A 57,671-nucleotide genomic window follows, 5' to 3' on the forward strand; every position below is an offset into this window, starting at 1 on the left:
ACCAAAAACACCTTTACTCAATAATGTTTCAAGTAATTGATGCCAATTTTCACCTGCTTGGGCATGAATATACCAATAGCTGTTATCTTCTGTTATTTTTATACCCTTCAGCTGATTGATAATTACCACACCTTCAAAGTCTGCAACAAATAGAACATTGCTTCCTCCCCCTAATAATAATACGGGAAGTTGCTGATTTTTAGCCTCGGCCCATTGTTGGAGTAAAGATTCTTGATTATCCACAAAAACAATTGATAATGCTTTTGCTTGAATGCCAAAGCTATTAAATGATTTAAGTTCAGACATTAGGTTCATTACAGCCTTCAGTACAAATAAAACTAGGATAGGATAAGTCTATCAGGCTGGATTAAGAGTGAATAGCAAGATTAGGAAAATAAGATAATTAGTAAAAATTATTCTATTCGTAGAATGAAAAAAGCCACCCAATGGGTGGCTTCTTTGTATTTAAAACCTAGCAGTTCCCTACTCTCACATGGGGAGACCCCACACTACCATCGGCGCTACGGCGTTTCACTACTGAGTTCGGCATGGGGTCAGGTGGGACCACCGCGCTATTGCCGCTAGGTAAATTCTTTTTAAATGCCGATTATGTGGTGCTGATACCCAGATTCGAACTGGGGACCTCACCCTTACCAAGGGTGTGCTCTACCAACTGAGCCATATCAGCAATATGGTGCGGTCAGTCAGTACTGACACAACCTTAAAATTTAATGTCTGGCAGTTCCCTACTCTCACATGGGGAGACCCCACACTACCATCGGCGCTACGGCGTTTCACTGCTGAGTTCGGCATGGGGTCAGGTGGGACCACCGCGCTATTGCCGCCAGACAAATTCTATTTGTTCCCGTTTAATGTCACTTTCGTGCACTAAACCAGAACATCAATCTCAAACAAGCTGTGTGTCCTTCGCCTCTCGGCTTCTCACTTTTATTGAATCAACTTTAATCTCTCTAAAACACCTTCGGTGTTGTCAGGTTAAGCCTCACGGTTCATTAGTATTGGTTAGCTCAACATATCGCTATGCTTACACACCCAACCTATCAACGTCTTAGTCTTAAACGTTCCTTTAGGACCCTTAAAGGGTCAGGGAAGACTCATCTCAAGGCAAGTTTCCCGCTTAGATGCTTTCAGCGGTTATCTCTTCCGCACTTAGCTACCGGGCAATGCCATTGGCATGACAACCCGAACACCAGTGGTGCGTCCACTCCGGTCCTCTCGTACTAGGAGCAGCCCCTTTCAATCTTCCAACGCCCACGGCAGATAGGGACCGAACTGTCTCACGACGTTCTAAACCCAGCTCGCGTACCACTTTAAACGGCGAACAGCCGTACCCTTGGGACCTACTTCAGCCCCAGGATGTGATGAGCCGACATCGAGGTGCCAAACACCGCCGTCGATATGAACTCTTGGGCGGTATCAGCCTGTTATCCCCGGAGTACCTTTTATCCGTTGAGCGATGGCCCTTCCATTCAGAACCACCGGATCACTAAGACCTACTTTCGTACCTGCTCGAGCCGTCACTCTCGCAGTCAAGCTGGCTTATGCCTTTGCACTAACCGCATGATGTCCGACCATGCTTAGCCAACCTTCGTGCTCCTCCGTTACTCTTTGGGAGGAGACCGCCCCAGTCAAACTACCCACCAGACACTGTCCGCACCCCAGATAATGGGGCAACGTTAGAACATCAAACATTAAAGGGTGGTATTTCAAGGTTGGCTCCACGCAGACTGGCGTCCACGCTTCGAAGCCTCCCACCTATCCTACACATCAAGGCTCAATGTTCAGTGTCAAGCTATAGTAAAGGTTCACGGGGTCTTTCCGTCTTGCCGCGGGTACACTGCATCTTCACAGCGAGTTCAATTTCACTGAGTCTCGGGTGGAGACAGCCTGGCCATCATTACGCCATTCGTGCAGGTCGGAACTTACCCGACAAGGAATTTCGCTACCTTAGGACCGTTATAGTTACGGCCGCCGTTTACTGGGGCTTCGATCAAGAGCTTCTCCTTACGGATAACCCCATCAATTAACCTTCCAGCACCGGGCAGGCGTCACACCGTATACGTCCACTTTCGTGTTTGCACAGTGCTGTGTTTTTAATAAACAGTTGCAGCCAGCTGGTATCTGCGACTGGCTTCAGCTCCATCCGCGAGGGACTTCACCTAGCGCCAGCGTGCCTTCTCCCGAAGTTACGGCACCATTTTGCCTAGTTCCTTCACCCGAGTTCTCTCAAGCGCCTGAGTATTCTCTACCTGACCACCTGTGTCGGTTTGGGGTACGATTAATGATAATCTAGAGCTTAGAGGCTTTTCCTGGAAGCGGGGCATGAGCTACTTCATCACCGTAGTGACTCGTCATCGAACCTCAGCATGTAGTGAACCGGATTTGCCTAATTCACCTGCCTACATTCTTAAACCGGGACAACCGTCGCCCGGATAGCCTAGCCTTCTCCGTCCCCCCATCGCAATTATCACCAGTACGGGAATATTAACCCGTTTCCCATCGACTACGCATTTCTGCCTCGCCTTAGGGGTCGACTCACCCTGCCCCGATTAACGTTGGACAGGAACCCTTGGTCTTCCGGCGTGCGGGTTTTTCACCCGCATTATCGTTACTTATGTCAGCATTCGCACTTCTGATACCTCCAGCATACCTCACAGTACACCTTCACAGGCTTACAGAACGCTCCCCTACCCAACAATATCTAAATATCGCTGCCGCAGCTTCGGTGCATAGTTTAGCCCCGTTACATCTTCCGCGCAGGCCGACTCGACCAGTGAGCTATTACGCTTTCTTTAAATGATGGCTGCTTCTAAGCCAACATCCTGGCTGTCTGAGCCTTCCCACTTCGTTTCCCACTTAACTATGACTTTGGGACCTTAGCTGGCGGTCTGGGTTGTTTCCCTCTTCACGACGAACGTTAGCACCCGCCGTGTGTCTCCCGTGATAACATTCTTCGGTATTCGTAGTTTGCATCGAGTTGGTAAGTCGGGATGACCCCCTAGTCGAAACAGTGCTCTACCCCCGAAGATGAGTTCACGAGGCGCTACCTAAATAGCTTTCGGGGAGAACCAGCTATCTCCCGGTTTGATTGGCCTTTCACCCCCAGCCACAAGTCATCCGCTAATTTTTCAACATTAGTCGGTTCGGTCCTCCAGTTAGTGTTACCCAACCTTCAACCTGCCCATGGCTAGATCACCGGGTTTCGGGTCTATACCCTGCAACTCATTCGCCCAGTTAAGACTCGGTTTCCCTACGGCTCCCCTATACGGTTAACCTTGCTACAGAATATAAGTCGCTGACCCATTATACAAAAGGTACGCAGTCACCCCATCCTCAAATGTCCCGCTTGTCTTTGCGGCCAATCTTGCCCGATTTTTTAACTTCCGCTGCTCATGGACTTCGATGTCCACTGCGCTGCGGCTTGAAAAAATCAGCCAATCTTGTTGGCAAATCCTGCGCTGTTATTGTGATGGTTTTACACCCTCACTCAATTGCCGAGGCACTTGAGTGATGGGGCTCCCACTGCTTGTACGTACACGGTTTCAGGTTCTATTTCACTCCCCTCGCCGGGGTTCTTTTCGCCTTTCCCTCACGGTACTGGTTCACTATCGGTCAATCAGGAGTATTTAGCCTTGGAGGATGGTCCCCCCATATTCAGACAGGATAACACGTGTCCCGCCCTACTCGTCGAGTTCACAACACTAACACCTTCGGATACGGGGCTATCACCCTTTACTGCCGGACTTTCCAGACCGTTCTCCTGATGCTAATGCTGATTAAGACTCTGGGCTGCTCCCCGTTCGCTCGCCGCTACTAGGGGAATCTCGGTTGATTTCTTTTCCTCGGGGTACTGAGATGTTTCAGTTCCCCCGGTTCGCTTCGTTTGACTATGTATTCATCAAACGATAGTGCAACGAATTGCACTGGGTTTCCCCATTCGGAAATCGTCGGTTGTAACGGTTCATATCACCTTACCGACGCTTATCGCAGATTAGCACGTCCTTCATCGCCTCTGATTGCCTAGGCATCCACCGTGTACGCTTAGTCGCTTAACCTCACAACCCGAAGGTGTCTTCTGACAACGAGTGACTGCACATCATGATTTCTTCGTTGGGCAGTGCGCGCAATGCTCACGTACTTATGTACGCTGCGCTTGCTGTGCGCTGGCCGCCTCGAACTCATGTCGTTCGTCGACTCGATGCTTCAGAGAAGCACATTCAAGTTGAGATTTTTGAGAGACTCTCACATTGTTTAAGCGATAAACAATGTGCGTTGTTTTCAATTTTCAGCTTGTTCCAGATTGTTAAAGAGCATAATTGTTAAACCAACTATCGAAATAATTGGCTTAATCATTATTGGGGACATCGTCTTTCACTCGATATCGGCGCAATTGGCGTCCCCTAGGGGATTCGAACCCCTGTTACCGCCGTGAAAGGGCGGTGTCCTAGGCCTCTAGACGAAGGGGACACGAAACTTGTTTAGCAAATCACTGATTTGCTCGTTTCGTGTAAGGCGACATTCCTCATTGGAATGGAGCGGCTGTGTTAAAATTCTACATCAGCGCAAAAAGCCTCCCACGTGAACCTATTGCTCTACTTTCTATCAGACAATCTGTGTGAGCACTTCACAAAAACACTTCAATGGTAAGGAGGTGATCCAACCGCAGGTTCCCCTACGGTTACCTTGTTACGACTTCACCCCAGTCATGAATCACAAAGTGGTAAGCGCCCTCCCGAAGGTTAAGCTACCTACTTCTTTTGCAACCCACTCCCATGGTGTGACGGGCGGTGTGTACAAGGCCCGGGAACGTATTCACCGTAGCATTCTGATCTACGATTACTAGCGATTCCGACTTCATGGAGTCGAGTTGCAGACTCCAATCCGGACTACGACGTACTTTATGAGTTCCGCTTGCTCTCGCGAGGTCGCTTCTCTTTGTATACGCCATTGTAGCACGTGTGTAGCCCTACTCGTAAGGGCCATGATGACTTGACGTCATCCCCACCTTCCTCCGGTTTATCACCGGCAGTCTCCTTTGAGTTCCCGACCGAATCGCTGGCAACAAAGGATAAGGGTTGCGCTCGTTGCGGGACTTAACCCAACATTTCACAACACGAGCTGACGACAGCCATGCAGCACCTGTCTCAGAGTTCCCGAAGGCACCAAAGCATCTCTGCTAAGTTCTCTGGATGTCAAGAGTAGGTAAGGTTCTTCGCGTTGCATCGAATTAAACCACATGCTCCACCGCTTGTGCGGGCCCCCGTCAATTCATTTGAGTTTTAACCTTGCGGCCGTACTCCCCAGGCGGTCGATTTAACGCGTTAGCTCCGAAAGCCACTCCTCTAGGGAACAACCTTCAAATCGACATCGTTTACAGCGTGGACTACCAGGGTATCTAATCCTGTTTGCTCCCCACGCTTTCGCACCTGAGCGTCAGTCTTTGTCCAGGGGGCCGCCTTCGCCACCGGTATTCCTCCACATCTCTACGCATTTCACCGCTACACATGGAATTCTACCCCCCTCTACAAGACTCTAGCTGACCAGTCTTAGATGCCATTCCCAGGTTAAGCCCGGGGATTTCACATCTAACTTAATCAACCGCCTGCGTGCGCTTTACGCCCAGTAATTCCGATTAACGCTTGCACCCTCCGTATTACCGCGGCTGCTGGCACGGAGTTAGCCGGTGCTTCTTCTGTCGGTAACGTCAATCGTTGATGATATTAGCATCAACGCCTTCCTCCCGACTGAAAGTACTTTACAACCCTAGGGCCTTCTTCATACACGCGGCATGGCTGCATCAGGCTTGCGCCCATTGTGCAATATTCCCCACTGCTGCCTCCCGTAGGAGTCTGGGCCGTGTCTCAGTCCCAGTGTGGCTGATCATCCTCTCAGACCAGCTAGAGATCGTCGCCTTGGTGAGCCATTACCTCACCAACTAGCTAATCCCATATGGGTTCATCCGATAGCGCAAGGACCGAAGTTCCCCTGCTTTGCTCCTAAGAGATTATGCGGTATTAGCTACCGTTTCCAGTAGTTATCCCCCTCTATCGGGCAGATCCCCATACATTACTCACCCGTCCGCCGCTCGTCAGCGAGAAGCAAGCTTCCCCTGTTACCGCTCGACTTGCATGTGTTAGGCCTGCCGCCAGCGTTCAATCTGAGCCATGATCAAACTCTTCAATTAAAAGTAGCTTGATGCTCAAAGAATGTTACTGTCGTTTGATTTCCGAAGAAACCAAATTACCTATTAGTTCATATATATGAATTAACGTGTTAGTCACTCTTCAAGACTTAAAATCAAATATTTTTTTGATAGTGTCCTGTGAGTGCCCACACAGATTGTCTGATAAATTGTTAAAGAGCGTTGCAACCATCTTTCGATGTCGACACCTGATTTCGTGAACCGGGTCGTTGTTGCGAGGAGGCGTATATTACGTTTTCCTCCGTGAGAGTCAAGCAATTTTTTGCTTTTTCTTTTCAGAATCTCTCGCTGCCGTTTCAGTGTTCATCGCGCTTTGCGTTGTCTTGTTCCCGGTCAGTGGATGCGCATTATAGGGAGTCAGAAAAATCTGGCAACCCCTTTTTTCATATTTTTTTCCGTTCGCTCAGCTTTCCATCAAATTTGACTTAGATAGCTAGTTTTTCCAGCGTTTTGAACCCTTCTGCTTCGAGAACAGGCTGTAATCCTTTTGCGTTGTCATCCATTAATAAGCAATATGCGAAGTTTTCTTCCTCTGAATTGGCGATTTCTTCTTGATTATTAATGAGCCAGACGGTTCTTCTGGCGATTGCAGAACCTGAATCAATAAATCGAATTCCATTTGGTAGCACTTTTTCGAGTTCTTCTATTAATAGAGGAAAATGCGTGCAACCCAAAATAACGGTATCAGGCGGCTCTGGCATTCTAATCCATGGCCTGACAGTTTGAGCAACTTCATCTAGTGGTATAGTTTCCCCATGTAACTTTCTTTCTGCAAGTTGAACTAATTCCGCAGAACCGAGAGAAATCACTTTGCAGTCTGTTGCAAACCGTTCGATCAGCTCTTTGGTGTATTCGCGGTTTACAGTGCCTTTCGTCGCCAATAAACCAACTACGCCATTACGCGTTAACTTGGTTGCGGGTTTAATGGCTGGAACAACCCCAACAACTGAGAACGTAAAATGTGCTCTCAAATTAGGAAGGCTGACCGTACTTGCGGTATTACACGCAATAATCACAATAGTTAAAGGATGCTTTGCAGCAATTGCATTTACGATTTGATAGACCCTATCAATAATAAACTCTTCACTTTTTTCACCATAAGGGAAGGCTTCATTGTCGAATGCATAGATATAGTGAGCATTCGGGATCATTTTTTTGACTTCACGATAGACAGATAACCCGCCCACTCCAGAGTCGAACACTAGAATGGTCGGGCGAACAGATAGGGTGTTATCAGAAGTTGTAGCTTCCTGTAAGGAAATATTCTCTTCCAGCGGTGCGATAACCATACGCGGTCTCATAGTCTTTATCGAACATATTAGCTATTTTACCACGAATTGTGAGATGTGAAGTGATTGGATATGCAGCGGTGAGATCCCAGATGCTAACGCCGCCGACTTTAGTGCGTTGATAAGTTTCATTGGTATCATAACGACTGCCTATGTATTGGTAAGTCAACCCCATATCTACAGCAGCAATGTTCCAATCTAGCTGGTATTTGACTTGTTGTTTTGCTCTACGATTAAGCACTTTATTTGTTTTTTCATTTCTTGGGTCTAGATACTGTAACGTGAGTTGATGGCTAAATAGGCCTGTTTGTAATTCACCATTCCACTCGACTCCTTTAATCTTTGCCTTGCCAATATTGTTATAAGAACTAGTATGCGTCACTGGATCCGAAGTGAAATCAATCAGATTAGTTATCTCGTTTTCATACCCAGTTAATTGCCAAAACAATAACCCTGTTTCGCCTTCTAAACCAATTTCCCACTGCTTACTTTCTTCTGGTTTTAAATTTGGATTTCCTTTGATGTTCCAAGCAACATTATCCGTATAAAGCTGACCTAAGTTAGGGGCTTTATACGCTGTAGCATAAGAGCCGATTAACTTATATCCATCATAAAATTCCCAGCTTAAACCTGATTGCCATGTCGTGTGCCAGTTAAATTCAGAATGGTGATCTGAACGTACTGCCCCTTCCGCATTGACAGAGTCGATGAGTGCATATTGTCCTGTAAGATAAATACCTGTGTTATTGACGGTTTCTTTTTTACTTGTCATCGTATAACCACCGGGCTCAATACTTTGACGTTGATAATCAACCCCAGCACTGATATTTCCTTTTTCTAATCTATAGCTATTACCCCATTGAAAGTTGTATTGGTCTGATTCATCAATTACAGAACCGCTACCATACCGCCCATTGTAATAGTTGTAGTTGTAATCTTTCATATGGCTATAGCTCCCAAGCAAGCTTGTAGAGTACTTACCATTCGCATATTTCAACCCAGACTCATATGTTCTGCTGTATAGCTTACGAGTGTCTGCTGGTGTACCGTCATAACTCGTACGATTGTCATAACCATAAGCGCGTGCATAAGCAGAAAGAGCGGAAGAGAATTGATGCTCAACACCTAACCATAATGTTTTATTCAAAAAACCATCTTTATCGGGTTGAGGGCCCCCGCCTGTATTTCCTCTGGCTTCAACATCAAACCCTTTTGTATGAGTATAAGCTCCGGCAGCTGTTACCGTTGTATTCTCACCAATTTTTTGCTGAGTGGAACCGTTATAGTTTTGGTAGCTGTGTGAGCCAATACCTGCATTTAATGTTGTGCCATCGTTATCACGACGAGTGATAATATTCACCACACCACCAACAGCATCAGATCCATAAACCGCAGAGCGTGCGCCGCGAATATACTCAATGCGCTGTACCAGAGAAATTGGGATTTGGCTCATATCGGAAGAACCGGAAATACCTGCTTGATTCAAACGGATACCATCAATTAACACTAAAACGTGACGTGACTCTGTGCCACGTATAAATAAGGAGCTTTGTTGCCCCATTCCGCCACTTTGAGAAATATCCACTCCCGGTAAGCGCCTTAATACATCAATAATGGTATTTGACTGCCAATGGTCAATATCTTCACGAGTCACCACCGTCACTGGCGCTAATATAGAAGAAATCGGTTGTTCAAAGCGGTTAGCGGACACAACGACTTGGTCAGCTTGGTTATTTGCACTTGCCAAAGAAGAAGTAGCGCACAGTACTGCCAGCGCAGCGGCCGATAACGGCAGCGACTTTTTATTATTCATTATGATTACACTCGGAAAATCAATTCAATTAACATTCCGCGAGGTTGAATATAGATTCGCGCAGATATTCAACTAAGCGATTGGAAGTGTGGTAGGTATCGGACTTATAAGTGACAAGTTGGGCTTCTATATATGAAATAAAAACGATATATAAAATGAAAATTCGACCTGTTATATCCCCTAAATAATTCAAGTGACATGTAGGCGGCAAGCGAAGATATCCCTAGGAGCATACTGAAGTATGTGACTAGGGTAACTAAGCGATGCCAACACCCATGTAGCTTGAAGAATGACGGGGATACCTTAATTACCGTTGCGCGTCAGCTTTGGATTCACACCAAATTCCCTAAACCACAGTCTATTATCGTAAGTTGAATAGTTATAAGTGTCTACGGATGGATAATGAAAACTGGACATCTTCGCCGCTTTCCCTACAATTTCGCTCCTGATACGAATTTATTACTGTTTTATGGAGCCAAACATGCCAAACACCTTGCACACTGAAGACTACGGACAACAGCTCGTAGAAAAAACGGATCGTTTAAAGGCGATGATGGCTCCTTTTAACGCCCCAGAACCTGAAATATTTTCATCTCCAACATCCCATTATCGGATGCGTGCTGAATTTCGCATTTGGCATGAAGGTGATGACCTGTTTCATATTATGTTCAATAAAGAAACAAAAGAGCGTATTCGTATTGATCAGTTCCCTGTCGCAAGTCAGCTTATTAATGACATGATGGCAGCATTATTGCCTCTCATTAAGCAAAATGAATTACTGCGCCATAAATTATTTCAAATTGACTATTTATCAACACTAAGTAATAAGCTAATTGTTTCGCTGCTTTACCATAAAAAACTGGGTGAAGAGTGGGAGACAGAAGCAAAAGCGTTAAAAGCTGTTTTAGTTGAGCAAGGCTTTGATGTGCAGTTGATTGGCCGTGCCTCAAAAACCAAAATCATGTTAGATAATGATTATGTTGATGAAGTCTTACCTGTGATGGGTAAAAAAATGGTTTATCGCCAAGTCGAAAATAGCTTCACGCAACCTAATGCGCAGGTCAATATCAAAATGTTGGAGTGGGCAATTGAGGCAACGCAGAATTCGACGGGTGATTTATTGGAACTGTACTGCGGAAATGGAAATTTCTCTTTAGCATTAGCGCAAAACTTCGAACGCGTATTAGCGACTGAAATTGCAAAACCTTCTGTAGCAGCAGCTCAATATAATATCGAAGCCAATAATATTGAAAATGTACAAATTATTCGTATGTCCGCAGAGGATTTTACCCAAGCTATGCAAGGTGCTCGTGAATTTAGGCGTCTGGAAGGTATTTCTTTAGCTGATTACCAATGCAATACCATTTTTGTTGACCCGCCTCGCAGTGGTTTAGATACAGAAACAGTGAAGCTAGTTCAGGGTTATGACCATATCCTATATATTTCATGTAACCCAGAAACCCTATGCGACAACTTAGTTGAGCTGACTAAAACCCATAAAATAGAGAAATTAGCCTTATTCGACCAATTCCCGTATACCCATCATATGGAAAGTGGGGTACTTCTAAGCCGCTATTAATTGACTGAAAACAAAAACGCCGCAGTGATATGAACTACGGCGTCTTATATTAGAAAAGTCGTATAAACTTAATTTTCAACTTCTTGCTCAAGTGCGAGTTCCGCTTTTTCTCTCTTACGTGCTTTCCAGCTTGAGTACATCCACAATGCAATGATGACAATAAAGGTTGCAGGGATAAAGTTAGAGCCTATTTCAGGGTTTTGAACACGTAAAATCGCGGCATAGCCAAATAACCCAATAAAAAAACTACCTGCAACAAATTTTGGCAGCCCCATCGGCATCGCTTGATGTAAATAGCGCTGGTGTAAGCAATACACCGCCAATATCAGGGTTAAAATTGGGAAAAATGAAAAGTCGACCAACGAGTTAAACAGCGTTGAAAAGGTCCCATGGGTTGCAAGGCCAATCACAAAGGCTAGCAATAGAGTGCTTCTTTCATAACTTTTTTGATCCGTCATTGATTCTCCTTATTATTTAGTGAGGTCTGGGTCAGTTTGATTTTGTTTTTCCTGTTCCCGGCGGTACCAGTAGTAGGCACCTTTCGCTATCATTCTTAACTGTAATACCAGCCGTTCTTCGAGATTTCTGCGTTTTTCTTCATCGATATCGAGCGCTTCCGCGCCTGCGCTAAAGACAATCGTGACCATAGCCTCGGCTTGCATTTCAGTAAAATGACGAGGCATACGGCTTTCAAGTTCAAGGTAATCGGCCAATTCCGCAATAAAATGTTGAATCTCCCGAGCAACTGCTGCACGAAACTCAGCAGATGTACCCGAACGCTCCCGCAATAATAACCTAAAGGCATTAGGGTTATTACCAATAAACTCCATAAAAGTTGAGACTGATGTACGGATCACACTCCCACCTTTTGCAATGCGCTGCCTTGCTTGGCGCATTAGCTGGCGTAACATCAAGCCACTTTCGTCGACCATCGTCAGCCCGAGTTCATCAACGTCCTTGAAATGACGGTAAAATGAAGTCGGTGCAATCCCAGCTTCACGTGCAACTTCCCGCAAACTGAGGCTAGTAAAGCTCCGTTCAGCGCTTAATTGGCTAAATGCGGCTTCGACGAGTGAACGCCGAGTTTTTTCTTTTTGTTTTGCTCTAACGCCAATTGTGTTGCTCACGGTGATCCTAGTTTCTTATCATGGAAGGTAAATGTAATAAGCATTACTCTTCGCCTAGCATACCTGAAATTTGCGCATCTGGTTCAGAGAAAAATCGACTCTAACGACAAATTACTCATTTTCAGAATTTCGCTTACTCACTCCGTGTTTCCCTTCACCGCTTTCTTATATATAGAAGCAATCACTTTCCCCTCTACCCTACCCGAACTGCAAAAAATAGATTCACCAAAAATGCACTCGATTTTCTGACTTTCTTTTTTTATAAAACAATTTCTCTAAGAATTTTGAATTGAGATAAGGCGGCCAAATAAGCGAGCCCCTAGGAACACGCATAAGTATGTAACTAGGGTAAGCGAGTGTAGCTAACCTGTATCAATTTGAAAGAGGGCGAGGAAATTAGGTGAAATAACCAACTAATGATAACATCTTGTTGTCATTTTGTTTTAGAGCAGGTCTTACCTCATGCAACTTACCCATTTTGATGCAATAGTCATTGGTTCCGGTCCTGGTGGTGAAGGCGCCGCCATGGGGCTGGTGAAACAAGGAAAAAACGTTGCTGTTATAGAACGTTATAATAATGTCGGCGGAGGCTGTACCCACTGGGGGACGATCCCCTCAAAAGCCCTCCGCCATGCAGTTAGCCGTATTATCGAATTCAACCAAAACCCTCTTTATAGTGATAACTCCCGTAGCTTAAGCTCCTCTTTTTCTGAAATTCTTCGTCATGCTGAAACAGTAATTAGCCAACAAACACGCATGCGCCAAGGGTTTTACGAACGTAATGGTTGCCAAATGTTCTCGGGGGAAGCCACCTTTATCGATGAGCAACATATCAGTGTTCGCTACGCGGATGGAAGTTGTGACGTTTTAAGTGCAGATAAAATCGTGATTGCCACAGGTTCTCGCCCTTACTGCCCTTCCGACGTTGATTTCAACCATTCTCGAATCTACAACAGTGACACTATCCTCAACCTGACTCACGAACCTCGCCATGTGATTATTTATGGTGCCGGTGTCATCGGTTGTGAATACGCATCTATTTTCCGTGGATTAGGGGTTAAAGTTGATTTAATCAATACCCGTGATCATCTCTTGGCCTTTCTTGACCAAGAAATGTCAGATGCCTTATCGTATCATTTTTGGAATAGTGGCGTTGTTATTCGTCATAATGAAGAATATGAAAAAATCGAAGGGGTCGAAGACGGTGTTATCGTTCACCTGAAGTCGGGTAAAAAAGTCAAAGCTGACTGTTTACTGTATGCGAACGGAAGAACCGGTAACACAGATAGCTTAGGTCTCGCTAATGTAGGAATAGAGTCTGATAGCCGCGGTTTAGTTAAAGTCAATAAAGCATATCGTACCACTAATGAACATATTTATGCTGTTGGTGATGTTATCGGCTATCCAAGTTTGGCCTCTGCGGCCTACGACCAAGGCCGAATTGCAGCCCGAGCCATTGGTGGTAGTTTAGGTAATGCACATTTAGTGGAAGATATACCAACAGGGATTTACACCATTCCTGAAATTAGTTCAGTTGGCAAAACCGAACAAGAATTGACGGCAATGAAAGTACCTTATGAAGTCGGCCGGGCACAGTTTAAACATTTAGCACGTGCACAAATCGCAGGTATGAATGTCGGTAGTTTGAAAATATTATTCCACAGAGAAACATTACAGATATTAGGCATTCACTGTTTCGGTGAGAGAGCGGCTGAAATTATCCATATCGGCCAAGCTATCATGGAACAAAAAGGTGAAGGTAATACCATTGAATATTTCGTGAATACGACGTTCAATTACCCGACGATGGCGGAAGCTTTCCGTGTTGCAGCTTTAAATGGTTTGAATCGACTATTTTAATTATTTTGTGATTTATGGTTGCCAATAACCTGGCAACCATCATCAACTAAAAAGTAATTAATATTGGTGCTTTAATCTCTAAACTCTATTTTTATAATAGTTATCCATTGAGTTATAGATGGTCTCAGCTAATTGTTCATAGCGACCACGTAGCGGTGAACCCGGGCGATAAACTAATACAATTGTTCGTTTCGGCTCAGGTTCAATACAATTTAAATAGCATACCCCATCACGACAAACTTCATTAGGTACCGATAAATCTGGTAAAAGTGTAATTCCACTCCCTGCTGCCACCATATTTCTTAACGTTTCTAAGCTCGTTGCTCTGAAATGTGTATCTTCTTTAGCACCGGCTTGGAAACAAAAACCCATGGCTTGGTCACGTAAACAGTGGCCATCTTCTAACATTAATAGCTTTTCACCTGAAAGTTCGCTCATTTCAATTGTATCGCGATCACGCCATGGATGACTTTCATAAATAGCCAATTTCATGGGCTCTTCAAATAACGGTACAACAATAAAAGGTTCCGTTTCTTTAACTTCCGCCAAAATAGCGCAATCTAATTTACCGCTATCTAACTGAGCTAATAATTGTTGGGTTTGTGCTTCATGCAAATAGATTTCTAATTTAGGGTGAGCTTGGTGCAATTGCGGAATAATATGAGGTAATAAGTATGGCGCAACCGTTGGAATTAAACCAATGTGTAATGGGCCCGACATACTTTCCCCTTGGAGGGCAGCCATTTCTTGTAATACTTTAATTTCACGCAAAATAGTACGGGCTTGCTCAACTAATAATAAACCTTGTTGAGTAAAAAGAACTTTTCGGCTAGTTCTTTCTAATAGCATGACACCAAGTTCTTCTTCTAATTTACGAATTTGGCCACTAAGCGTAGGTTGACTGACATGACAGGAATCCGCGGCACGTCTAAAGTGTTTATGTTCGGCGAGCGCGACGAGGTACTCTAAATCTCGAATATTCATATTTCTTTTCCTTTCGTGAATTCTCTGTCAAACCAAAGATAGATAATACCAATCACTATATCGATATTGTTTTGTTTTATCTATTAATAAATTGAAAAATGGTAGGGAAACCTCATTTTTTGAACAATACTCGCAATAAAACGAAACAAAATGTAATATTTGGAAACAAAATACGTCTTGCTAGTTATCCTTTAAAATAGATAATCCGTTAACTAATGGTTAAATTTATTTATCATAAACATCTTAGCATAACATGCTAAATAAAGGCGTTAACTGGTTTTTTTTAGATCTAAACGTCGACAAATCGCCTCTTAGCGTGGCTAAGTAAGGTCTTATTACCTATCCCAAATGTGAAAACAGAGTATATCGATATTCATAAGTTAAGTAGTACGACAAAAAGCATAGCTTTATCTAATCAACTCGGAAATTATGAATTTAAATGGGTAGGTAGTTCGAATAATACTGGGCTCATCAAAGTAGAGTATCAGTAATTGTCTCACCATCACTTCCATTAAGACTCTTCGGAGCTCTTTTTGTTACTCCCTAAAGGAGTTAACCAAACTTAGTACTAATATATACTCTTCAACTGATGAATAATCCCAATCAAATACCACCCTGCATGTTAATCATTATATTAACGTCAAATGAAAGAAACATTTTGTTATATTCCCTTTCACTCTTTATTAAAGTTTGTAAGTTTTTATATAAAAATAAATGTAAATTACAACCCACTTTTGTTAAATCCCACACTAAGCATTAATACAGATTGATAACAGCAAGAAAAAACACAGAGGATAAAACCTAAAAAACCCATGAGAAAGCAATAATACAACATATTACACCAATAATATTGCAAAAATTAGAATCTGCAGCCGCAAAAGTATGAGCGAATAGATTTAAATCATAATGGTAGTAGTTTTATTTTCTTTATATTTTTAAACATTTCCTTTTTTTATTTTACACCTAAACGGCGTTTTTCAATTTATAATCCCTTCATCAAAAACACCAGGGAATATCGAATCACTATTATTATTCTTATTTAAAAAGCACACATATCTAATTTAAACATACAGCAAGTTGATTAATCAAAAATCAATGACGGGATACTATTATGAAAAATTCATTATCAAATATTCAAAAATTCGGTGTTCGTTCGCTTACTGCGTTATTATTGGTTACCGCTGGCGCATCGATTAATGCCTATGCAAACAGTGACCAACAAAATGGCGTTATTAATTTTTCTGGTGCGGTAGTATTCCCGCCTTGTTTTAATGATGTCACTGACAAACACGTCACTTTAAACTGCTTAAATAACCAGTCTGATATGGTTGCCAACAAAGTGAATTTAAATGACATCACAAACACACAAGGGTGGAAAGTAATTAATGATGGCAGAGGGGAGTATTCATATAACTGGGTGAATGAAGAAAAACAACTCGGAATGCTAACCATTAAATATATTTAAAAACAAACGCGTTATGGGGATCGGGGTAGTCATGCTACCCCCCATTTTATCTTCGACAGCCAATCACAACCCTAATCGAGTTTTTGCTTCCACAATGGCTTTTGCCACTTGCTTTTGAGAAACCCCGCCTTTTGCTAATCGTTTATCTAAACAAGACTGCAGTGATAAAATTTCATAAACGTCCAACTGAATAGTATCACTGAATTTTTGCAATTCGCTGAGTGCCATTTCTTCTAAAGCCTTACCTTGCCCAATTGCGGCAACAACTGCTTCACCCACGATATGATGAGCCTCACGGAATGGGACACCTTTAGCAACGAGGTAATCGGCTAATTCGGTTGCGTTCGCATAACCTTGTTTCGCTGCATCTTCACAACGACTACGACGAATTTGAATACCATCAAGAACCAATGCAGCCATGTGCATACAATCTAACCAAGTATCTAATGCATCAAATAGCCCTTCTTTGTCTTCTTGCATATCTTTGTTGTAAGCAAGAGGAAGCCCTTTTAGCGTCATCATCATACCTGTCAGTGCACCTTGAACACGCCCACATTTTCCGCGGATCAATTCCAATGCATCAGGGTTTTTCTTTTGTGGCATTAATGATGAACCGGATGTCACTTTGTCTGATAATTCGACAAAACCTGCTTCCCCGCTATTGAAGAAAATTAAATCTTCTGCGAAACGAGATAAATGAACCATACCGATACTTGCGTTTGATAATAATTCAAGGACGTGGTCTCTGTCTGAAACTGTATCCAAGCTATTACGCGTTGCCGAAGCGAAACCTAGCCAAGATGCAAGCTGCTCACGGTCGATATCATAGGCAGTTCCCGCTAATGCACCACACCCTAATGGGCTGACATCTAAGCGTTTTAATGTATCTTGTAAACGACTTTCATCACGCGCTAACATTTCGCTATAGGCTAAACACCAGTGGGCAAATGTCACTGGCTGCGCACGCTGTAAATGTGTATAACCTGGCATCACTGCGTCTTGGTTATTTTCCGCGGTGATGACCAACGCTTTTTGTAATTCTGTCACCGCTTCAAGTAATAATGCGACTTGGTCTTTACACCACAATTTTAAGTCCGTTGCGACTTGGTCGTTACGGCTACGGCCAGTATGTAGTTTTTTGCCCAAATCCCCCACTTTATCAATCAGCTTACCTTCAACCCAGCTATGAATATCTTCTGCATCACTTTGCAGGATGATTTCAGGGTTATCTTGCACTTCTTTAAGTAGGGTATTTAGCGCTTGTTCTAAAGTTTGTTGTTCGCTATCAGACAATACACCAACTGTGACCAGTGATTTTGACCATGCGACTGAGCCAACAATATCTTGCTGCGCTAAGCGGTAATCGAAACGCAATGAATCATTAAACTGTTTGAACCGTTGATCTGCTTGTTGACTAAAACGCCCACCCCAAAGTGCCATAACTAATCCCTACCTGATTGATAAAATAAGTTTTTAACCCCGACAGCGGCCTTGGCTGCCGGGGGACTATCATTTGATTTATTTCGCTTTGTTTTGTTCTTTCAGCGCACGGATACGTGAAGACAGTGAGTAAAGGCGAATAAACCCACCTGCATGGCTGTGGTCATAGACTTCATCTTCACCGAATGTTGCAAATTCTTCTGAATACAGGCTTTTATCCGCTTTTTTCTGAATCGCAGTCACTTGCCCTTTATATAATTTCAGAACAACTTCACCCGTGACATCTTGCGCTAATGATTCAGCAGCTGCTTGCAGCGAGTGGCGTAATGGTGCAAACCAACGCCCATCATAAACGACATATGACATTTCTAAACCAAGTTGCTCACGCCATTTGTAGCTGTCACGATCAAGCACCAGTTGTTCAATGCCACGCAGTGCGGCCATCATAATGGTGCCTCCTGGGGTTTCATAACAACCACGAGATTTCATCCCCACTAAACGGTTTTCAACGATGTCGATACGACCCACACCGTGTTTTGCACCTAAAGTATTTAATGTTTCTAAACAACCGAGTGGAGACAATGCTTGCCCATTCACCGAAACGACTTCACCATGTTTAACACCAACAGTCACTAATTCAGCTTCATCTGGTGCATCTTGCGGGTCAACGGTCCATACCCAGCAATCTTGGTTTGCTGTATTCCACGTGCTTTCTAAGACACCACCTTCAGTAGAAATGTGCCATGCGTTCTCATCTCGACTATAGATTTTTTCTAAGCTTGCCGTTGTTGGAATATTACGCTCTTTCAGATAATCGAGCAGCGCTTCACGGGAACGTAAGTCCCACTCACGCCATGGCGCAACCACTTGTAACTGTGGTGCTAATGCCGTATAGGTGCTTTCGAAGCGTACTTGGTCATTACCTTTACCTGTTGCGCCATGAGCAACCGCATCTGCACCCACTTTTAAGGCAATTTCAACTTGTGCTTTAGCAATAATTGGGCGAGCCATTGACGTACCTAATAAATAGCTACCTTCATATAACGCACCTGTTTTAAGAACAGGGTAAATATATTCTTTGATGAACTCTTCACGTAAATCGACGACATAGCACTCAGATGCACCTGACTGTAGCGCTTTTTTCTCTACGCCGACTAACTCTTCTCTGTCTTGCCCCACATCTGCAACAAAGGCCACAACTTCGCAATCATCATAGTTTTCTTTTAGCCATGGAATAATTGCTGATGTATCCAGACCGCCTGAATATGCTAATACAATCTTTTTAATGCCCTTTTTCATAACGTACCTATCCGCTCAATTAATATGGTTATTCCATGGCTCATTTATGATGCCAAGATCCGTGTTCCAATTGCTGTTCCATTAAACAGCTCGGGAAGTTGTTCTGCATGACGCCAGCTTGCAATATCAACAGAACGTTGCAAGGCAGCCGCAGCGTCTAATGCCGCATTGACCTTCACAATCATTCCATCAGTAATAATTCCCTGCTCAATGAGCTTTTGCGCTTTTTGTGTCGTCATTTCGTCAATTTTTTGGCCTTTGCCATCCAAAATACCGCTTACGTCAGACAGTAAAACCAAATCTGCGTTTAAGGCTTGGGCAATAGCGGTTGCCGCTTGGTCCGCATTTACGTTCATCAGCTCACCGTTAGAGGTGATACCGATAGAGCTAATAATGGGTAAATACCCCGCCCCCAACAATAATTTCAATAACTTCGCATCGCCGGGTTTCGCATTACCAACATGGCCTAATTCTTCGTTTAATTGCGTTACTGTGGCACTTTGCCCATCACCGAGGGAAAGCCCTACAGCCGGAAGTTGATACTTCGTTGCCCATGCCAATAATGTTTTATTCGCCGTACCTGCTAATGCCCCGGTAATGATATCGATTTGGTCTGCTGGCGTGACCCGTAACCCCTGCTTTTTAACGACAGGTAATTGCAGTTTTTGCATCAATTCATCAACTAAACAGCCACCGCCATGCACAATCACCAACTCACGTTGATGGACTTGACGATAGGTTTGAATAGCTGTAAATAATTTTTCAAGTGCCTCGACGCTATCAAGTAACACTCCGCCCAATTTAATCACTAAGGGTTGCATGGGGTTAATCCTTCTTAAAATAAAGACTGAGTTTCAGCAAAACCAAAACGAATATTCATGCACTGAACGGCTTGTGCTGCCGCACCTTTGAGTAGGTTATCTTCTGTACCCACTAAAATCAGATATTCACCATTCAATACATAGCCAATGTCACAAAACGGTGTCCCCACTACCGATTTCAATGCAGGAACGCCTTTTTCATATAGCCGCACTAACGGTTTATTTTGATAAGCATCTTTAAACGTTTGTGTGATTTTTTCTGCCGTCACACCCGTTTTTACTTTGCATGTAATCGTGGCAAGAATGCCCCGAGAGAAATTACCCAAATGTGGTGTGAAAATAACCTCTCTTCCCAAGTGAGTCGCAATTTCTGGCTGATGGCGATGAGTAAAGATGCCATAAGGCTGCAAACTCACTTCACAAAAGCTATTGGTCATCGAGGCTTTACGGCCTGCACCGGAAACACCGCTGGTGGCATTAATCACTGGCCACATCGCTTCATCCAGTAAATTTTCTTCAATCAATGGTTTAAGGGCTAATTGGGAAACCGTTGGGTAACACCCTGGAACCGCAATCAACTGCGCTTGACGAATTTTATCGGCCTGCCATTCCGCTAAACCGTAAACTGCTTGCATTAGCCATTCAGTATTTGTATGTTCAAAGCCATAGTATTGCGTATAGAAGGCAGGATCTTGAACACGATACGCACCCGATAAATCGAACACAATGCAGCCCGCTTCAAGAAACTGAGGTGCAATGTCGTGGCTCACTTCATGTGCCGTGGCAAGGAAAACAACATCAATACCTTTCGCTGCTTCTGCGACATCTGTTAATGGCAGAACAGGAAGATCTATGATGCCTTTATACTGAGGGTGCAAATCAGAAAAACGTTTATTTGCATCCGCACTTTGCTTCGATACCATCAATCCTTGAAGATTAACTTCAGGATGGCGTTGCAAATAAGCGGCTAATTCTGCTCCAGTATAGCCACTGGCCCCGATAATGAGTGTGTTCAACATATGCTTTCTACCTTGTACTCGTGACCCAAACAGTTTAATGTGTATTTTTATTCAAATAAAGTGCATGAATATTGATACTATTATGGATAAAGGCTGTCAACAGTGAATATTAAATTACCTGCATTTATTGAGATTTATCGTCAATTAATTGCCATTCCGTCGATTAGTGCGACTGATTCTCATTTGGACCAGAGCAATAAAGCCCTTGTTGAGCTTCTCGGTGGGTGGCTCGAGACGTTAGGTTTTTCGGTCAACATTCAACCCGTGCCGGAAACACGTGATAAATATAATTTGCTTGCTTCCATTGGCGAAGGAAATGGTGGGCTGATGCTATGTGGTCATACCGATACCGTGCCCTTTGATGATGGACGTTGGAGCAAAAACCCGTTTGAGCTGACAGAGCATGATGGCAAGTTATATGGGCTCGGAACCGCAGACATGAAAGGCTTCTTTGCGTTTATTGTCGATGCGTTACGCGATATGGATCTAACGCAGCTCAAGCGACCATTACATATCCTAGCAACAGCGGATGAAGAAACCTCCATGGCTGGGGCACGCTATTTTGCAGCTAGTACAGCACTAAGACCGGATTTTGCGATTATTGGTGAGCCGACGTCGTTACAACCGATCCGCGCACACAAAGGGCATTTATCGAACGCTATCCGTATTACTGGGCAATCGGGGCACTCTAGTGACCCAGAGCGTGGCGTCAATGCGATTGAATTAATGCATGAATCTATTTCTCATTTAATGGATTTACGAAATACGTTAAAAGAACGATTTAACAATCCTGCATTTGTCATTCCCTACCCGACGATGAACTTTGGTCATATTCATGGTGGTGATGCTGCTAACCGAATTTGTGGTTGTTGTGAATTACATATGGATATTCGCCCGCTGCCGGGGCTAACTTTGCAAGACTTAGATGAACTACTCAATGAAGCTCTTGAGCCTGTTAGTGCCCGTTGGCCGGGACGCTTGGCGATTGAGCCCATGCATCCACCGATCCCTGGCTATGAATGCCCAACGGATCACAAGATGGTGGCAGTAATTGAACAGTTATTAGGGCAAAAAGCGGATACCGTGAATTACTGTACTGAAGCGCCGTTTATCCAAGAACTCTGCCCGACGTTGGTTCTTGGCCCTGGTTCTATTGAGCAAGCACATCAACCTGATGAATTTATCGATATGCGCTTTATTGAGCCTACTCGCCAATTAATTAGCCAAATGATTGAGCATTTCTGTTTTACTGAGTAAATCTGACTAGCGATAGGTCCGAACGCGACACTGAAAAGGGTCGCGTTTTTTGATCATGAATTTTCTTCATATTGCCTTTGAAAAAACCTCAGCGTCATAATTTAATTTAAGTATTGACTATTGGTACCGATCTGGTAATTTCTATTTAGACGTCTAAACGTATAGACGCACAAATGGATATAATAACGTACAAGAAATAGTAAGTCTGCAAATTGCGAGGTTACAGGGTATGAGTTTTTTTCACGCAAATCAGCGCGAAGCGCTAAATCAAAACTTAGCTGAATTAGATGGCCAGATTAATGTTTCATTTGAATTTTTCCCACCTCGCAGTGAAGAGATGGAACAGACACTGTGGAAATCCATCGATCGGCTGAAAAACCTGAAACCTAAATTTGTATCTGTGACTTATGGTGCGAATTCCGGTGAACGTGATAGAACGCACAGCATCATCAAAGATATTAAAGATAAAACCGGCTTGATTGCAGCTCCTCATCTAACTTGTATTGATGCAAGCTCTGATGAACTAAAAGCGATTGCTCGTGACTATTGGAATAATGGTATTCGCCATATTGTTGCATTGCGTGGTGATTTGCCTGACAACAGCCGTAAGCCAGATATGTATGCCGTTGATTTGGTCGAGCTGTTAAAAGGCGAAGCGGATTTTGATGTTTCTGTCGCAGCCTATCCTGAAGTTCACCCCGAAGCCAAAAGCGCGCAAGCCGATTTAATTAGTTTAAAAAAGAAGATTGATGCAGGTGCTAACCGTGCAATCACCCAGTTTTTCTTTGATGTTGAAAGCTATTTACGTTTCCGTGACCGCTGCGTCGCAACAGGAATTGATGTGGAAATTGTGCCGGGGATTTTACCTGTCTCTAACTTTCGTCAATTAGAGCGCTTCGCCAAACTCACTAACGTTCGCATTCCGGCATGGATGAGTAAAATGTACGAAGGGCTAGATAACGACCCTGAGAGCCGCAACCTTGTCGGGGCATCAATCGCCATGGACATGGTTAAAATCCTTAGCCGTGAAGGCGTGAAAGATTTCCATTTTTATACATTGAACCGTTCTGAGCTCACCTATGCCATCTGCCATACTCTGGGAGTTAGGCCTTAATTTCTTAGGATGAGGCAACTATTTTTGTCTCATCCCTTTGCTACTTGTCTTCTATACTTATAGATATCTTCTATTTCTTGTTTAAAAAAGACCCTGTCTCTTTAAGAAAAATATATTAACGTAATATCCAAACTCATTAAATTCGCGGGAAACTTTTCCACGATATAGCTCATGTTATTACCCTCTTTATATTCAAATTCATTTCACCACAATAAATATATTTAACGGTTAACGGTACAAATTAACTTTAAACACAATGAAAATTAGAATTTAAATAAAAGTTACATAAGTTAACATTATTGAAATATTCATTTTTGATGAATATTAATTTATTTTCGCCACATTTTCCACCCATATAAAATCAAATAAAAATAATAAAAAAGCTAAATTAGCAGAAATAAAAACCATAAAAATGTAATAGTTTAGTTAAATCTTGTAACCTGAGCATCATTTTATGAAAGCAATCAGCTCTTGCAAAAAATTATCTATAACCAAAATAACCACAAACCATCATTCACTCCACTGTGACTTTCTAATTATGACAGTTTTCATTAAATTATCTTTTTTATTTGATTGCTTTTGAATTTTTCAAAAGTCAGCGTATATTTAATATTGAGCTCAAGATTAATACTATTTGATTACCACATAGTCATTGAGGAATTAAAGCATGAGTAATAATGCATTAAATTCAAAATACAATGGAATAGATGATGTCTATGCATCATTAGAATTATCCAAATCGTTACCGAAAACCAAATTTCCATTGAAAGAACAAGCACCACGTAATGTATTTAGTGCAGTACGCGATGAATTAATGTTAGATGGGAATTCACGCCAAAACTTAGCAACATTCTGCCAGACATGGGTGGATGATGAAATTCGTGATTTAATGGACTTATCTATCGACAAAAACATGATAGATAAAGACGAATATCCACAAACAGCAGAAATTGAAAACCGCTGCGTACATATGTTAGCGGACTTATGGAATTCACCAGAAGCAGAAAATACCCTTGGTTGTTCAACCATCGGGTCCTCAGAGGCTGCAATGCTTGGGGGGCTCGCGTTAAAATGGCAATGGCGTAAAAAACAGGCTGCTAAAGGGAAACCAACCGATAAACCCAACTTAATTTGTGGCCCAGTTCAAATCTGTTGGCACAAATTTGCCCGTTACTTCGATGTTGAGCTCAGAGAGATCCCACTGGAAGGTGACCGTCTCATCATGACACCGGAAGAAGTGCTCAAGCGTGTCGATGAAAACACCATTGGTGTCGTGCCAACGCTAGGGGTGACATTTACCTGCCAATATGAGCCCGTAAAAGCGGTACACGATGCGCTCGATAAACTGCAAAAAGAGACGGGTCTGGATATTCCTATCCATGTGGATGGTGCGAGTGGCGGGTTCTTAGCCCCATTTTGTGCTCCCGATTTAGAATGGGACTTCCGCTTACCACGGGTAAAATCCATTAATGCATCAGGCCATAAATTTGGTTTAGCCCCATTAGGCGCTGGCTGGGTAGTTTGGCGTGAAGCCAAAGACCTTCCCGAAGAATTGATTTTTAATGTGAATTATTTAGGCGGTAACATGCCAACATTCGCACTGAATTTCTCTCGCCCTGGCGGTCAAATCATTGCTCAATATTATAATTTCTTGAGGCTAGGCCGCGAAGGCTATGCAAAAATCCACAACGCTTGCTATGCAACCGCACAATACCTCAGCCGTGAAATTGAAAAATTAGGGCCATTTGAAATGATTTTTGATGGTAATAGCCAAACGGGTATCCCTGCACTAGCATGGAAACTGAAAGAAGGCACAACCACCAGCAAATATTCCCTCTATGATATCGCAGACAAACTGCGTAGTCGCGGCTGGCAAGTTCCTGCCTATTCAATGCCAGCAAACCGTGAAGATCTTGTTATTCAACGTATTCTAGTGCGTCATGGCGTCAGTTTAGATTTAGCCGCATTACTCATTGATGACTTCAAACGTACATTAGAGTATTTCGATAAGCACCCCGTCAATAACCCGCTAACGGAAGAAGAAGGCGGCGGCTTTAATCACAGTTAATTCTTTTATTCATGATTGTGTTGTTAACGAGCCAAAGAGCCTTAGGTTCTTTGGCTCCTACTGAGATCCGCCCTGCAAAGGCAGATTGTTTATCGATTTGAGGAGAACTCGTATGGCAACAACGACAGCTCCAGCCACAAAGCAACTGACACTACTTGGCTTTTTTGCCATTACTGCATCAATGGTGATGGCCGTTTATGAATACCCAACATTTGCAACATCTGGCTTTAGCCTCGTATTTTTCCTGCTATTAGGAGGATTATTGTGGTTTATTCCTGTCGCATTGTGTGCCGCAGAAATGGCAACCGTAGAAGGTTGGGAGGAAGGTGGTGTATTTGCATGGGTTTCTAATACATTAGGCGAACGTTGGGGATTTGCCGCCATTTCATTTGGCTATTTACAAATTGCGATTGGCTTTATTCCTATGCTGTATTTCGTCTTAGGGGCTCTATCTTATATTTTAAATTGGCCAGAACTTAATACAGACCCAATCACCAAAACGATAGGGGCACTTGTTATTCTTTGGGTATTGGCTTTCACTCAGTTTGGTGGAACCAAATATACGGCAACGATTGCGAAAGTCGGTTTCTTTGCGGGTATCTTACTTCCAGCGCTGATTTTAGTCTTTTTGGCAATCAGTTATTTAGTCAGCGGCTCTCCATTGGCCATTGAAATTAGTACCGAAACATTTATTCCTGATTTCACCAAAATTGGCACACTCGTGGTATTTGTCGCCTTTATTTTGAGCTATATGGGTGTTGAAGCTTCAGCAACTCACGTCAATGAGATGAAAAACCCCGGTCGAGATTACCCCGCAGCCATGTTTTTACTCATGATAGCGGCAATCTGTTTAAGCTCAATTGGTGGGTTATCGGTGGCAGCCGTGATCCCAAACAGTGAAATTAATTTATCTGCTGGCGTGGTACAGACATTCAATGTGCTTGTCACACACTTTAATTCATCCCTTGAATGGGCCGTAAGGATTATTGCTGCACTATTATTACTTGGCGTACTGGCTGAGATTGCTTCTTGGATTGTTGGACCATCCCGCGGTATGTATGTCGCGGCACAGAAAGGTATTCTGCCGCAAAGCTTTGCCAAAGTGAATAAAAATGGCGTACCGGTAACACTGGTGATTTCCCAGTTGCTGATCACAACAGTAGCGATTATCGTCCTCACCAATACTGGGGGCGGTGGTAATATGTCATTCCTTATTGCTCTAGCCTTAACGGTAGTTATCTATTTATGTAGCTATTTCATGCTATTTTTAGGTTATATGCAGTTAGTTTGCAAACAACCCGAGAAAAAACGTGTCTTTAATATACCGGGGGGTAAAGGCATTAAAGTTCTCATTGCGTTAGTCGGCCTAATTGTTTCTATTTTAGCCTTTGTGATTTCATTCTTTCCACCGAGTTCTTTACCGAATGGTGCGAGTAATACCACCTATGTGACGTTACTTGCGGTTAGCTTTGTGATTATTTTCTTACTGCCCTTTGTTATTTATGCTTTCCATAACAAACAAGGTAAGAAAACTAATGTCTCTATGGTGCATATCAAAACGCATAATGCGCCAACTAACCATTTCTTTATTCACCCTCGAGCTCGTTCTGCATATCACTTGATCCATCATGATAAGTCAGATGATAGCTCATCTAGCTCACATTGATTTGTAAAATGATAAGGGCTGCCAAATGGCAGCCCTTAAATTATTTAATTACTTTCAAATGAAGAAAACTAACCCGTATTACGCATTCCTGCTGCCACGCCGGCTATCGTCACCATCAGTGCTTGTTCAACACGAGGGTCTGAATGCTCTTGTTGGCGGGAACGGTGTAAAAGCTCTGCTTGTAAGACGTTTAATGGGTCAGTATAAACATTACGTAATGCGATAGATTCCGCTATCCAAGGTAAATCCGCCATTAGCGCTTCGTCTTTCGAAACCGCCAATACGCTTTTAATATCCTCAGACAACTGGTCACGCAATTTTTGCCCCAATGGCCATAAGCGCTCTTCTACCAAGCGGTGATCGTAATATTCCGCCAGCCATAAGTCCGCTTTTGCATAAACCATTTCTAACATCGCAATACGCGTATTAAAGAATGGCCACTGCTGCCACATTTCATCAAGAATGGCTTGTTTGCCTTCTTTCTCAATGACATGTTTTAACGCTGCTCCTGCCCCTAACCATGCGGGTAACATTAAGCGGTTTTGTGTCCATGCAAAAATCCATGGAATAGCACGCAAGGTTTCAACGCCCCCCGTTGGACGACGTTTAGCAGGACGTGACCCAAGCGGTAACTTGCCAAGCTCTAATTCTGGCGTCGCAGCACGGAAATAAGGGACAAAATCCGGTTGTTCACGTACATAATCACGGTACATCGCGCAAGAAACATCAGATAACGAATCCATCACCGACTTCCACTCATTTTTAGGCTCTGGTGGTGGTAATAGGTTCGCTTCTAATATTGCACTGGCGTATAACGCCAAGCTACTGATGGTCACTTGTGGTAAACCAAACTTGAAACGGATCATTTCCCCTTGCTCAGTCACACGCAAACCGCCTTTTAGACTTCCCGGGGGCTGAGATAATAATGCCGAATGTGCTGGCGCACCACCACGACCAATTGTGCCGCCACGTCCGTGGAATAGCGTCAATGTCACGCCTTCTTTTTCGCACAACTTAATCAATGCATCTTGTGCGCGATACTGCGCCCATGAAGCCGCCATTACCCCTGCGTCTTTTGCTGAGTCCGAGTAACCAATCATCACCATTTGGCGATCATCGATAAGGTCGCGATACCATTCAATGCTTAAAAGCTTTGTCATCACACTTTCAGCATTATTTAAATCTTCCAGTGTTTCGAATAATGGCGCGACGGGTAAGCGAACTGACGCGCCATTCTCTTTCAGCAACAATTTAACCGCCAACACGTCTGACGGAACTTTCGCCATTGAAATAACGTAAGCTGCGATAGAATCATTTTTGGCTTTCGCAATCACACGGCAAGTTTCAAATACTTCCTGTGTTTCTGCACTTGGCTGCCAGTCTTGAGGGATCAGTGGGCGTAACGATTGTAGCTCTGCCAGCAAAAATTGTTGTTTTTCCTCTTCTGACCACTGCGAGTAATCACCCAGTCCTAAATACTGAGTTAGCTCTGCAATGGCTTCAGTGTGACGAGTGCTTTCTTGGCGCACATCAATACGTACCAATTGCAAACCAAAGCTACGAATACGGCGCAATGTGTCAAGCAATTGCCCATTCGCAATGATTTTCATATTGCAGGCAATTAATGATTGATAACATGCATATAGCGGGTCCCATAATTGGGCGTTATCTACCAATAAGTCTGCCGGTGGTAAAACTTGCTCGCCTTTAACACGGCGCTCTAAATACTCTAATGTCGAGAATAATTGGCTACGTAAATTTTTCGCAATTTGGCGATAAGGCTCATCAACATCATCTCCCCCTGCTAGCGCACGCAGCTCTGGGGTTGCTTCTGTCATTGAAAGCTCTGATACCAACACTTGAATATCTTTGAGAAATAAATCTGCCGCTTTCCAGCGACTCAGTAATAGTACCTGACGAGTCACATCCGCAGTCACGTTCGGGTTACCGTCTCGGTCCCCCCCCATCCATGAAGTAAAGCGGATTGGGTTTGCTTCAACGGGTAACACCGCGCCGATTGAGTCTTCCAACTGTTCATTAAATTCACGTAAGAAAGCGGGAACCCCTTCCCACAATGAATTTTCAACAACGGCAAATCCCCATTTTGCTTCATCAATGGGCGTTGGTCGAATTTTACGAATTTCATCGGTATGCCATGATTGTGCCACTAATTGGCGTAAGCGGCGCATGATATTATTACGTTCATAATCTGCAATATCATCATGGTCGAGTTGTGATAAGCAGTTGTTTACCTCAACCAATTTGTGGATCAATGTACGGCGAGCAATTTCCGTTGGGTGAGCCGTTAAAACCAGCTCAATTGAAAGCTGTTCAACCGCTTTTTGGATATCACCATCAGTGAAGTTTTTGCCTTTTAATCGGCTAAACAGATTTTTCAATGCCACTGGGTTACTTGCCGCTTCACCGTGAGGCGAAATGCTGTGATATTGCTCAGCAACGTTTGTCAGGTTTAAGAATTGGTTAAATGCCCTTGCAACGGGTAGCAATTCATCATTAGAAAGATTTTGTAATGTCATCAGCAATTTTTGGCGCTGAACTTCATTACCTGCACGAGAAGATTTGGAAAGCTTACGAATGGACTCAACTTTGTCGAGTATGTCCTCACCTAAGGCTTCCTTGATGGTATCGCCGAGTAGCTTACCCAGCATACTGACATTACTGCGCATTGCGGAATATTGCTGATTCATGAGACTCCTGACCTTGTGCTTCTGGCAGAATGCTTTCCCGCACGATTCACGGTTAACAGACTGCACCCAGTTTCCTGTAACAAAATTTCAGTCGGCTGCGTTAGAGTTGTCGTTTTGTGATGCAGGCCGCTAAATTTACCCTTCAGTGTATATTCATATCAGAAAAAAATGACTTTGGGGGATTTTTCTGAAATTTAATTACAGCCTTATTTTTATTAATTTTTCTTATTTAAGTATTGTTTCAGCGCAATATATCGTCGATTCAGCACTTTTAAGACATGAATAATGTTTAAGAATTAAATCATCAGAATAAAAAACAGAAAATGAAGGGGTAAATTAAAAATATTCATAATGCATCGGCGCTCTCAATACTACCAAGAACACCAATACACCTGAAAAATGATTATAAAAGTTGAGAGAGCCGGTTTAGATCCGACTGAATAGCGCCAGCGGTCACATCGCGCCCTGCTCCTGGGCCTCGGATCACTAATGGGTTGTCTCGATACCAACGGCTCTCGATAGCAAACACATTGTCACCCGGTAATAATGAGGCTAGAGGGTGTTCCGGTTTCACGGCTTCCACACCGACTTTTGCTTTGCCTTTTACTGCATCAAACCGCGCTACATAACGTAGCACTAACCCAAGTTCTTGCGCCGCTTCTAAACGTTGCTGCATCTGCTCATTAATAATGGCGCTATTTTCAAAGAACTCATCGAGTGAACCCGTCTGAGCCTGTTTCGGTACTAAAGATTCCACTCTCACATCATCGGGTTCAATGTCATAACCCGCTTCACGGGCTAAAATAATTAATTTTCGCATGACATCTTGCCCTGATAGGTCAATACGAGGATCTGGTTCAGTTAACCCTTGTTGCCACGCTTGCTCTACTAGCTCACTAAATGGGATAGAACCGTCAAACTGTAAAAATAGCCATGATAGTGTTCCGGAAAAAATACCACTGATAGCCAGAATCGAATCACCACTTTCTTTTAAGTCCCGTACCGTATAGTTAATCGGTAACCCTGCTCCTACTGTTGCGTTGTATAGCCAGTGACGACCTGTTTTCGAAAACGCATCGCGAATTTGACGATATTGTGCCGTTTGCGCTGCCCCCGCAATTTTATTTGCACTGATCACATGAAAACCATAACTCGCAAAATCCACATAGTTATCTGCCAGTGTCTCACTTGCGGTGACATCTAATACCACTAAATCATCATAAGGATGGGAACGCATCCATAAAAATAGGCTATCGTCCTCATGCTCTACGGCTTCGTCATCAAAGAAAGCCAGCGCACGGCTTGGGTCAATCCCTTGGTAATTCAGTAAGCTACGGCGGCTATCTACCACACCGGCTAAGACAAAATCAAAGTCACTACGTGCCGAAATTTTGTGTTGCTCCGCAGCAAAAAGCTCTAACCAACGCGCACCAATGTTCCCTTTACCAAATAGCACTAATCCAATGCGTTTTTCTGCACGGAATAAGCTCTGGTGCATCCCTTGAATTAAGTGCTCGGTTTGGTTAGAACGCAAAACAGCGACTAAACTGATGGCATCCTCTGAATGCCAAATAAATTCAACAGGCTGCCCTTTTAATTCCTCATAAAAACGGTGGCTATGTAATGGCTTTTTACACACACCTGCACCGACTAACGCAACCAAAGAAAAACCTTCACGTAATGATAATGATCCCGGTAACCCGGCTTCTTCAAGGGTATTTAAGGCACTTTCGACAATTTCAGAGGTATAACATAATTGCAGCAAAGAACGGTCATGATGAATACCACGCGCCAAAGGACGCAATTGAGCACGCTTAAGTAATAAATCCACATCTTTGCAGATTTGTTTAAAATCACGGCCGGCAGCGATACGCAATTCAATTAAGCACACATCATCATGGCTAGTCACGATTTTTGCCCCTGCTCCTGACGCGAGTACCCGTTCAATTTTTGTTGAGCCCTGCTCCGGTTGGTAGCTACACCTTAATTGCAAATCAATATTGCTCACGGAAACGGGTTGTAAAGTGCGTGTATGTAAAACAGGAGCCGCTAAGCGCGCCAATTCACTGGCTTCATCTAGGCGCAATAAGGGCAATAAACAGGCATCTTTCACTTTGCGTGGGTCCGCGCTATACACCCCAGCGACATCACTCCAAATCGTTACTTTTCCCACATCTGCTAACGCACCGACTTGTGTTGCAGAATAGTCACTCCCATTACGCCCAAGCAGTACCGTCTCACCTTGCTGATTACGCGAAATAAAGCCTGTCACGACAATACGTCGGTTCGGTAACTGAGTTAACTGTTGTTGCAATAAATAACGCGATTGTGTTTCATCGACCTGCGGTTGTGCCGCTCGCTCAGCGCGTAAAAATAAACGCGCATCTAACCAAGCACTCGTCATACCCGCCAGAGCAAGCACCTCAGCCATAAGGCGTGCGGACCAAATTTCACCGTGCCCTACCACTTCTGCATAAGTCGCATCATTTGTCGGTTTATCCAACAACGCGCTTAAACGCTCTAAATCGCGAATAAATAATTGGCTTAATTCTACGGCTTTTTGTTCCGGTAAAAGAGATTCAATTAAATCAAGTTGATAGCGGCGTAACGACTGTTGAGCTTGATGAGCCGAAATACGGTCACTTTGGCTTAATTTCAACCAGTTAATCAACTGATTGGTTGTACTACCCGCGGCAGAAACCACCATTAAATCACCGGGTTGACTATAGTTTGCCATAATTGTTGCAACGCGTTGATAGCACTTCGCATCGGCTAAACTACTGCCCCCAAACTTATGTAACTGACGGTGACAAGGAGCCACCTCAACCGCTGTTAGTACACTCATCAAAAAACTCCGCTAACGTTGTGCCGCAACCTGAAATGCGTGATCTAAGTCTGTGATTAAATCCTGAGGATCTTCAATTCCCACTGAAATTCTTAGCAAGCTATCTGTAATCCCTGCTTGCGCACGAGCTTCTGCTGACATACCTGCATGCGTCATTGTCGCAGTATGGGAAATCAATGTTTCCACTCCACCCAATGACTCCGCCAATGTAAACAGGCTAAGTGAGCGAAGAAAATGGCGAAGTTGTGACTCATCACCTGCAAATTCAAAACTCAACATGGCGCCAAAACCTTTTTGTTGTTTCAGCGCTATTTCGTGCCCAGGATGATCTTCCAATGCAGGATAATACAATTTTTTCACTAAAGGCTGCGATTTAAGATATTTTACGATCTCTTGTGCATTTTGCTGTTGCTGTAACACACGTGGGGATAGAGTTCGGATGCCTCTTAATAATAAGTAGCTATCAAAAGCGCCCCCAGTGACACCTATATTATTCGCCCACCACGCTAATTCTATTGCCCATTTTTCCTCTTTGGTAATCACTACACCAGCCACAATATCTGAATGACCATTAAGGTATTTTGTACATGAATGCACAACAAAGTCAGCCCCTAATGACAGTGGTTGCTGGAGGATAGGGCTTAAAAATGTATTGTCGACAACCACTAACGCACCAACATCATGCGCTAATTGAGCAATATGCTGTATATCAAAAATTCTTAATAATGGGTTACTGGGTGTTTCAATTAAGACTAATTTAGGTTTTTTAGCGAGCGCAGCTCGTAATGCAGATTCATCACTTTGATCAACAAATTGCACTTGGTAAGCCCCACGCTGACTTTGGCTATTAAATAACCGATAACTTCCGCCATAACAATCATGAGGTGCAACTAATAGATCACCGGGCTGTAAAAAAACAGTACAGAGTAAATGAAGCGCTGACATCCCACTGTTGGTCATTACTGCGCCGCTTCCCCCCTCAAGTTGTGCCAATGTTTTTTGCACAATATCCCGACCTGGGTTTCCACGGCGTGAGTAGTCATGTGCGCGGGGCTCATTAAAATCAGTGAAGTTATAGGTGCTGGACAAATAAATGGGAGGCACAACACAACCAAATTGTTGGTCATCGTTTAATCCATTATGAATTGCGATGGTTGACGGTTTGTAAGTCATAAACGCTTCTCCTGAACAGTGATAGGCCAAATCATACCCATCGGATGTTTAGACGTCAACATATCTAGACGTCTAAACCTCTTTACGTTTATATCAAGTAATGGAATAATCAGCCTTAATAATTATGTGTAAATTGATAGTCAATCGCATAAGTGGGTTTAACTCGTTAATTTTAGACAGTATTTTGTGTTAAAATAAGTGAATCCTCATCGAACATATATGCAGATATTCTCGATTTAGAGCTTAGAATAAGTTCCTATTAAAAAGAATATGCATATTATTTTTAATTATTACTGAAAATATCCAAGGTAACCCATGGCTGAATGGAATGGTGAGTATGTCAGTCCGTATGCTGAACATGGCAAAAAGAGTGAGCAAGTAAAGAAAATTACAGTATCGATTCCTTTGAAGGTACTAAAAATTTTAACTGATGAGCGTACTCGCCGTCAGATCAATAACTTACGTCATGCCACTAACAGTGAATTACTGTGTGAAGCATTTTTGCATGCATTCACAGGCCAACCACTGCCAAATGATGAAGACTTGCGTAAAGAACGTAATGACGAGATCCCTGAAGCCGCAAAAGAAATTATGCGCGAATTAGGTATCGACCCTGAAACGTGGGAATATTAATCCCAATTAGTCGTCATTACGTACCTCAAAGTTTTAACTACGTCGCAAGCCTTGCGACGTAGTGTCTTTCCTTATGTTTTATTCAATGTTGCTTTGAATTCTTGCCAATCCATTCGTAAATGTTGTTATATTTCGGCTCCATAACCCGAAATATGAATAAATTAACTCCACAGTTGTAAGAACAGGTAACACAACCCACCAACTCATAATATTTCCTTATATTTCATACTAAAAAATCACTCTTTTACTATGAAAAATGGCCGCTTATTCTGTTTATCAAAAAATCAAAAATTTACCTTAAGTAGATTATTTATTTAGACCTATAATAGATGCTGATATTTAATTAACTACATGAATGGTAATAAATAATGAAAAAAATAATTGCAGTTTCCCTACTCAGCCTTGTATCTAGCGTGGCTATGGCATCTGGCAGCAGTTTTTATGTTTCTGGTAAATTAGGTACATCTATCATAAAACTATCGGACCAAAAATGGTCTGATGAAGATGGTAGTGTTAGTGGTGGTAGTAAAACAAAAGGTGTATTTGGTGGGGGTATTGCTCTTGGTTATGACCTGTACGATACAACTTCTTTACCTTTACGTACCGAATTAGATATTACGCTGCGTGGTAAAGCCTCATCTAAACATAATATTTTCTATGAAAATAATAGTTTCTTTACCGCTTCAGATGACAGCAAAAACGATATCACATTAAATACCTTTATGGTTAATGCTTATTATGACTTCAAAAACGAAACCAATTTCACCCCTTACGTATCCGTTGGATTAGGTTTAGCAAGTATTAAACATAAATCGACTTATTCATACGAAGAAAAAAGCCATCATTCTATGTACTATGGCTATGATTCATTTTCTAAATCTAAAACAAAAAGCAACTTTGCTTGGAGCTTAGGTTTAGGTTCACAATATGCTGTGAATGATAACCTTTCATTAGATTTAAGCTATCGCTTCTTAGATGCGGGCAAATCTGACGTCAGTTATAACGACGATGGCGAGACGCTCAAGTCTAAAGTCAAAGTACGCAGTAATGACATCATGTTTGGTGTGCTTTATCGTTTCTAATTTCTTCATTTAGACATAAAAACGCTTATTTTGGGCATTAAAAAAGGGAAACTCAGTTTCCCTTTTTTTCGCATTTCACAAGTTCGATTATTTTTTAGAACCTGGGATGCTGAAACGTTGGTTGAAGCGATCAACACGACCACCAGTCGCAACATCACGCTGTTTACCAGTATAGAACGGGTGGCAGTTACCACAAACGTCCAGGTTCAGCGAGTGACCAGCAGTTGAATTAATTTTCATTACATTACCGCAAGAACAAGTTGCAGTAACTTCTTCGTATTTAGGGTGAATACCTTTTTTCATGGGAGAACCTCTATTAAGGCCGTGTCGCCATTCCAGCCCTAACGCCGGACACCACACGTCGTGTTGATTGAATTTAATATATTGGTAAAAATAAATACCAAAGGCGGCGGATCATACAGAAATTCTGTTTATCACGCAATGAAAACTGAGTAAATTTTGTGGTACTCTAGTCAACAATCGCTCGCATTATCGCATAAAAAATAGACGGAAACCCAGATATGATCGTCGTTCAGGTGGCTTTACCTGTCCCATTAAACCGCACATTTGATTATCGCCTTCCTGATAACATGCCACTGCCAGTGATTGGCAGCCGTGTTATGGTGCCGTTTGGCAAGCGCCAAGCCCTAGGTATTGTGGTAAAACACAGCGATAAAAGCGAGTTTGCTGAAGATAAATTAAAAGCTATCGAACTGGTTCTCGACCATCAAACACTCTTCCCTGATGATATTTGGCAGCTCTTACTGTGGTCTTCCCAATACTACCACTACCCAATTGGCGAAGTACTATTCCACGCATTACCCACATTGTTGCGCCAAGGTAAACCCGCTGAATTTACCCCGATTTGGCAATGGCAAGTGACAGATGAAGGCTTAGCCGTTGACCTTAATGAGCTCAAACGCTCCCCAAAACAGCAGCAGGTCCTCGCACTTTTACGTCGTAGAACCGTTTATCGCCATCAAGTGAATGAGCTTGAAATCAGTGAAAGTGCTCTGCAAGCACTGAAAAAGAAAGCTTATATTGAGTTACATCCCGTTCAACCGACGAGCGAAAAGTGGCAACCAAACTTTACAGTTTGTGGTGAAAGGTTGCGGCTTAATAGCGAGCAAGCTACCGCTGTCGGTGCTATACGTGCTGAAGATGACCAATTTTCACCATGGTTGCTCGCTGGGATAACAGGGTCTGGTAAGACTGAAGTCTATTTGAGTGTTCTGGAGAATGTCCTTTCTCAAGGTAAACAAGCTTTAGTACTGGTGCCTGAAATTGGTTTGACCCCACAAACTATTAGCCGTTTTCGTGAGCGCTTCAATGCGCCTGTTGATGTGTTGCACTCTGGGCTGAACGATAGCGAACGTTTAGCCGTATGGCTACGCACGAAGCAAGGGCAAAACGCCATTATTATTGGCACTCGCTCAGCACTGTTCACGCCTTTTGCCCGCCTTGGCATTATTATTATTGATGAAGAGCATGACAGCTCATACAAACAACAAGATGGTTGGCGTTATCATGCACGTGATTTAGCCGTTTTCCGTGCGAAAAAGAACAATATCCCCATTGTGATGGGCACTGCAACGCCATCGTTAGAAACCTTATTTAATGTACAACAACATAAGTATCGGCAATTAAATCTCACTATTCGTGCCGGTAATGCACGCCCTGCGACTCAACATCTTATTGACTTAAAAGGCCAACTGCTAAAATTTGGCCTTTCTCACTTATTAATTCAACATATTAAAGAACATCTTGCACAAAACAATCAGGTGATTTTGTTTTTAAATCGTCGTGGTTATTCGCCAGCATTAATTTGCCATGAATGCGGCTGGATTGCTGAGTGCCAGCGCTGTGACCACTATTACACCTTACATCAAAATTTCCATCAATTACGCTGCCACCATTGTGATAGCCAACGTCCAGTTCCTCACCAATGCCCACAATGTGGTTCAACGCATTTAGTGCCTGTTGGAATGGGAACTGAACAACTTGAGGAAGGTATTTGTGAACTATTCCCTGACACCCCTGTTACCCGTATTGACCGTGATACCACAAGCCGTAAAGGGGAACTGGAACAACATTTAAATCAAGTACATGAGGGAGGAGCTAGAATTCTAATAGGCACACAGATGTTAGCCAAGGGCCACCATTTCCCTGATGTCACCTTAGTCGCCTTATTAGATGTTGACGGGGCTTTATTCTCAAGTGACTTTCGTGCAGCCGAACGGTTTGCTCAATTATACGTGCAAGTTTCTGGCCGAGCAGGCCGAGCCGGTAAACAAGGTGAAGTGTTCTTACAGACTCACCATCCCGAACACCCGCTGCTGCTCACACTACTTGAAGAGGGTTACAACGCATTTACCCAAGAAGCGATGGAAGAGCGCCGAATCGCCATGCTACCGCCTTACACCAGCCATATATTGATCCGTTCAGAAGATCACAATAACCAGGACTCGCGTCAATTTCTGCAAAATGTACGGCAATATATAACTCAACACCCACAAAGCGATGAAAAAATGTGGATTTTAGGCCCCTCACCGTCGATTCAAGCTAAACGTGGCGGCCGATTCCGCTGGCAATTGCTATTGCAACACCCTTCGCGACTTTATTTACAGCAGTTTATGGCGAAACTGTTGCCAGAAATTCTTCAACACCCAGAAAGTCGCAAAGTAAAATGGAATATTGATGTGGACCCAACTGATTGTTAACGCATGAACAATGCTAAAGGATTCATTTTATCTAACCATTTAACTTTATAGGCGATACCAATATTGTCTTTGCAGCATATTGATAACTTTGAATTATTTACCCTATAATGCTAAACAACCAAATTGGATATTTTTTATACACGTTGAGCTTCATTTATCTTTTTACCCTTAGAATTATTTTCAAAATTTGCGAAGCAGCTCTAAAAAATGACGCAAGTCACACTTTTTATGCAAACTAGGTAACAGATATTATTGAGAAACCAATTAGAATAACCACTAATAATGACGTACTTGCGCTATTCAAAAAAAGCAAACGATTAAATCAATCTAAGGAAGGCGTTGTGGAAAGTAAAAAACACAATCACACGGCAACAATGAAAGATGTTGCCAGTGCCGCGGGCGTTTCGACAGCGACGGTGTCAAGAACACTCATGAACCCGGAAAAAGTTTCTTTGCAAACACGCCAAAAAGTCGAACAAGCGGTGATGGATGTTGGTTATTATCCTCATAACCTTGCTAGAAGCTATAAGCGCAATGAATCAAAAACCATTCTTGTACTTGTTCCCAATATCCGCGATCCGTTCTTTAGTGATGTCGTCTGTGGGATTGAAGAAATCGCTGCTCAAGAAGGCTATTTTGTTTTGATTGGAGACTGTAAACACCAAGAAAAACAAGAAAATGCTTTTATTAATCTTATTATTACCAAACAAATTGATGGCATGGTCTTACTGGGCTCCAATATTCCGTTCGATATCTCAACGGAAGAGCAGAAAAACCTTCCTCCGATAGTGATGGCGAATGAATTTGCGCCTGAGCTAAAACTACCGACTGTGCATATCGATAACCTCACTGCCGCGTTTAATGCGACACATTACCTGCAAAAACAAGGCCATAAACTGATTGCTTGTATTGCAGGCCCTAACCATATGCCTTTAAGTCAATACCGTTTAGAAGGGTATAAAAAAGCCATGTTGCGCACAGGCGAAAAACTGCGTGAAAATTATATTATCCGTGGCGATTTTACCCATGAAGGTGGGGCTGAAGCTGTGAAAACATTGATGTCACTTCCTGAACCACCTACGGCTATCTTTTGTCACAGTGATATCATGGCTATTGGCGCGATGTGGCAAGCGAAAAAAATGGGCTTGAAGCTCCCTGATGACCTTTCTTTTGTTGGTTTTGATAACTTAGAGCAATCAAAATATACCTTGCCAGCCCTAACAACCATTAATCAACCTCGTGCTGAAATTGGTCATCATGCGATGCAATTACTGCTTGAGCAAATCCATGGACACAATGTAAACCCGGGTTCACGTCTCCTAGATTCTGATTTAATCATCAGAGAGAGCACAAAAGCGCCTAAAAGCTAGTCAAAGTTGCTCGGGTTAAGTAACATGTTAAGCCAAATGATGACGAACAATTGATAACTAGTGAATTAATAGCGTGGCACAAAAAGATTATGTAGCTCGGGGGCGCTCATCCGCCCGTAAAAAAAGCAAAGGTAAATCAAAGAAAGCACAAGGACTCCCAATGACAACATTGGTTGTTGCTGTGGCAATTGTCGTGCTATTTGTTGGCGGCCTGTTTTATATCACTCAAAATAAAAAGGACACACCGCCCCCCCAAGTTGTCACACCAACAACACCGGGAAGTACGCTTCCACCAAAGCCTGAAGAACGTTGGCGCTATATTAAAGAGCTCGAACGTCGTGGTGTGGATATGCCAAATATTCAACAACCGAGTACTGGCAATAATATTGTGCGCCCATCAGATTTAACACCTGAACAGCGCCAGCTATTAGAGCAAATTGATTCTGACAGACGCCAGCCTGTCACTAACTTGCAAGAAATCCCTGCAAACGGTAAACCCGTACCGCGCTCCCAAGTGCTCATCAATGAGCCGGCTCAACCTATCGAGCCAGTACAACGTAAACCGGTGGCCAATATCCCGCCAAAACTTGAGGCTCAACCAACCGCGCCCGCAGCTCAACCACAAACGGCACCAAGCACTAAACCGACAAACAGTTTACAAAATATGGTTGTTCAATGCGGTTCATTCCGTACAGCAGAACAAGCCGAGTCTGTGCAAGCTACTTTGGCATTTTCAGGTATTGAAAGCCGCGTAAGCGCAGGTGGAGGTTGGCACCGTATCGTTTTAGGGCCTTATTCCAAGTCCACCGCCGAAAAAATGCGTGACCGCGCAGCAGGTGCAGGTGTTTCCGGTTGTATTCTTCGTGCTTCTGGGGGTTGAAAAATTCCTCCTCCCCCCCCATGTACTGTTTTAATGTACTCATGAGCGGTACTTTGTGGCTTCAACCTAGTTCAAGTGATAGTTAATTAGACAACTATCACTTGAATTTACTCTTTTGAAAATCACATACAACCGCATTCTTTTTTTGTAATAAACCAGGGGCTAACTCATGACAACAATCGTAAGTGTTCGCCGTAATGGCCAGGTCGTAATTGGTGGTGATGGACAGGCGACGATGGGTAATACCGTCATGAAAGGCAATGTCCGCAAAGTTCGCCGTTTATACAACGACAAAGTCATTGCCGGATTTGCCGGTGGCACCGCAGACGCATTCACATTATTTGAACTGTTTGAGCGCAAACTCGAACTGCACCAAGGCCATTTAACAAAAGCGGCCGTTGAACTCGCTAAAGATTGGCGTACCGACCGCATGCTTCGCAAGTTAGAAGCCTTGTTAGCTGTCGCCGATGAACACACTTCACTGATCATTACGGGTAATGGTGATGTGGTTCAACCGGAAAATGACTTAATTGCTATTGGCTCCGGTGGTCCCTATGCTCAGTCAGCCGCGCGTGCTTTGTTAGAAAATACAGACTTAAGCGCCAAAGAAATCGCTGAAAAAGCGCTCGCTATTGCAGGTGATATCTGTATTTACACCAACCATAATGTCAACTTTGAAGAAATTTCTTCAAAATCATAAGGATTGCTAGTATGTCCGAAATGACTCCACGCGAAATTGTCAGCGAACTCGACAATCATATTATTGGCCAAAATAAAGCCAAACGTTCTGTTGCGATTGCTCTGCGTAACCGCTGGCGCCGTATGCAGTTAAATGAAGTGTTACGTCACGAAGTCACACCAAAAAATATTTTGATGATTGGGCCAACAGGGGTGGGTAAAACTGAAATTGCTCGCCGCCTGGCGAAATTAGCCAATGCGCCATTTATCAAAGTCGAAGCGACTAAATTTACTGAAGTCGGTTATGTCGGAAAAGAAGTTGACTCGATTATTCGTGATTTAACTGACTCCGCCGTTAAAATGGTGCGTTTACAGTCTATTGAAAAAAACCGCTATCGCGCCGAAGAAATGGCTGAAGAACGTATTTTAGACGTTCTTATTCCACCCGCAAAAAATAACTGGGGGCAGTCTGAACCAACGGATGAGCATTCCCCAGCTCGCCAAGCATTCCGTAAAAAATTACGTGAAGGCCAATTAGACGATAAAGAAATTGAAATTGAAGTCGCTGCATCCCCTATGGGTGTTGAAATTATGGCACCTCCGGGCATGGAAGAGATGACGAACCAGTTACAATCCATGTTCCAAAACTTAGCAGGCCAAAAGCAGAAGCCACGTAAGATGAAAATCAAAGAGGCATTCAAACTGCTAGTTGAAGAAGAAGCAGCTAAATTAGTCAACCCTGAAGAGTTAAAAGAACAAGCCATTGAAGCAGTTGAACAAAATGGTATTGTCTTCATCGATGAATTCGACAAAATTTGTAAACGTGGCGGCCAAAGCTCAGGGCCAGATGTCTCTCGAGAAGGGGTTCAACGCGATTTACTGCCATTAATCGAAGGCTGTACCATTTCGACTAAACACGGCATGGTCAAAACCGACCATATCCTGTTTATCGCTTCAGGTGCGTTCCAAGTTTCGAGCCCATCAGACTTGATCCCTGAACTCCAAGGCCGCTTACCAATTCGTGTTGAATTACAAGCGCTGACAACTGAAGATTTTGTGCGTATTTTGACTGAACCAAATGCCTCATTAACTGAACAGTATAAAGCGCTGATGGCAACAGAAGGCGTAAATATTGAATTCACGACTGACGGTATCCGTAAAATTGCGGAATCCGCATGGCAAGTCAATGAGTCAACCGAAAACATTGGTGCTCGTCGCTTGCACACCGTGCTTGAGCGTTTAATGGAAGATATTTCTTTCGATGCCAGTGACCGTAACGGGCAAACTATCCAAATCGATGCAGATTATGTCAAACAGCACTTAGATGAGCTGGTGGCGGATGAAGACCTGAGTAGATTTATTTTATAATCTTATTAATTATCTGGTTTTCATGTATCCTTAATATACATCGACTAAAGTGCAGCTTTTATCGCTGCACTTTTTTCTATGAAATATTCTGCCCATTACATTGAAAATACTCAGGTATCTCTCTATATGATGGGTTATTAAATTATTAAGAACACATCTCTAAAGAGTTTGAATTATAGGTAACTGCATGCAGTCGACATCCACAACAATAAGTCGTAAACAAGCTTGGATTGAAAGTCTCCGCCCTAAAACCCTACCATTAGGGGTGATTGCGATTGTGACAGGCTCTGCACTCGCTTATTTAACTAATAATTTTAAATGGCCCGTCGCTTTATTAGCACTTATCACCGCGGGTTTATTACAGATTTTATCTAACCTTGCGAATGACTATGGTGACGCAGTCAAAGGCTCTGATACCGCAGAACGTATTGGTCCATTACGTGGTATGCAAAAAGGTGTTATCACGCAAGCGGACATGAAAAAGGCGCTCAAACTAAATATTACGGCAGCCTGCCTTTCTGGCTTACTGTTAATTATTGTTGCGTGCGAAAAGCCAGAGGATGCCATTGGTTTCGTTGCACTAGGCCTTATTGCTATCGTTGCTGCAATTACCTATACCGTCGGCAAAAAACCCTATGGGTACCTAGGGTTAGGGGATATTTCTGTCTTAATTTTCTTTGGCTGGCTAAGTGTTATTGGGACTTATTATTTACAAGCTAATAGTTTTAATATCATCACTATTCTACCCGCAACTGCTTGTGGGTTGCTCTCTGTCGCAGTACTGAATATCAATAATATGCGTGATATCGAAAATGATATTAAAGCAGGTAAAAATACCTTAGCGGTACGTTTAGGCCCCCAAGGAGCTCGGATTTATCACACCATTATTATTGTTGCGGCAATTTTATGTTTGGCATTTTTTAACCTAATTTACTTGCACGGGTGGAGTGGTTGGTTATTTTTATTAGCCGTACCGATGCTGATGAACCATTTACGCCGCGTTCTGAGTGACCCTACCCCAGAAGGCATGCGTCCTTTACTCGAAAATATGGTGAAAGCCGCACTCGTAACCAACGTTTTATTCTCCATTGGCGTTGTGATGAGTAAATAACAGTCACTATTTGTCGTTTTTTTGACTTTTTCCGCCTATTTTTAGGCGGGTAACTTTGCCAAGTACTGTTGAAAAGGGATATACTGGCTACCTCTTGCAGCAAAAAAGACCTAACTCCTATGAAATATGATACTTCCGAACTCTGCGATATTTACCAAGAAAGCGTTAATGTGGTAGAACCCCTTTTCTCCAACTTTGGTGGACGTACTTCATTTGGCGGTCAAATCATTACGGTTAAGTGCTTTGAAGATAATGGCCTACTGTATGATTTGCTGGAAGAAGACGGCACTGGGCGTATTCTCCTGGTTGATGGTGGCGGCTCTGTCCGTAAGGCACTCATTGATGCTGAAATTGCCAGACTCGCCGTTGATAACCACTGGGAAGGCATTGTGGTTTATGGTGCCGTCCGTCAGGTAGATGCACTAATGGAGCTTGATCTCGGTATTCAAGCTATTGCGGCGATGCCTGCAGGCTGCCCAGATGAAGGCATCGGTGAAAGTGATATCCGCGTTAATTTCGGCGGCGTCACCTTCTTCTCTGGTGACTACCTTTATGCCGATAACACTGGCATTATTCTTTCTGAAGAGCCATTAATCCCGTCTGGGACCGACGATTTTATCGAAGATGACAATATCGACGCATAATCCGTTAAAAATTCTATAAATAAGGGCAGCAAATTATTGCAGCCCTTATTTTTATACGCTACAACGCGAGGTATGCCGAAAGTTTCTCTAAACCCTACAGCGTGAGATATAACAAACATTTCTCTAAATAATTCGTGTTGTAGGTAGGTGGCAAAGTCGATAAGACCCTAGGAGCATACATAAGTCTGTGACTAGGGCGAAGAGACGAAGCCAGCGCCCTACAATGTGAGGCATAACAAACATTTCTCTAAATAATTCGTGTTGTAGGTAGGTGGCAAAGTCGATAAGACCCTAGGAGCATACGTAAGTCTGTGACTAGGGTGAAGAAACTGAGCCACCCCACAACGTGAGATATAACAAACATTTCTCTAAATAATTCGTGTTGTAGGTAGGCGGCAAAGTCAATAAGGCCCTAGAAGCATATAACGTCTGTGACTAGGGTGAAGAAACTGAGCCACCCCACAACGTGAGATATAACAAACATTTCTCTAAATAATTCGTGTTGTAGGTAGGCGGCAAAGTCGATAAGACCCTAGGAGCATACATAAGTATGTGACTAGGGCGAAGAGACGAAGCCAACACCCCTACAACGCGAAGTATGACGAGAAATTACACTTCTTCCATCTTACCTAGCAGAGTCCGTAAACGCTCTTGCCAAGCTTGCTGCTCTTGTTTTAATTGTTCATTTTCACGCACCAGTGAATCCGTACCTGACTTTGCTGTTTCCAACTCTTGGCTTAATGCACCATTTTTATCTTTTAATTCATCGATTTCCATTTGTAACAGTGTGATTGTATCAATCGCTTGTTGGACTTTGGATTCTAGTTTTTCAAATACTTCAAATGACATAATTATGGTCTCCCTTATCAGCTTTTACACGATTGTAAGTAGCATGATCCTCTGTGTCCAGTTCCTTCCTTCTGAATCGTAGTTACCTTCATAAAAAAACACTGGTCAGATCACATCACAAAGGTCGAATTCATCACTATTTTTGATTGTTTTGTTTCGCTTTAGTGATGTAACACACATTTTTCAATTTCGATATTTCTCGTTTATGTTCTTTAACGATAAACTCACAGTTAATGATTTTCGATTAGAAAATCTTAACTTAAAAAAACATTACAATATTTTTCATTTTCGTAGGATAGAAACATATGAGCCAAATGACGACTACATCACTCACAGGTCAGTGCATCTCAGAGTTTTTAGGGACTGCGCTACTGGTATTTTTTGGTTTAGGCTGCGTTGCTGCCGTTAGAATAGCGGGTGCACAACTAGGCTTATGGGAAATTAGTATTATCTGGGGCTTTGGCGTTGCTTTAGCCGTTTACCTAACAGCAGGTACCTCCGGTGCTCACTTAAACCCAGCGGTTACTCTCGCACTATGGCTATTTGCGTGTTTTGATAAACGCAAAGTTGTCCCTTATATCATCGCACAGATGTTAGGTGGTTTCTTTGCTGCCGCCTTAGTTTACTCAATGTATTCCCCTGTATTTTTCGATTACGAGCAAGTCCACCATATCATTAGAGGCTCACAAGAAAGCTTATTTACTGCGGGTGTTTTCTCAACCTACCCTGCGCCGCAAATTAGTGTTCCTCATGCATTCTTTATTGAGGTCATTATTGCGGCCATTCTAGTTTGCTTAATTCTCGCGCTAACCGATGATGGCAATGGTGTTCCTCGCGGCCCACTCGCTCCATTATTAATTGGGTCACGTATCCAAAGGGTTGATGGCATTTCAAACGTAATACTCTCGCTCAATGAAAGTCCCAATGATCTTGTCATGCATGCCGGATGATTTTGAATACCCTAACGTCTTGCGATTAAGTCGTTTCAATCGGTTACGCAACGTCAGATTTTCACGCTCAATTCGCTGTGTATATAGCTTTCCTAAAATGTGTTTTTCGCTAGGGAGTGTCTCTTTGTACGCCCTGTAACCATCCGTACACCAAAAAGCGATACGGAACCCAGACAGCAGTTTTAACAATTTCCCCAGTGTTTTCTTGCTTCGGGAACCAAATACATGAGCGATAATCCGCTTTAAGCGAGGCTCCCATGCATACCACAACCAACGCTGACTTTTTTTGTTACCGATAAATGACCACATCTCATCGACCTCACAAATGAGCTGAATTTGTAGGTTATCTAGGGGCAGTGTTGTTACATTCCGTGGCGAGAGTTTTTTAAAGTGCGGACGACGGCATTGATACTGATATGTAATGCCCTAGCGGTGTCACGAATACCCGCATTATTCATGGCAAGCTCAACCACTTGCTCTTTGATGCCGGGCTGACAAGCGTTGTAGGTATAATCGAGTTGAAAAGTGCGGCAACAGGCCTGACAGCGATAACGGGGATGACCTCCATTGCCGGTGCCATGTTTTTTAACAGGGTCGGTTAACCCACAGAATCGGCATTTTACTGAAATGGTAGCCATACTAAACCTCAACAGAAAAGCTCAGTTTACCCCATTATCAACTCATTGAATACTCGACCATTAATTGGTATCTTGATTGCCGTCATCGGCGGGTCATTTGGCGCACTCACTGGATTTGCACTCAACCCAGCTCGTGACTTCGGACCAAAGGTTGTCGCTTATCTCGCAGGCTGGGGTGATATTGCTCTCACTGGTGGTCGCGATATTCCGTATTTTCTTGTCCCATTGACAGCACCTATTGTTGGTGGTCTGCTAGGCGCATTCGCCTATCGCAAACTGATTGGTCGCCACTTGCCTTGCATGGTATGTGAAGAAGAGACCAAAACAGAAAAATTATCCGTTAAAAACACCAAATCCTCGGAACAGGCTTAAATTATGACAACTGAAACCACTATTGCGAAAAAATATATTGTTGCACTCGACCAAGGCACAACCAGCTCACGCGCTGTTGTGCTCGACCATGATGCAAATATTGTCAGTATTTCACAACGTGAATTCACCCAAATTTACCCTAAACCAGGCTGGGTAGAACACGACCCAATGGAAATATGGGCATCCCAAAGTTCAACATTGGTTGAAGTCCTTGCGAAAGCAGATATTCGTACAGATGAGGTCGCTGGGATTGGGATCACGAACCAACGTGAAACTACCATCGTATGGGAAAAAGCCACAGGTAAGCCCGTTTATAATGCGATTGTGTGGCAATGTCGCCGCACCGCTGATTTTTGTACGCATTTAAAACAAAATGACCGCGATTTAGAAGAATATATTCGCCAAAATACCGGCCTGGTTGTCGACCCCTATTTCTCCGGAACCAAAGTAAAATGGATTTTAGATCATGTAGAAGGTGCCCGTGAACGTGCCGAGAAAGGTGAATTACTATTTGGGACTGTCGATACTTGGCTCGTTTGGAAAATGACGCAAGGGCGTGTTCATGTCACCGACTACACCAATGCTTCTCGAACCATGTTGTTCAATATCCGTAACCTTGAATGGGATGATAAAATCCTCAAAGCACTGAATATTCCACGTGCGATGCTCCCAGAGGTGCGCCCTTCTTCCGAAGTCTACGGGCAAACCAATATTGGGGGAAAAGGCGGAACACGTATTCCAATCTCCGGGATGGCAGGTGACCAACAAGCCGCACTTTATGGTCAGCTGTGTGTCAAACCAGGAATGGCAAAAAATACCTATGGCACTGGTTGTTTCCTACTTCTGAACACCGGCGAAACTGCTGTACGCTCAAATCACGGCCTACTGACAACTATCGCATGCGGCCCAAAAGGCGAAGTCAATTATGCCCTTGAAGGTGCCGTATTTGTTGGAGGAGCCTCAATTCAATGGTTGCGTGATGAATTGAAATTGATTGATGAGTCAACTGACTCTGAGTATTTTGCTACTAAAGTGAAAGACAGTAACGGCGTGTATGTTGTTCCTGCCTTTACAGGTTTAGGTGCTCCTTATTGGGACCCGTATGCGCGTGGAGCAATCTTTGGCTTAACCCGTGGCGCAAACCGCAACCATATTATCCGCGCAACATTAGAATCTATCGCTTATCAAACCCGTGATGTACTTGATGCCATGCAAGCAGACTCAGGTGAACGCTTAAAAGCACTGCGCGTTGATGGGGGCGCTGTCGCTAATAATTTCTTAATGCAATTCCAGTCAGATATTTTAGGCACCCCTGTTGAGCGCCCTGAAGTGCGAGAAAGTACCGCATTGGGTGCAGCCTATCTTGCTGGTTTAGCGGTTGGTTTTTGGAGTAACCTTGATGAGTTACAAAGTAAAGCAACGATTGAGCGCGTATTCAAACCGGGTATTGAGACTACAGAACGTAATTTCAAATACGAAGGGTGGAAAAAAGCCGTAGCACGTGCTCAGGAATGGGAAGATCGCGGTTAGTTTTTAATTAAAAATAATTAGATTTGCAGCCAAACATAATATATTTGACTGCAATCTGAGGCAGCACTTCTGTGCTGCCTTTCTTTTTCATAAAACTAATTAGCTAATAAATATAAAACCAATAATCAGATTAATAATAAATTAGAAGAACAATAAGTATTTATTTAAAGTTGTCTAGCAAGAGGAAAATTAACTATTGATAGTTTAAGAAATAAAGAAAGGACACGGTTATGGAAAACCGACACGAAGAACAAAGCAAACCCATTTCATCCATTAAAAATCAATACGATAACAATATTAAACAACAATCATTAAAAATTGGCTTATACGCACGTAAAGGCAGAGTCGTAGTTATTGATAATAACTCACCGTTATTAAAAAACTTAAGCCTTGACCCTAGAGCTTCAAAAGAAGGCAAATCCGCTCATGAGCTATTCAGCTGGCTTATAAATAAGCCAAGAGTTATAGGAGAAACGAAATACAGCTACATTGTAAGCACATTACCAAAGTCCCAATTTTCTGGTTTCACGTTCCATGCCAAGCAAGGCATATTTGTAGAAAGCTTTAATTCACCCCATGAATGGATCGACGGAGAAGTCAAAGCACAGGCCCAGCTCGCTGATTTATTGTTACCAAGTGGTGAATGGCACCGCCATTACAGCATCGTAATCTTGCCCGAAAGTGCCAATGATAAACAAATCGAGCTCATTCGCCATTGGTTGGAGCTCACAGGTGGTAGTTTATTGATAGTAAAAGACAAACAAAAAAAAACATCAGCTTCTACTCAACAGTTAATCAATGAACTTCGTCCAGTAGAGCACATTGAGCTAGCCAGCAATACCTTAGAAAATCACAACTTCCAACAAGTTATTATCTTACCACCCCATACAATAAGCTCATTGAAGCTAACTGATGAATTACGAAAAAATAGTCAATATTTCTCAGTAACCATAAGAGATACCAATAATAACAAAATATTAAATTTACATGATATCCCAATTGCAGAAACATCATCTTGGCAAAAGATTGCCCATTCAATCGAAACCGATGTCAATAGAATGATGGCAGAGCACCGACTGCCTGCGGTTAAAATCAGCTATGAAAAGAATACATTAAAACTTGTTGGGGAAAATATCATTTTTCGCCAGTTTCAATTGAAACAAGTAAAACAAGTCATCTCTCGATATCGTAAGCAAAAAACCATCGCTCAAACTCTCCCTATTTTTGTGGCAGAAAACCCAGATGAAATACCCAATCAATTAACTGTAGGGGCCATAACAGGAAAACTACCCAATATCCCTCATATTAAGGGTTACAAAATCCTTGAACAGCCCCAATTTGGGCAACTAACACTAAACAACACCACCAATGAATGGCAATATATTGCCAATAACACAAAATTTAAAACCCGCTCAGACCAGTTTGACTTTATCGCCATGCTGTCTAATGGGCAAAAATCCCAGCCTATTTCCATTCAGTTACAAACCGAAAATACACCACAACTCCGTATTCCTGGCAAACGGACATTTTCCGTTCCAGACCCGATTTATCATGAACCTCAACGGCGTTATCACCCAACACCAAGCGATATGCAAATCCATAATATTCAACTTGCACAAACTCATCTGCAGAATATGACAGATAAGCATATAAGCTTAACGGCTAATCGCTGGGCATTATTGAATGTGGAGATAACCAGTGAAACCGCGGCAAAATCCCCCGATATTGAGGCGATTATCAGTAGTAAAGAAAGAAAAATATTAGGTCGAATAAAACTTACAGGACCAGACCATTTACCCAAAACATTGACAGCACTTCCCCGCCGGCCCAATGTCTCCGTACAAAACTGGCATCAACAACGCTTTACTGCCCCGCTAAAAGGTGAATGGATACAACCGGATATCAACATCATTATCACTGTTAATGGCAAACCCATTATCACCGAAGAAACCAACCAATATGGGGCGTTCTCCCCAAACATCACGCTTGATAGCCACTTAATTGTTCGTGTAGATAGCCACAGCTTATACCAACAAGGGCATGGCGTTTATTCAGACTCCCCATTAGGCTGGGGAAGAGAAGCTGTGTCAGTCTTGCCTATTGGGCAACTCATACTGTATAGCTCTCCCGCCACAGTCAGTCACCCAAGCTTAACGCCATACGGAGAGGTAAATAAAAACCCAATGCCGTTTATTCATCCCAATTATGATAACCCTGAAAAAATCAGCTATCACCCTGAAGCCCAAATCCATTGGGCTTATAATAATAGCCAACAATACCAAACCGCTAACAATGCTGATTCTGACTACCAATATACTGCCATTGAAACCCTGCCTTCGAGTGTGTTCAACTCGCTATTAGGACTTGCATCACCCAATCACGGAGGGGGAGTTCACGAGCCTAACGTGATGTTTCACGAAATTTTTGGTCATGGCCTTGGGTTGCCACATACGGACTCGCAAGCTCATAATAATCAGCCAACATACCCTTACCGCCCCTATGACCACGGTAAAAATCCAGCTTATAACCAATCTAGACAATATTATGTCACTTATCACGATCCCCACGACCCGCTACAACAGGCTATTCCGACTATGTTTTCGAGCTATGCTCCTTTTAGGAGCGATGCCTACGATGCATTTTTACCGCACGCAGATACCTACAACCAAAAAATCCACCAATTTTTAAGTAAAAGAGTACGTTGGCAGCCGAATAAAATAAAAGGTGTCGATAGTGAGGATGATGGATTTGCGGGGGAAGGGTTTTATCAACGATGGAATAAAGATTCTAAACAGTGGGTTACGCTAAAAAAAGTGAATTATTCAAAATATTATCACCGTACTCAAATTGAACAATTTCCTCATCAACGTGATGTCCCTATCTATTGGATACACATTCACTCAGCCAACATGGCGGACAATACACTTCACCCTTATAGTACGATTACCGTTGACCGTACCGTGGGTAATTTACCCGCTGATTATCACAACCTAAAAACAGGCGTAGGTCGTCCGTTTTATATTTACCATAATAATGCTTTAACGGTGACTTATGCCACGCCGAATGGGTTATTGACCGAAGTATTACAAATTCCACACGCAACGAGCTTCAATATTGCAGATAAAGGCGAATTAGTTCAATTCACCATACATAAATTGAACTACAAAAAAGAGCTCGGGCAACTTATTTACCACTATAAAAACCCGACCTCACTAGCGAATCGCATATTTGCAAAATATGATGGCCAAACATTACCTGACCACTTGCTCCTTGATAATTATTGGCAAGGCGCACCTATTTTTTGGGCAGCAACAGAAGAAGGCTTAATTGATTTTTCAACAGGTAAAGTCAATACTGCCAAAATCACAGCAAAAAGTGCCCTATCCGCCAAATGGATTGAAAATGGTCGGTTACACCAACAATATTTTTCATTATCGGATCCCTTTGGGCAAGATGGGCAAGTTGATACGTCAATGAACTTTATTGCTCTTAATCACCTTAATACCTACAAAACTGGCTATTTATCGGCAAATACGATCCACCACCAAATGATAGAAACACCATTAATCGCAGATATGAATATTGAGCAGCAGATTGATATTAGTGATTTAAACTTATCTAATGGACACTATACCTATTGGGTAACACTCATGAGCAGTGATGAGCAAAGACGAGTTCAAGAAAGAGTGCCTGTAGAGGAGTGGTTTTTTGCAATACAACAAAATCAATTAACCATAAAAGGAACGATAGACAGCACCCCAGGATTAAAACTGGATGGAATACTCATTCATATTGACCAGCACTTGCAAGACCATGTTGCCCCGAAGTTGATTTGGCTGCAACAAAACCATAAAAATCTAGCGGGACAATTAGCAGAAAATACGGAACTTCTAGATGACAACCAACCAGTGGTATTTAATTCAGGAGTCATTTTGCCGGAGCTAATATCATCAATACCAGAAAAGGAACCTAGCTCCCTTTGTTCATCAACGCTATCAATTCCGCAACAAAAGCAAGCTGATATACTGCTAAGTGCGTAATCTGAAAGTCAGGCTGTGTTTTACAGCCTGGCCTTCTCACGATTAAACCATGCGCTCTGAATGACTCATGCGTTTTGCTAAAGGCAACCAACACAATAATATGAGCGTCGACATTAAAAACATCAGTAACCCAAGGCTAAACTGCCCGTTTTGCGGTAATAATGCAGAAACCCAAGTGGCAACACCTGACCCTATATTTTGCAGGCCACCCACGAGTGCTCCCGCCGCCCCTGCTAAATAAGGAAAAGGCTCCATCGCGCCTGTCGTTGCTAAGGGAAATAACATCCCCGCACCAAAGAAAAATACCGCGGCCGGTACTAACAGTGTCCAAGTATTCATAATCCCAAACCAACCTGGAATCCACATCATAAAGCCTGCCAATAGACAAATAAGAACGGAGTGCCACATCAAATTATAAAATGTTTTTCCTTCTCGCCCCGCATACCAAGCACCAAAGAAAGCAGCAGGAATCGGCAATATAAATAAAATACTCACAGTAATGCTATTGAGCCCTAAAACACCGCCCATTAATACACCACTACTAGCTTCAAATACGGCTATTCCAGCTAACGCGCCCACTAACATGGATAAATAAGATAGAAATGAACCGCTTGATAATAATTCCCGATATGACGCAATCATTTTATGTTTTTCAGGTGAAACAGGACGCGTTTCGGGTAACCAACGATACATGCTTAATAATACAGAAGCACCTAAGATAAACAGGAAAATATAACAAGCATGCCACCCCCAGAAATGCGCCAATATTCCACCGAACATTGGGGCTAATAATGGGCTCACTAATATACCCATATTTAATAAGCTATTTGCATAACGTAACGCGGTGCCTTTATACAGATCACGAGGCATAGTTCTTGCCATCACACCTGCAACACCCGTTCCGAGGCCCTGCAACCCACTCGCTATAGTGAGTATATTTAATGTTGGCGCAAAAATCGCCACAATCGTTGAAAATAAGAAAATCGTTAAACCCGTTAAAATAACAGGTCGGCGACCAATTCGGTCAGATAACGGCCCATAAACTAACTGTGAAAAACCATAAGAAAATAAATAAGCCGCCATCACTTGTTGAACAGCACCAGAAGGCTCATTAAAATAAGTGGCAATTTCAGCAATGACAGGAACATAAATAGTTTGTGTCATTTGGCCGACCGCTGCCAATGCAATTAGCATTAATAGCAAATTAAAGTGTTCCAGCTTTCTCATTTTTCTCTCAGATACATCCAATAATTCAAATACACCCTATTTCAGACACAAAGTAACGCTGCATTATCTCAATGTAATAACGCAAAATTATTTAGGTGCTTAATTATCAATATAAAATACCGCTCCACACTTTGATGTCATTTTAAATAAGCTTTTGTGTCATTTAAAATAAATGGCAAATAGTGCGTTTCGCTTGAGTGTGACTAAGATAACAAAAGCCGCCATCTTTTCGTAGTAGTGCGACATTTTATGTTTTTCACTAATGGCAGTAATATTCGCCAGAATTGTCAACATAACTGTACATTAAGATTCAAAAAACATTCATTTAAAGAACAAACCACTGGAACACGTTATCGATAAGCATAAATAGTGAACTGTTTTAGTATTAAATCCTAGTGAGCCGTGCTTTGAGTTATTCGAATTATATATTTGTCATTTTTAGCCGGTGGATATTTGAATTATAAAGAGGTGGAATGTATGGCTAATTGGGTAACAGGAACAGTGACTGAAGCCAAATTTTGGACCGACTCATTATTCAGCCTTGTTATCAAGGCCCCGATTAAACCCTTTACAGCAGGGCAATACGCAAAACTTGGACTAGAAATCGAGGGAGAACGTGTCCAACGAGCTTACTCTTATGTCAATGCGCCAAGCGATGACCGACTCGAATTCTATTTTGTCATTGTACCAGGGGGCAAACTTAGCCCAAAACTCGCTAAACTAAAACCTAATGATACGTTACAAATTACGGATGAAGCGACGGGGTTCTTTGTTTTAAATGAAATCCCACCATGTAAAAACCTGTGGATGCTTTCAACAGGAACTGCTATTGGGCCTTTTTTGTCTATCCTACAAGAAGGCAAAGACTTGGATCGTTTCGAAAAAATTGTTTTACTCCACGCCGTCCGTTATGAGAAAGATTTAAGTTATTTACCCTTAATGAAAAAGTTGGAACAACAATATCAAGGGAAGTTAAAAATAGTTACCGTTGTCAGCCGTGAGCACTGCACAACCTCATTGCATGGCCGTGTTCCTGCGTTAATTGAAAGCCACGCTCTCGAAGATGCGGTTGGCCTGACACTTTCACCCGAGACCTGCCATGTCATGTTATGCGGAAACCCCGAAATGGTGAGGGACACTCGTGATACATTAAAAAATAGTCATCAAATGGTTAAACACTTGCGCCGCAAACCCGGCCATATCTCTAGTGAGCAATATTGGTAATGCAAAACACTACCCTGAAATATTTCAGGGTAGCATTCATGCTATGTGGTATTGGCATTATAGATAATCTACCGTTTCTGTTTCTTCACCATAGCGGTTAACCCCCTCCATTCCCAGAAAAGCACCGCAATCTATCACCATAATCATCGTAATAAATAAGGGTAAGAAACGCCCTATTCCCCATTGCCACACAGGTTCAAATTGACTGACATCGATTGAAAAGAGAGCAAATGCCAATAAAATTAGCGCAAACCATCCTCCCGATTTACCACGATCATGTAAACGCTTCACAAAGATAGCGGCCAAAGGGTAAAGTAGTAAAATAAATAACGATATAGCAAGCGTTTCAGAGAATAGCAGTACATTTTGTAACAGGGCAACTGCCGTCATTAAAATAAAAATGACCGCAATACCTACCCAAAATGGCCGGCGACCGATACGGCCTTTGAAGGAAAAAGCCCATTGTTGTAATGTCATTACCTATTATCCTGATACAATGTGGAAAACTAAAAATGAGTGGTTCAAAAATGACCCAAATTTTATTTCGTTCTGTATACGCCATCATAACCATTTTTGTACTTAGTGCGCCACAACTGGCTTTCGCTCAAAAGGTACCCACTTTGCCTGATACCGATTTCAAAGTCGCCTATTTAGCTCCAGATGCCCCTTCTTTTGAACTCACCATTCCAAAATTACGCAATCAATTCAATCAGGCTAATAAAGACTTATATCTCCATGAATATAAAGTTATTGCTAGCCAAGATATCTCCGCTCCCTATATTCGCGCGGCTTCTCGTATTAACCAACAGATATACTCCTCGGCAGTGTTAGAGCGTGGTAGTGAAAAAATTAAAAGTTTACAAATTACATTACTGCCATCAGATGACCCACAAGAAACCCAAAAAAATCGGCAGTTAATGGAAAACTATACTATTGCAATGATCCATATATTTGCCCCAGAAGTTTCACTGGACAACGCCCCTGCACTTACAGAAGCTTTAAATAAATTTATTGCCAATAATAATGCGACTCATGCTGAAGAAGCGCGATTAGGCGCTTTAAGATATATTTTAGTAAAAAGTGACAATAATGTGCTTACTTTTGCTGTTGAACCGATTAAGCTAGAACAACAAACACCCTAAACTGACTGTGATCACGCTCTAAGAACAAGCATGATGAAAAGCAAAGCTATTATTATCTATTGTTCTTATAATGCGGAAGGTGAATGGCGACAACATTGTCACGTTGCGCGTGTAACATAAGCGTGTGATGAATAACTTATTGATTAATCATTAAAACTCTCTGGTTGGAGGAAATAACATGCGACATCCATTGGTAATGGGTAACTGGAAACTGAACGGCAGCACACAGATGGTCAATGACCTCGTCGCTGGCTTGCGTAATGAACTAAGCAGCGTTGATGGCTGTGATGTGGCTATTGCACCACCTGCAATTTACTTAACCCAAGCTAAACACGCGTTAGCAGGTAGCCGTATTGCGTTAGGTGCACAAAACGTTGACGTTAACTTATCAGGTGCATTTACAGGTGAAACCTCTGCTGAAATGTTAAAAGATGTTGGCGCCAAATACATCATTATCGGCCATTCAGAGCGTCGTACTTATCACAACGAAAGTGATGAATTTGTCGCTAAGAAATTTGCTGTATTAAAAGAGCAAGGCCTGATCCCAGTATTGTGTATTGGTGAAACTGAAGCTGAAAATGAAGCAGGCAAAACCGAAGAAGTATGCGCTCGTCAAATTGATGCCGTATTGAACTCTTTAGGCGTAGAAGCTTTCCAAGGTGCCGTTATCGCCTATGAGCCAATCTGGGCAATCGGTACTGGTAAGTCTGCAACACCAGCGCAAGCACAAGCAATCCATAAATTTATTCGTACTCATATTGCGAAGAAAGACGCTGCTATTGCCGAGCAAGTTATCATCCAGTACGGCGGTTCTGTTAATGCGAGCAACGCGGCTGAGCTATTCACCCAACCAGATATCGATGGTGCCTTAGTGGGTGGGGCTTCTCTGAAAGCTGACGCTTTTGCTGTTATTGTTAAAGCAGCCGCTGAAGCGAAAAAAAACAAATAAGGTTATTTTAATACCTTGAGATTAACCGCCAAATATTGGCGGTTTTTTTGTCTTAATTTTTTAAACTAATAACTATATTAATAAACAATCTATATCTAAAGTTCCCCCCTCATAACTATCAACCATATAAATAATGAAAATTTAATTATCAAAAAAAATAATGGGATATTAATTAAATTTAAAACAAATTAACAAACAAGCGATTTAAAATCTCATCAAATATTATTGATAAAAATAAAACCTCATTTCCTAAAAATAAAAAAACAACAACAATAACATAAGGATACATCCAGTTAATATTTGGCATTATATATATCATTCATCATCAATTAAATAATAACGGTAGACAACCTATAAAAGTTAATACACATTTATCTCGCTAATCGCTCAACTAGATAATTAACATTAATAAATTTTACCCTGAAGGATAAATATGAAATATATAGTTGGTTTAATCTATAGCATCATAATTATATTCCCTACAATTTGTTTCTCTGAATTAAATAATGACTCT

40 protein-coding genes, 2 tRNA genes, 4 rRNA genes and 2 pseudogenes (2 of these 48 running past the window's edge) are annotated in these 57,671 nt (G+C 42.6%); 24 read left to right on the top strand and 24 right to left on the bottom strand.

The window, feature by feature from the left end; all coding sequences use genetic code 11:
* The 9 genes from murB to btuB form a co-directional block, all read right to left on the bottom strand.
* On the bottom strand, positions 1-315 hold the beginning of the coding sequence (murB, locus tag CYG50_RS18275) for a UDP-N-acetylmuramate dehydrogenase (RefSeq protein ID WP_102140755.1). Its footprint begins 720 nt before the window's first position; the window shows 315 of its 1,035 coding nt (coding positions 1-315); its start codon is at positions 313-315; its stop codon lies beyond the left edge, outside the window.
* Positions 316-470: 155 nt separating this feature from the next.
* Positions 471-586 (bottom strand): 5S ribosomal RNA (gene rrf / locus CYG50_RS18280).
* Between the two features lie 26 nt (positions 587-612).
* Positions 613-688 (bottom strand) — tRNA-Thr (locus tag CYG50_RS18285).
* A 45-nt stretch (positions 689-733) separates the two neighbouring features.
* Positions 734-849: ribosomal RNA gene (gene rrf / locus CYG50_RS18290) — 5S ribosomal RNA — on the bottom strand.
* A gap of 143 nt (positions 850-992) precedes the next feature.
* Positions 993-4,076 (bottom strand): 23S ribosomal RNA (locus CYG50_RS18295).
* A gap of 336 nt (positions 4,077-4,412) precedes the next feature.
* Positions 4,413-4,488: transfer RNA gene (locus CYG50_RS18300), tRNA-Glu, on the bottom strand.
* 177 nt (positions 4,489-4,665) lie between these two features.
* Positions 4,666-6,205: ribosomal RNA gene (locus CYG50_RS18305) — 16S ribosomal RNA — on the bottom strand.
* Together the 16S, 23S and 5S rRNA genes with 2 tRNA genes alongside form the textbook arrangement of a ribosomal RNA operon.
* Before the next feature lie 443 nt (positions 6,206-6,648).
* Positions 6,649-7,512: a glutamate racemase gene (gene murI / locus CYG50_RS18310; RefSeq protein ID WP_102140393.1), complete on the bottom strand. Its 864-nt coding sequence runs from the start codon at positions 7,510-7,512 to the stop codon at positions 6,649-6,651.
* Positions 7,457-9,325, bottom strand: a complete 1,869-nt coding sequence (gene btuB / locus CYG50_RS18315) for a TonB-dependent vitamin B12 receptor BtuB (RefSeq protein ID WP_102140394.1) — start codon at positions 9,323-9,325, stop codon at positions 7,457-7,459. The genes murI and btuB overlap by 56 nt, the downstream gene beginning before the upstream one ends.
* Positions 9,326-9,806: 481 nt before the next feature.
* On the opposite strand from btuB, the gene trmA reads away from it, so the two are divergent.
* The gene (gene trmA / locus CYG50_RS18320; protein ID WP_102140395.1) at positions 9,807-10,904 is read left to right on the top strand and encodes a tRNA (uridine(54)-C5)-methyltransferase TrmA; all 1,098 of its coding nucleotides are present in this window, start codon (positions 9,807-9,809) and stop codon (positions 10,902-10,904) included.
* 68 nt (positions 10,905-10,972) lie between these two features.
* Here trmA and CYG50_RS18325 read toward each other — a convergent pair whose 3' ends face one another.
* Positions 10,973-11,362: a YijD family membrane protein gene (locus CYG50_RS18325; protein WP_102140396.1), complete on the bottom strand. Its 390-nt coding sequence runs from the start codon at positions 11,360-11,362 to the stop codon at positions 10,973-10,975.
* A gap of 12 nt (positions 11,363-11,374) precedes the next feature.
* Positions 11,375-12,031, bottom strand: coding sequence for an HTH-type transcriptional repressor FabR (gene fabR, locus CYG50_RS18330; RefSeq protein ID WP_004265350.1), 657 nt, complete (start codon positions 12,029-12,031; stop codon positions 11,375-11,377).
* 462 nt (positions 12,032-12,493) lie between these two features.
* On the opposite strand from fabR, the gene sthA reads away from it, so the two are divergent.
* Positions 12,494-13,891, top strand: coding sequence for a Si-specific NAD(P)(+) transhydrogenase (gene sthA / locus CYG50_RS18335; protein ID WP_102140397.1), 1,398 nt, complete (start codon positions 12,494-12,496; stop codon positions 13,889-13,891).
* 78 nt (positions 13,892-13,969) lie between these two features.
* On the opposite strand, the gene oxyR is transcribed toward sthA, so the two are convergent.
* Entirely contained in the window at positions 13,970-14,875 is a 906-nt protein-coding gene (gene oxyR, locus CYG50_RS18340) for a DNA-binding transcriptional regulator OxyR (RefSeq protein WP_102140398.1), read from the bottom strand.
* Positions 14,876-15,986: 1,111 nt separating this feature from the next.
* Here oxyR and CYG50_RS18345 point away from each other — a divergent pair.
* The gene (locus tag CYG50_RS18345) at positions 15,987-16,340 is read left to right on the top strand and encodes a YmdA family protein (RefSeq protein ID WP_102140399.1); all 354 of its coding nucleotides are present in this window, start codon (positions 15,987-15,989) and stop codon (positions 16,338-16,340) included.
* 63 nt (positions 16,341-16,403) lie between these two features.
* Here the strand turns inward: CYG50_RS18345 and argH are convergent, their stop codons facing one another.
* From argH to argC, 4 genes are all read right to left on the bottom strand, one after another.
* On the bottom strand, positions 16,404-17,780 hold the full coding sequence (argH, locus tag CYG50_RS18350; RefSeq protein ID WP_102140400.1) for an argininosuccinate lyase: 1,377 nt from the start codon (positions 17,778-17,780) through the stop codon (positions 16,404-16,406).
* Positions 17,781-17,858: 78 nt separating this feature from the next.
* Entirely contained in the window at positions 17,859-19,079 is a 1,221-nt protein-coding gene (locus CYG50_RS18355; protein ID WP_102140401.1) for an argininosuccinate synthase, read from the bottom strand.
* A gap of 44 nt (positions 19,080-19,123) precedes the next feature.
* Positions 19,124-19,900 carry an acetylglutamate kinase gene (gene argB / locus CYG50_RS18360; protein ID WP_102140402.1) on the bottom strand — a complete coding sequence of 259 codons (777 nt, stop codon included), beginning with the start codon at positions 19,898-19,900 and terminating at the stop codon, positions 19,124-19,126.
* Between the two features lie 14 nt (positions 19,901-19,914).
* A complete protein-coding gene (argC, locus tag CYG50_RS18365) occupies positions 19,915-20,919 on the bottom strand; it encodes an N-acetyl-gamma-glutamyl-phosphate reductase (protein WP_102140403.1) in 1,005 nt (334 codons plus the stop codon).
* A gap of 102 nt (positions 20,920-21,021) precedes the next feature.
* Here argC and argE point away from each other — a divergent pair, with 102 nt between their 5' ends.
* The 4 genes from argE to gadC all read left to right on the top strand — a co-directional run bounded on the left by argE (position 21,022) and on the right by gadC (position 27,024).
* Complete coding sequence (argE, locus tag CYG50_RS18370; RefSeq protein ID WP_102140404.1) at positions 21,022-22,176, top strand: acetylornithine deacetylase; 1,155 nt, start codon at positions 21,022-21,024, stop codon at positions 22,174-22,176.
* Positions 22,177-22,405: 229 nt separating this feature from the next.
* Entirely contained in the window at positions 22,406-23,290 is an 885-nt protein-coding gene (gene metF / locus CYG50_RS18375) for a methylenetetrahydrofolate reductase (RefSeq protein ID WP_102140405.1), read from the top strand.
* Positions 23,291-23,957: 667 nt separating this feature from the next.
* Positions 23,958-25,358 (top strand): glutamate decarboxylase, encoded by a 1,401-nt coding sequence (gene gad, locus CYG50_RS18380; protein ID WP_102140406.1) that lies wholly within the window; start codon positions 23,958-23,960, stop codon positions 25,356-25,358.
* A 112-nt stretch (positions 25,359-25,470) separates the two neighbouring features.
* Positions 25,471-27,024, top strand: coding sequence for a glutamate/gamma-aminobutyrate antiporter (gene gadC / locus CYG50_RS18385; protein WP_102140407.1), 1,554 nt, complete (start codon positions 25,471-25,473; stop codon positions 27,022-27,024).
* A 68-nt stretch (positions 27,025-27,092) separates the two neighbouring features.
* On the opposite strand, the gene ppc is transcribed toward gadC, so the two are convergent.
* From ppc to metB, 3 genes are all read right to left on the bottom strand, one after another.
* Positions 27,093-29,732, bottom strand: a complete 2,640-nt coding sequence (gene ppc / locus CYG50_RS18390; protein ID WP_102140408.1) for a phosphoenolpyruvate carboxylase — start codon at positions 29,730-29,732, stop codon at positions 27,093-27,095.
* A gap of 403 nt (positions 29,733-30,135) precedes the next feature.
* Positions 30,136-32,577, bottom strand: coding sequence for a bifunctional aspartate kinase/homoserine dehydrogenase II (locus CYG50_RS18400; protein ID WP_102140409.1), 2,442 nt, complete (start codon positions 32,575-32,577; stop codon positions 30,136-30,138).
* 12 nt (positions 32,578-32,589) lie between these two features.
* A complete protein-coding gene (gene metB / locus CYG50_RS18405; RefSeq protein WP_102140410.1) occupies positions 32,590-33,750 on the bottom strand; it encodes a cystathionine gamma-synthase in 1,161 nt (386 codons plus the stop codon).
* A 315-nt stretch (positions 33,751-34,065) separates the two neighbouring features.
* Here metB and metJ point away from each other — a divergent pair, with 315 nt between their 5' ends.
* Positions 34,066-34,383 (top strand): met regulon transcriptional regulator MetJ, encoded by a 318-nt coding sequence (metJ, locus tag CYG50_RS18410; RefSeq protein WP_004265315.1) that lies wholly within the window; start codon positions 34,066-34,068, stop codon positions 34,381-34,383.
* 368 nt (positions 34,384-34,751) lie between these two features.
* The gene (locus CYG50_RS18415) at positions 34,752-35,465 is read left to right on the top strand and encodes an outer membrane protein (protein WP_102140411.1); all 714 of its coding nucleotides are present in this window, start codon (positions 34,752-34,754) and stop codon (positions 35,463-35,465) included.
* An 87-nt stretch (positions 35,466-35,552) separates the two neighbouring features.
* Here the strand turns inward: CYG50_RS18415 and rpmE are convergent, their stop codons facing one another.
* Positions 35,553-35,768, bottom strand: a complete 216-nt coding sequence (gene rpmE / locus CYG50_RS18420; protein ID WP_004265313.1) for a 50S ribosomal protein L31 — start codon at positions 35,766-35,768, stop codon at positions 35,553-35,555.
* A gap of 218 nt (positions 35,769-35,986) precedes the next feature.
* Between rpmE and priA the strand changes: the two genes are divergently transcribed.
* The 7 genes from priA to rraA all read left to right on the top strand — a co-directional run bounded on the left by priA (position 35,987) and on the right by rraA (position 44,236).
* Complete coding sequence (gene priA, locus CYG50_RS18425) at positions 35,987-38,185, top strand: primosomal protein N' (protein WP_102140412.1); 2,199 nt, start codon at positions 35,987-35,989, stop codon at positions 38,183-38,185.
* Positions 38,186-38,526: 341 nt separating this feature from the next.
* Entirely contained in the window at positions 38,527-39,555 is a 1,029-nt protein-coding gene (cytR, locus tag CYG50_RS18430; protein WP_102140413.1) for a DNA-binding transcriptional regulator CytR, read from the top strand.
* A gap of 73 nt (positions 39,556-39,628) precedes the next feature.
* The gene (ftsN, locus tag CYG50_RS18435) at positions 39,629-40,435 is read left to right on the top strand and encodes a cell division protein FtsN (RefSeq protein WP_102140414.1); all 807 of its coding nucleotides are present in this window, start codon (positions 39,629-39,631) and stop codon (positions 40,433-40,435) included.
* A gap of 169 nt (positions 40,436-40,604) precedes the next feature.
* Complete coding sequence (gene hslV / locus CYG50_RS18440; RefSeq protein WP_004265304.1) at positions 40,605-41,135, top strand: ATP-dependent protease subunit HslV; 531 nt, start codon at positions 40,605-40,607, stop codon at positions 41,133-41,135.
* Between the two features lie 11 nt (positions 41,136-41,146).
* Entirely contained in the window at positions 41,147-42,481 is a 1,335-nt protein-coding gene (gene hslU, locus CYG50_RS18445) for an ATP-dependent protease ATPase subunit HslU (protein ID WP_102140415.1), read from the top strand.
* Positions 42,482-42,668: 187 nt separating this feature from the next.
* A complete protein-coding gene (locus tag CYG50_RS18450; protein WP_102140416.1) occupies positions 42,669-43,592 on the top strand; it encodes a 1,4-dihydroxy-2-naphthoate polyprenyltransferase in 924 nt (307 codons plus the stop codon).
* A 119-nt stretch (positions 43,593-43,711) separates the two neighbouring features.
* Positions 43,712-44,236 (top strand): ribonuclease E activity regulator RraA, encoded by a 525-nt coding sequence (rraA, locus tag CYG50_RS18455; RefSeq protein WP_102140417.1) that lies wholly within the window; start codon positions 43,712-43,714, stop codon positions 44,234-44,236.
* A 609-nt stretch (positions 44,237-44,845) separates the two neighbouring features.
* Here rraA and zapB read toward each other — a convergent pair.
* Positions 44,846-45,085 (bottom strand): cell division protein ZapB, encoded by a 240-nt coding sequence (zapB, locus tag CYG50_RS18460; RefSeq protein WP_004265299.1) that lies wholly within the window; start codon positions 45,083-45,085, stop codon positions 44,846-44,848.
* 305 nt (positions 45,086-45,390) lie between these two features.
* Here zapB and CYG50_RS18465 point away from each other — a divergent pair.
* A pseudogene (locus CYG50_RS18465) lies at positions 45,391-45,972 on the top strand (MIP/aquaporin family protein); the annotation flags it as partial.
* Between the two features lie 3 nt (positions 45,973-45,975).
* Here CYG50_RS18465 and CYG50_RS18470 read toward each other — a convergent pair.
* Positions 45,976-46,673 (bottom strand): IS1 family transposase gene (locus CYG50_RS18470; RefSeq protein WP_102140845.1). Its coding sequence is split into 2 segments (ribosomal slippage): positions 45,976-46,424 and positions 46,424-46,673, totalling 699 coding nucleotides; the frame shifts between segments, so codons are not numbered across the junction.
* Between the two features lie 60 nt (positions 46,674-46,733).
* Between CYG50_RS18470 and CYG50_RS18475 the strand changes: the two are divergent.
* The 3 genes and pseudogenes from CYG50_RS18475 to CYG50_RS18485 all read left to right on the top strand — a co-directional run.
* Positions 46,734-47,045: pseudogene (locus tag CYG50_RS18475) on the top strand (aquaporin); the annotation flags it as partial.
* Between the two features lie 3 nt (positions 47,046-47,048).
* Entirely contained in the window at positions 47,049-48,575 is a 1,527-nt protein-coding gene (gene glpK / locus CYG50_RS18480; protein WP_102140630.1) for a glycerol kinase GlpK, read from the top strand.
* 230 nt (positions 48,576-48,805) lie between these two features.
* Positions 48,806-52,615 (top strand): zinc metalloprotease, encoded by a 3,810-nt coding sequence (locus CYG50_RS18485; protein ID WP_102140629.1) that lies wholly within the window; start codon positions 48,806-48,808, stop codon positions 52,613-52,615.
* A gap of 42 nt (positions 52,616-52,657) precedes the next feature.
* Here CYG50_RS18485 and emrD read toward each other — a convergent pair whose 3' ends face one another.
* Positions 52,658-53,842, bottom strand: a complete 1,185-nt coding sequence (gene emrD, locus CYG50_RS18490) for a multidrug efflux MFS transporter EmrD (RefSeq protein ID WP_102140628.1) — start codon at positions 53,840-53,842, stop codon at positions 52,658-52,660.
* 477 nt (positions 53,843-54,319) lie between these two features.
* On the opposite strand from emrD, the gene fpr reads away from it, so the two are divergent.
* A complete protein-coding gene (gene fpr / locus CYG50_RS18495; RefSeq protein ID WP_102140627.1) occupies positions 54,320-55,066 on the top strand; it encodes a ferredoxin--NADP(+) reductase in 747 nt (248 codons plus the stop codon).
* Positions 55,067-55,123: 57 nt separating this feature from the next.
* Here fpr and CYG50_RS18500 read toward each other — a convergent pair whose 3' ends face one another.
* Positions 55,124-55,543 (bottom strand): DUF805 domain-containing protein, encoded by a 420-nt coding sequence (locus tag CYG50_RS18500; RefSeq protein ID WP_004907027.1) that lies wholly within the window; start codon positions 55,541-55,543, stop codon positions 55,124-55,126.
* 35 nt (positions 55,544-55,578) lie between these two features.
* Between CYG50_RS18500 and CYG50_RS18505 the strand changes: the two genes are divergently transcribed.
* The 3 genes from CYG50_RS18505 to CYG50_RS18515 all read left to right on the top strand — a co-directional run.
* Positions 55,579-56,208 carry a DUF1454 family protein gene (locus tag CYG50_RS18505; RefSeq protein WP_202981446.1) on the top strand — a complete coding sequence of 210 codons (630 nt, stop codon included), beginning with the start codon at positions 55,579-55,581 and terminating at the stop codon, positions 56,206-56,208.
* A 178-nt stretch (positions 56,209-56,386) separates the two neighbouring features.
* Complete coding sequence (gene tpiA / locus CYG50_RS18510; RefSeq protein ID WP_102140626.1) at positions 56,387-57,157, top strand: triose-phosphate isomerase; 771 nt, start codon at positions 56,387-56,389, stop codon at positions 57,155-57,157.
* Positions 57,158-57,590: 433 nt separating this feature from the next.
* Positions 57,591-57,671: the beginning of an OmpG family monomeric porin gene (locus tag CYG50_RS18515; RefSeq protein WP_102140625.1), read on the top strand. The gene runs 864 nt beyond the window's last position; only the first 81 of its 945 coding nucleotides appear in the window; its start codon is at positions 57,591-57,593; its stop codon lies beyond the right edge, outside the window.

This window comes from Providencia huaxiensis (assembly GCF_002843235.3).
Lineage (GTDB): Bacteria > Pseudomonadota > Gammaproteobacteria > Enterobacterales > Enterobacteriaceae > Providencia > Providencia huaxiensis.

What these genes read in the sequence shown, in the direction of transcription:
- priA (WP_102140412.1), top strand. Translation starts at nt 35,987, where the DNA reads ATGATCGTCGTTCAGGTGGCTTTACCTGTCCCATTAAACCGCACATTT.
- CYG50_RS18345 (WP_102140399.1), top strand. Translation starts at nt 15,987, where the DNA reads ATGAAAAATTCATTATCAAATATTCAAAAATTCGGTGTTCGTTCGCTT.
- CYG50_RS18500 (WP_004907027.1), bottom strand. Translation starts at nt 55,543, where the DNA reads ATGACATTACAACAATGGGCTTTTTCCTTCAAAGGCCGTATCGGTCGC.
- gadC (WP_102140407.1), top strand. Translation starts at nt 25,471, where the DNA reads ATGGCAACAACGACAGCTCCAGCCACAAAGCAACTGACACTACTTGGC.
- fpr (WP_102140627.1), top strand. Translation starts at nt 54,320, where the DNA reads ATGGCTAATTGGGTAACAGGAACAGTGACTGAAGCCAAATTTTGGACC.
- CYG50_RS18355 (WP_102140401.1), bottom strand. Translation starts at nt 19,079, where the DNA reads ATGAAAAAGGGCATTAAAAAGATTGTATTAGCATATTCAGGCGGTCTG.
- metF (WP_102140405.1), top strand. Translation starts at nt 22,406, where the DNA reads ATGAGTTTTTTTCACGCAAATCAGCGCGAAGCGCTAAATCAAAACTTA.
- oxyR (WP_102140398.1), bottom strand. Translation starts at nt 14,875, where the DNA reads ATGAATATTCGAGATTTAGAGTACCTCGTCGCGCTCGCCGAACATAAA.
- hslU (WP_102140415.1), top strand. Translation starts at nt 41,147, where the DNA reads ATGTCCGAAATGACTCCACGCGAAATTGTCAGCGAACTCGACAATCAT.
- rraA (WP_102140417.1), top strand. Translation starts at nt 43,712, where the DNA reads ATGAAATATGATACTTCCGAACTCTGCGATATTTACCAAGAAAGCGTT.
- metB (WP_102140410.1), bottom strand. Translation starts at nt 33,750, where the DNA reads ATGACTTACAAACCGTCAACCATCGCAATTCATAATGGATTAAACGAT.
- sthA (WP_102140397.1), top strand. Translation starts at nt 12,494, where the DNA reads ATGCAACTTACCCATTTTGATGCAATAGTCATTGGTTCCGGTCCTGGT.
- CYG50_RS18450 (WP_102140416.1), top strand. Translation starts at nt 42,669, where the DNA reads ATGCAGTCGACATCCACAACAATAAGTCGTAAACAAGCTTGGATTGAA.
- hslV (WP_004265304.1), top strand. Translation starts at nt 40,605, where the DNA reads ATGACAACAATCGTAAGTGTTCGCCGTAATGGCCAGGTCGTAATTGGT.
- btuB (WP_102140394.1), bottom strand. Translation starts at nt 9,325, where the DNA reads ATGAATAATAAAAAGTCGCTGCCGTTATCGGCCGCTGCGCTGGCAGTA.
- argH (WP_102140400.1), bottom strand. Translation starts at nt 17,780, where the DNA reads ATGGCACTTTGGGGTGGGCGTTTTAGTCAACAAGCAGATCAACGGTTC.
- CYG50_RS18505 (WP_202981446.1), top strand. Translation starts at nt 55,579, where the DNA reads ATGAGTGGTTCAAAAATGACCCAAATTTTATTTCGTTCTGTATACGCC.
- metJ (WP_004265315.1), top strand. Translation starts at nt 34,066, where the DNA reads ATGGCTGAATGGAATGGTGAGTATGTCAGTCCGTATGCTGAACATGGC.
- argC (WP_102140403.1), bottom strand. Translation starts at nt 20,919, where the DNA reads ATGTTGAACACACTCATTATCGGGGCCAGTGGCTATACTGGAGCAGAA.
- argB (WP_102140402.1), bottom strand. Translation starts at nt 19,900, where the DNA reads ATGCAACCCTTAGTGATTAAATTGGGCGGAGTGTTACTTGATAGCGTC.
- CYG50_RS18415 (WP_102140411.1), top strand. Translation starts at nt 34,752, where the DNA reads ATGAAAAAAATAATTGCAGTTTCCCTACTCAGCCTTGTATCTAGCGTG.
- tpiA (WP_102140626.1), top strand. Translation starts at nt 56,387, where the DNA reads ATGCGACATCCATTGGTAATGGGTAACTGGAAACTGAACGGCAGCACA.
- murI (WP_102140393.1), bottom strand. Translation starts at nt 7,512, where the DNA reads ATGGTTATCGCACCGCTGGAAGAGAATATTTCCTTACAGGAAGCTACA.
- CYG50_RS18325 (WP_102140396.1), bottom strand. Translation starts at nt 11,362, where the DNA reads ATGACGGATCAAAAAAGTTATGAAAGAAGCACTCTATTGCTAGCCTTT.
- zapB (WP_004265299.1), bottom strand. Translation starts at nt 45,085, where the DNA reads ATGTCATTTGAAGTATTTGAAAAACTAGAATCCAAAGTCCAACAAGCG.
- rpmE (WP_004265313.1), bottom strand. Translation starts at nt 35,768, where the DNA reads ATGAAAAAAGGTATTCACCCTAAATACGAAGAAGTTACTGCAACTTGT.
- trmA (WP_102140395.1), top strand. Translation starts at nt 9,807, where the DNA reads ATGCCAAACACCTTGCACACTGAAGACTACGGACAACAGCTCGTAGAA.
- emrD (WP_102140628.1), bottom strand. Translation starts at nt 53,842, where the DNA reads ATGAGAAAGCTGGAACACTTTAATTTGCTATTAATGCTAATTGCATTG.
- gad (WP_102140406.1), top strand. Translation starts at nt 23,958, where the DNA reads ATGAGTAATAATGCATTAAATTCAAAATACAATGGAATAGATGATGTC.
- CYG50_RS18485 (WP_102140629.1), top strand. Translation starts at nt 48,806, where the DNA reads ATGGAAAACCGACACGAAGAACAAAGCAAACCCATTTCATCCATTAAA.
- ppc (WP_102140408.1), bottom strand. Translation starts at nt 29,732, where the DNA reads ATGAATCAGCAATATTCCGCAATGCGCAGTAATGTCAGTATGCTGGGT.
- glpK (WP_102140630.1), top strand. Translation starts at nt 47,049, where the DNA reads ATGACAACTGAAACCACTATTGCGAAAAAATATATTGTTGCACTCGAC.
- CYG50_RS18400 (WP_102140409.1), bottom strand. Translation starts at nt 32,577, where the DNA reads ATGAGTGTACTAACAGCGGTTGAGGTGGCTCCTTGTCACCGTCAGTTA.